We start from the raw sequence: 44,913 nt of genomic DNA, 5'->3' as shown, positions 1-44,913 counted from the left end.
CGTGCGCTCTACAAATTCCGACAGGAACTCGCCCGGTGTCCCGGACGTCAGCCCCAGCCTCATCAGGAAGCGCAGAAGAGGCGCCGCTCAGCGGCGGCGCCGTCTCGATGGGTGGCTTATAGGACACCAAAAGAACCCGTGTCAACACGTCTGGATCACTATTCTTCGATTTCCGATTCCGCGCACGTTGGACGCCCTCGCCAGGGGACGGCCGCACACGGTTGCAGCCTCGTCCTGTCCGACGAAAACCCCGGCCTTTGCGGGGATCTTCGGAGGCACGCGCGTGCCGGCAGGATGCCAGGAAGCCGGGGACGATGCGCGCGGAGCCAACGCTCAATGCGCGCCAGCCCTCACGAAGTTCCGCAGTTCAGCCGTCTGCGGGTCTGCGAACAGCGACTTCGACGCCCCCTGCTCCCAGATCTTCCCCTGATGCATGAACACCGTGGTGTCGGCGACCGTCCGGGCAAAGTTCATCTCGTGGGTGACGAGCAGCATGGTCATGCCGCCCTTGGCGAGCTTCTCCATGACCAGCAGCACCTCACCTGTCAGCTCCGGGTCGAGTGCCGAGGTCACCTCGTCGAAGAGCATCACCTTGGGCTTCATCGCCAGCGAGCGGGCGATGGCGACGCGCTGTTGCTGACCGCCGGAGAGATTGTCCGGATAGCTGTCGAACTTCTCGGAGAGGCCGACCTGCGCCAGCACCTCCTTCGCCAGCGCCAGCGCCTCTGCTTGCGGCACGTTCTGGGTGATGCGCGGCGAGAGCATGATGTTCTGGCCCACCGTGAGATGCGGGAACAGGTTGTAGCTCTGGAAGACGATGCCGACGTCCTTGCGCAATTCGCGCAGCTTCTTCGGGTCCTGGGTCATGGTGTGGCCAGCGACCTCGATCTTGCCGGCGTGGAAGGTCTCGAGCCCGTTGATGCAGCGAAGCAGGGTCGACTTGCCGGAGCCGGAGCGGCCGATGATGGCGACGACCTGACCCGTGTCGACGCTGAGCGAAACGCCCTTCAGCACCTCCAGCGAGCCAAAGCGCTTATGGACGTCTTCAATGAGAACGGCTGGCATTCATCACCTTTTCGAGATGGCGGCTGAGCCGGGACAGCGGGAAGCAGATCGCGAAATAGATCGCCCCGACCAGGGTGAAGATCTGGAAGGCCTGATAGGTCGCATTGTTGACCAGCATGCCCGCGCGCATCAGGTCGACGAAGCCGACGACCTGGACGATCGAGGTGTTCTTCACGAGCTGGACGAGGAACCCCACCGTCGGCGGCAGCGAGATGCGGATCGCTTGCGGCAGGATCACGTAGCGGTAGGTCTGCGCCGTCGTATGCGCCAGCGAAGCCGAGGCCTCCCATTGCTGGCGCGGCACCGATTCGATGGAGCCGCGCCAGATCTCGGCGAGATAGGCCGAGACGTAGATCGAGAGCGAGGCGGAGGCCGCGAGGAAGGGCGGCAGCTCGATGCCCAGGGCCGAGAGCCCGTAATAGCTCATGAACAGCACCATGAGCACCGGGATCGACTGGATCACCAGGATGTAGCCCGCCGCGAAGCGACGCAGCCAGCGGATGCGCGACAGACGCATGATCGCGAAGACGCCGCCGAGGATGCCGCCGATGAAGAAGGCGATGGCGGTGAGCGCCAGCGTCCAGCCGGCGGAGCGCAGGATGAAGAGGGCCTCGGGCCAACCGAAGGTCTGCATCAGGCGGCCTCCCCATGCGCTTCGGTGAGGCGCGCGAGGCCCGACACCTGCGGGAAGAGCTTCCGGCCGAGCCAGTTCAGGAAGAGCTTCAGCGAGAGCGCCAGCACGAGATAGATGACGGTGACGACGATGTAGGTCTCGAAGCTGCGGAACGTGTCCTGCTCGATGATCGCGGCCGTTCCGGAAAGCTCCTGCACCGAGACGAAGGAGCAGATGCTGGAGGCCAGCATCATCAGAACGAACTGGCTCGACAGCGCCGGCCAGACGCGGGCGAAGGCAGGCTGCAGCACGACATGCTTGAGGACCTGCCATTTGCTCATCGCCAGCGCGAGCCCAGCCTCGATCTGAGATTTATGAATGGAGTCGACGCCGGCGCGGATGATCTCGGTGGCGTAGGCGGCGAGGTTGAGCGTCATCGCCAGGATGGAGGCTTCGAGTCCGTTGAGGCGGATGCCGATCTGCGGCAATCCGAAGAAGATCATGAAGAGCTGCACCAGAAACGGCGTGTTCCGCATCAGCTCGACATAGGCGTCGACGATGTAGCCGGCACAGCTGCCGGCGAGGCTGCGCAGCGCGGTCATCGCCGTCGCCAGCACGAGGCCGAGCGTGATCGCGACGAAGGACAGCGCAATCGTCAGCAGGACCCCATTCAGGATCATCGGCCATTTGGATAATACGTCTTGGAAGAGCAACGGCGCGCTCCTTCGGCCCTGGAGGTCGAGGATTTCGCCAGCGCGCTGGATCGCGCGCCGGCGCGTCGATGAGAGCGGGATCAGAAGGTCGGCAGCGGCGGCAGCGGGCTACCGACCCACTTCTGCGCGATCGCGTCGAGCTCCCCGTTCTGCTTGACGTAGTAGATGAAGTTATTGAGCCACTGGCGCAGCTCCCAGGCGTCCTTGCGCATGGTCATCGAGTTCGGCTGCATGCCGAAGACGAATTTGAGCTCGGTCTCGGTCTCGCCGCGCGCCTTCATCGCGGCATTGGCCTGCGCATCGGGGCCGGCGATGGCCTCGACCTGGCCGGAGAACAGCGCCTGCATGGTGGTGGCGTCGTCCTCGAAGCGCAGGATGGTGAGGTTCAGCTCCTTCTCCCGGTTGGTGAACTCGCGCTCGACGCTGGAGCCGCGGTTGACGCCGACCTTGCGACCCTTGAGATCGTCCCAGGTTTTGATGGCGACGTTCTTCTTGGCGTAGATGCCTGTCTGGAAGGCGCTGTAGGGAATCGAGAACATCACCGCCTTGGCGCGCTCTGGCGTCGGCGCGAGCGTCGCGACGAGGAAGTCGACCTTGTTGGCCTCAAGCGCAGGAATACGCGCCGGCGGAGTGAGCTGCACCATCTCGACCTTGACGCCGAGATATTTGCCGATCAGCGCGATGACGTCCGCGTCGTAGCCGACAGCATTGCCCTGCGAGTCGACCGAGCCATAGGGCGGTGCGCCGATCAGCACGCCGATCTTGACCGAGCCGCGCTTGATGATGTCCGTGACCGTCTGGGCCGAGGCCTGGCTTGCGGCCAGCATGCCGGCTCCCAGCGCCAGCAGCGTGCCGGCAATCCTGAAATGCTTGAAAAGACCCATGGTGCGTTTCCCTGCTGTTTGCGGATTGTCCGCGGTTGGCCCAGCCGGCTTCTTGGCGTCCGGCTCGGAAATCGAAGATCAGGCTGCGGCTTTGCCCTGGCGCACGAGGTTGGTCAGAGGCTCGCCGGCGAAAGAGCGCCGGATGTTGTCGGCGATCGTCTGCTGGCGGCGGCGGATCGTGCCGCTCGTCCAGCCCGACATGTGCGGCGTCATCACGATGTTCGGCAGCTCTTGAAAAGGCAACGAGCCTGGCAGGGGATTCATGTCGTCGGGAGAGGGATATCGGTACCAGGTGTCGATCACGGCGCCACCGATACGCTCGTGCTTGAGCGCCTCGTACAGGGCGGCCTCGTCGAGCAATGGACCGCGCCCGACATTGAAGACAACGGCATTGCGGCGCATCGCGGCAAAGGCGTCCGCGCCGACGATTCCCCGGGTTTCCGGGGTAAGCGGCAGCGAGACGACGATCGCGTCGGCCGAACCCCAGAATTCGCCGAGCTGGTCGAGCGTAAAAGAACGGTCGACGGTTTCGGAGGTCGCGACCGGGCTGCGGTTGGCCACGTTCACCTGCATCTCGAATGCCTTGGCGCGCCGCGCCACCGCCTTGCCGATATGCCCGAAGCCGAGCAGGCCGATGGTCTTGCCGGCGATCTCGCCATGGACGCGATCGGGCGCGCCGGCCCAATAGGCCCAATCCCCTCGCCGCAAGCGCTGATCGGCATCGGCGAGCGGGATGTGCCGCGCCAGCAAAGCGCTCATCACATATTCCGCGATCGCCTGCTCGTGGCCGAAGCAGTTGCAGAGGTTCGTCTCGGGCGGGAGCTCGTCGAGCTGGACCGCGTCATAGCCGGCTCCCGGGACGTGGAACAGGCGCAGGCTCGCGGGGGTGGGAAGCGTGGCATCGAATTTCACGCCGACGATGACGTCGGCCGCGGCATAGGCCAGACGATCCGCCTCGGTCTCCAGCCGGTCCGGAAGAACCCTGATATCGGCACCCGCTCCCGCCAGCTCGGCAAAGCCATGGCTGAAGGAGGCGGCATTCTCACCATGGAAGACGATGCGCATGATCGGGCGGCTTTCCTTAGGTCAGGTATTTAGCAGCGGCTCGACGCTGCAATCCAGTAAAGAAGGGTCAATGGCGGCTTCCATCTCGTCGAACATGCCGTCGACGAAACCGATCAGCGCATCCGAGGCTGCGACGGCGCGGTCGCCATGGCGTGTCGCGATGGCGTTCAGCACGGCGAGATGGTGGTCGATCGTGCCTTCCAGCCCGACATGGCGGGGCATGTAGTTGTGGTAGATGAAGCCGATGCGCCGGAAGATCGTGTGCAGCGGGCGCAACGTATGCTCCAGGAAAGGCTCGGCTGCGGCCGACAGCACCATCTGGTCGATGCGTCTGTCGAGCGTGTTGAATTCGGCAAGCGTCAGCTCTGCCCGGCGTTCCCGCAGCAGGCGCTCCATATGCAGCATCTGGTTGCGGTGCGAAGGTCCGGCGCGCTCGGCCGCAAGGCCGATGACGAAGCGCTCGAGATCGCGCCTAAGCTTGAGCAGCAGGCGCTCGCGCGCAAGGTCGATCGGGGCGATCTGCAGGCCATGGCGCGGACGGATAATGATCAGCGTGTCGGCCGCGAGCCGGTTGACGGCGTTGTGAACCGGGGTCCGGCCGAAGCCCGTCAGATCCTGGAGATCCTGCAGGGCAAGAAAACGGCCCGGGCTGAGCTCGCAAGTCACCAGCATCTCTTCGATGCGGCCATAGGCAAGCTCGAACAGGTTCACACGATTGCGCCGCTTCGACACGGCCGTGTCGTCGGCCGCCACCAGTCGCGGCTGGTTATGGCGCTTCGCCATGCCCTGCTCCTCCCCATGCGGCGCTTCGAATCCCGTGTGGCGTTTCGAAACGACGCCATCTTGCGCCCGACGATAAACATGTTGTGAAATTTTACAAGCACTCCTATGATTTCGGCCTGCGCGGTCATCAACGCCTTTCGGCGGGGCCGCGCGACAAGCGAACAAGGCGCTCCCGAGCTCGTCTCGCCGAAGAGCGCAGCTCCCGGGAGGCCGATTTGAAGATCACCGCGATCGAAACCTTGCGGACCGAAGAGTTCGCCAACGTCCTCTGGGTGCGGGTGCACACCGATGCCGGAATCATCGGCCTTGGCGAGACGTTCTACGGCGCGGCTTCGGTGGAAGCCCATTTGCACGACACGCTCGCGATGCGGCTGCTCGGCAAGAACCCGCTGCATATCGAGGCGCTGCACAAGGAGATGACCAACCTGCCGATGGCGCAGGCCTCGACCGGCGTCGAATCGCGCGCCACCTCGGCGGTCGACATCGCGTTGTGGGACATCTTCGGCAAGGTCTGCGGCCAGCCGGTGCACCAGATGCTCGGCGGCCTCTGCCGCGACAAGCAGCGCATCTACAACACTTGCGCCGGCTACAAATATGTCCGATCCCACAACATCAAGCCGGTCTCGACCTGGAATCTCGGCGAGACCAGCGGCCCCTATGAAGACCTTGACGGCTTCATGAACCGCGCCGACGCGGTCGCCGAGAGTCTGCTCGAAAGCGGCATCACGGCGATGAAGATCTGGCCCTTCGATCCGCCGGCGATCGAGAACCAGGGGCTCTACATCACGCCCGAGCAGATGCGGAAGGCGATCGAACCGTTCGAGAAGATCCGCAAGGCCGTCGGCGACAGGATGGAGATCATGGTCGAGTTCCATTCGCTCTGGAACCTGCCGACCGCGATCAAGATCGCCCGCGCCCTCGAGCCCTACGAGCCGAGCTGGTACGAGGACCCGATCCGGATGAACTCGCCGCAGGCGCTGGCCGAGTTCGCCCGCTCGACGACGGTCTCGGTGACGGCCAGCGAGACGCTGGGCTCGCGCTTCCCCTACAAGGACATGCTCGATCGGGATGCGATGCACGTCGTCATGGCCGACCTCTGCTGGACCGGCGGCCTGACCGAGGGCCGCAAGATCGCCGCGATGGCCGAGACCTATCACCGGCCTTTTGCGCCGCATGACTGCATCGGCCCGGTCGGCTTCATCGCCGCGATCCACGCCTCCTTCAGCCAGCCGAACACGCTGATCCAGGAATCAGTGCGCGCCTTCTACACCGGTTGGTACAAGGAACTCGTCACCGAGATGCCGGTCATCAAGGACGGCTATGTCTATCCGATGGAGGCGCCGGGATTGGGCGTGGAACTGCTCCCGGCCGTCTTCGAGCGCCCGGACCTGCATCATCGTCGTTCGAGCCTGTGAGGATTTCAGGATGACCAATCCGCTCTTCGATCTCACTGGTCGCACCGCTCTCGTCACAGGCTCCTCGCGCGGCCTCGGGCGGGCGATGGCGGAAGGGCTTGCGGCGGCAGGCGCACGCATCCTCGTCAATGGGACCGACCCCGAGCGCGTCGCAACCGCGGTCAAGGAGATGCGTCAGGCCGGATTCGAGGCCGATGCCGCGCCCTTCGACGTCACCTCCGAGGAGCAGGTCACGAAAGCCTTCGCCGACTTCGATGCGTCAGGTGTCGCGGTCGATATCCTCGTCAACAACGCCGGCATTCAGTTCCGCAAGCCAATGGTCGAACTGGCGACGGTGGACTGGCAGCGCGTGATCGACACGAACCTGACATCGGCCTTCGTGATCGGACGGGAAGCTGCGAAGCGCATGATCGCGCGCGGCCACGGCAAGATCATCAACATCGGCTCGCTGACCAGCGCCTTGGCACGGGCCACCGTCGCCCCCTACACCGTGGCCAAGGGCGGCATCAAGATGCTGACACAGGCCATGGCGGCCGAGTGGGCAGAGCACGGCATTCAGGCCAATGCCATCGGCCCCGGCTACATGCTGACCGACATGAACCAGGCGTTGATCGACAATCCCGCGTTCGATGCATGGGTCCGAAGCCGCACGCCATCGAAGCGCTGGGGCAGGCCTGACGAACTGATCGGAGCGGCCGTATTTCTTGCCGCGCCAGCCTCGAACTACGTCAACGGTCAAATAATATACGTCGACGGAGGAATGATTTCCGTTTTATAACAACGTGTTAGAGAGAATAAATCGGCGTATCTCGCCTGGTATTCGAATGAGAACCGCGCATCAGGCCCTACGTTTTCCGACCGCGCTCACAGGCCGCGCAGCTCTCTATGGAGCTCGTCCGCGGTGAACCGCTCCAGATCGAGGGCCGGCAGCAGATCATTCTCGGCGCGGAAATCGCGGGCGCAGATCGCGTCGAACAGAGCGATGCCGGCCTTGTGGAGCGGTAGCGGCACCCCGGCGATCCGGCCCAGCACCTCGAGCGGCACCAGCCCGAAGGGCACGTCCTCGGTGATGAAGCGAGTGTCCAGCGTCTTGGGGCCGAGCAGTTCGGGACGGTTCCTGTAGACGGCGGCGGCCATCTCGCCGACCGGGCCGGCAGCGACGCCGAAGGAATGGACATAGTGGTCCTGCACGCTGCGGACCGAGAGGCCGAAAGCCCCGGCCAGCGCCAGCCGCTCGACATCCATGGCATCGACGATGCGCCCGACGCCCTGGGTGATCGAGCCGTAGTTCGGCCAGTCCTCGCCGCGCTCGGCGCGCGTCAGGTTGCCCAGCATGTTGGCGACATGCGCCGGCGGGTTGAGGTTGCTGAGCATAATGGCCAGCAGGTCTTCGCGCAGCTCGAACCGATCGCCGAAAAGGGAACGGCAGACGTCCAGACCAACCTGCGCGTGACCGGCAGGGAGAGTGGCAACGTCGAGCTTGGCCCGGATGCCCGAGATATGGACGCTGCGCGGGCCGCTCTTGCGCGCGGTGAGCGCCGTTGTCGCCCAGGCGGCGATCGGAATGTCGACCCCGCGCGCGCTCAGCAGGCGATGCAGATAGAGCGCTGCGAAGGAGCAATGGGCGCTGATGATGACGATCTGCCCGGCGGCGAGATGCGGGGCGATGGCGTCCAGCACCGCCCTGAACCCATTGGCCTGAACCGCGACGATGACGACCTGAGCGCCGCCAACGGCTTCGGCGCAATGGCGGGCGATCCGCAACGGCAAGTCGGCTTCGAGCTTGCCAGTGACGGTCAGCAAAGCATCGCCGGAGAAATCGGCCGGGGCCGCGCCGCTCGGTGACCAGATCACGGGCTCATGCCCCTGGCCGGTCAGGTAGGCGGCATAGCCGCGCCCGATCCCGCCGAAGCCGACGATGGCGACGCGCATGGGTAATCCCCCGAGTGGTTTCAGATGATTTCGAGACCGCCCAACACGTGCCGGTGGACGACGGTTTCCAGGCCGGGCTTATCGCGTTCGCGCAGGCGTTCGACGATCTCGTAGTGGTCCCGTACCGTGTCGGCGAGCAACGCGGCGGTGTTCTTTTCGCGCGTCAGCGTAACGGGAACGCGGCTGCGTAAATCGAAAATCATCGAGACAAGGTCGCGGTTCGGGCAGAATTCGAGCATTGCGGCGTGGAAAGCGTAGTTCGCCTCCTCCTGCGCAAGCACCGTGCCGGAATTGACGGCCGCGGCGAAATCGTCAGCCCGCAGTTGCAGCCGCTCCAGCCCTGCCTCGTCGATACGCTTCAGCACTTCGCCGGCCGCCGCAACCTCAAGGATGGCACGGATCGTCACGACATTGCGGTAGCGCTCCTTGTCGAAGGTCTCGACGCGGTAGCCGCGATTGGCTTCCAGCTTGACGAAGCCCTTCTCCTCGAGCCGATCCAGCGCCTGGCGAATGTCGAGCCGCGAGGCGCTGTATTGCGTTTCGAGATCGACTTGCTTCAGCCACGAGCCTGCACTGAGGCGGCCGGTGCTGATGTCCCTCTCGATCAGCTTTGCCAGTTCTCGTGCCCGCGACGCACTGCCGCCAGCAGCGCGCCCGCGGCGCTCTCCAGCATCTGTCTTATCTTGCTGAGTTACCAAAGCCATTAGTGCCGTGTTCCGCAGACGAATCCGAGCATGACCGCAACCATCATCGCCCGCTTTGCTGCCCAATCGCAATTCATACTCAGGGCGGTCGAACACACCCGCGGAGATGAGATCTCCTGCATATGCACTCCCATTAAGCAAAATATCCCACAAGTCGAGATTGACAGATGCCAATCATGAACTCAGGATTGGCGCCAAAGTCAAGAACAGGGGATTGTCATGCGCAACCAGGCCTCAGCCCGCCGCCTCGCCGCCGCCCTCGCCTTCGGGATAAGCTCCCTCGCCCTGATCGCTCCCGCGGCGGCACGCGACCTGACGATCGCGCTGTCGAGCAACGTCAACACGCTCGATCCGGACAAGTCGACGACGGTCGGCACGGACCTCAGCGTCGCCGCGCATATCTACACCCCGCTGGTCGATCGCGGGCCCGACCTGAAGCTGAGGCCCGGTCTCGCCACCAAATGGGAAGCGATCGGAGACACGGCCTGGCGCTTCACGCTGCGCGAGGGCGTGACCTTCTCGAACGGCGAGCAGCTCGACGCCGAGGCCGTGAAGTGGAACGTCGAGCGTGTGCTCGATCCGAAGACCGGTGCGCGCAACAAGCCGTGGTTCGCCGCCATCAGCGAGGTCCGGGTCGTCTCGCCGACCACCGTCGAATTCGTCACCAAAGGCGCTTATCCCGACCTGCCCGACCAGATGTCGATGTTCCTGCTGATGCCGCCGAAATGGACGGGGGAGAACAACCCTTCCGTGGCGGCTCTCGGCAGCGGCCCCTACGAGCTCGTGCGCTTTGCCAGCGGCGACCGGGTCGTGCTGAAGGCGCGCAAGGACTATTGGGGCGAGAAGCCGGCTTTCGACAACGTCACCTTCCGCATCATTCCGGAGGATTCCTCGCGGATCGCGGCGCTCCAGGCCGGCGATGTCGACCTCATCACCGGCTTCCCGACTTCCGAGATCGCCCGGATCAAATCCGGCGGCAAGGTCGAGGCCGGCTCGGTGGCCGGCACGCGCGGCATGTTCATCAAGCTCAACGGGCTGAAGGCGCCCTTCAAGGACAATCCCAAGCTCTGGCGAGCGCTCAATCTCGGCATCGATCGCAAGGCGATCAATGACGGGCTGCTCGACGGTCTCGCCCAAATCAGCGCCTGCCAGCCGCTTTCCCCGGTCTATTTCGGCTTCAACCCCGATCTGAAGCCGGTGCCCTACGATCCCGCCCAGGCCAAGAAGCTGCTGGCCGAGGCCGGCTTTGCCAATGGCCTGACCATGGATCTCGAAGTTCCGACGGGGCGCTACATCCAGGCTTCCGACATCGCCCAGGTCGTCGCCTCTCAGCTCGGGGAGATCGGCGTCACCGTGAAGCTGCGCGAGATGGAATTCGGCGCCTTCATGAACAAGTACATCGTCGGCAAGAATCTCGGCGACTCCGCCTATTTCGGCCTGGGATGGCCGACGCTCGATGCGGGCGGGCTACTGAACTTCTGGGAGAAGGAAAACCCGCAATCCTATTGGGAGAGTGCGAGCTTCAACGAAGCCGCCAAGGCTGCACGCTCGACCAACGACGCAGCCAAGCGCACCGAGCTCTACCGCAAGCTCACCGCGCAGCTCTGCGAGGATTCGCCCTCGATCTTCATGTTCTTCACGCCGATCACCTACGCCCAGTCCAAGAGCATCGCGTGGCAGGCGCGTGGAGACGACTGGGTCCGCGCGATCGACATCAAGACGCGCTGACGGCAACCGAAACGAGCTGAGCGGCGGGCTCCATCGGCCCGCCGTCGGGACAGCCTTGCCCGAATTTCCGATCAACCGGATCGCGACAAAAGTCATGACCGCACAAGACGAAACCACCCTGAAGCTACGTGTCGGCGTCGATTCCGGCGGCACTTTCACCGATGTCTGCATGTTCGACGAGACGCATGGCGAGATCCATGTCTGGAAGGTGTCGAGCACGCCGCAGGACCCGTCGCTCGGCATTGCCGGGGGCATCGAGCAGGGCGTCGCCGAGGTCGCCAAGGCAACGGGGCAGAAGGTCGACGTCGTCTATTTCGGCCATGGCACCACGGTCGCCACCAACGCGCTGATCGTCGGGCGCGGCGCCGAGACGGGCCTGATCACCACCAAGGGCTTTCGCGACGTGCTGGAGCTGCGCCGCCAGAAGCGCGATTCCCTCTACGACATCCAGACGCAGAAGCCGCGCATCCTGGTTACGCGCGACAAGCGGCTCGAGGTCAGCGAGCGCGTGCGCTTCGACGGCAGCATCCACACCGCCCTCGACGAGGACGAGGTGCGCGCCGCCGCCCGCAAGCTCAGGGAGCAGGGCATCACGACGGTCGCGGTGTGCTTCCTGTTCTCATTTGTCGAGCCGGCGCATGAGAAGCGCGTCAAGGAGATCCTGGCCGAGGAAATGCCGGACGCCTTCGTCTCGATCTCGCACGAGGTCGCGCCCGAGTTCCGCGAATATGAGCGGCTCTCGACCACGGTCGTGAACGCCTATCTCGGCCCGATCATGAAGTCCTATCTCTCGAAGCTGCAGCCGCGGCTGGCCGAGATCGGCATCGACGCCCATCCGCATCTGACGCAGTCGAATGGCGGCGTGATCTCGTCCGAGGTGGCGCAGAACTTCCCGGCGCGCACCGTGCTCTCTGGCCCGGCGGCCGGTGTCATCGGAGCGCTTTCGGTCGGCGGACTCGCCGGCTTCGACAACGTCATTACCTTCGACATGGGCGGCACCTCGACCGACGTCTCGCTGATCGACCGCGGCCGGCCTCAAATGTCGAACGACGCCGTCGTCCACGGCTATCCGCTGAAGCTGCCGATGCTCGACATCCACACCGTCGGCGCCGGCGGCGGCTCGATCGCCCATATCGATGCCGGCGGGCTGCTCAAGGTGGGCCCGCGCTCGGCCGCGGCCGACCCCGGCCCGGTCTGCTACGGGCGCGGCAACGAGGAGCCGACGGTCACCGACGCCAATGTCGTGCTGCAGGTGCTGAACCCGACGCATCTCCTGAACGGGCGCATGAAGATCGACCAGGCGCGTGCCAAGGCCGCGATCGGGCGCCTGGCCGACCAGCTCGGGCTCGGCGTCATGGAGACGGCGCAGGGCATCATCAGCGTGGTCATCGCCAATATGGCGAAGGCCATCCGCGTGATCTCGGTCGAGCGCGGCTATGACCCGCGCGACTATGTCATGCTCGGCTTCGGCGGCGCCGGCCCGATCCATGCGGCGCGGCTCGCCCGCGAGCTTGAGATCCCGCGCCTCGTCGTTCCGAAATATCCGGGCATCATGTGTGCGCTAGGCCTGCTGCTGACCGACCTGCGGACCAACCTCTCGCTGACGCGGCTCCTGCCCCTGAGCGAGGCCGGCGCGCCGGGCATGGAGACCGGCTTCGCCGGTCTCGAGGAGCGCGGGCAGGACTGGTTCGCCCAGGAGGCGATCCCGGTGGAGCGGCGCTCGCTGATCCGCTCGGTCGACATGCGCTATGGCGGCCAGGGCTATGAGCTCACCGTCCCCTGCCCGGCCAGCCCGATCGATGCGGCGGCGCTGGTGAAGCTGCGCGAGGAGTTCGAGCGCATCCACAGGCAGGTCTATGGCTATATCGCCGCCGAGGAGCCGGTGCAGGTCACGACCCTGCGCATCGAGGCGGTGGGCCTCGTGCCGAAGGCCGATCTCAAGGCGTATCCCCCGGCCTCCGGCACGAGCAATGTGGCGATCACCGGCTGGCGCGAGGTCTGGCTGCCGGAAACCGGCGGCTTCACCAACTGCCCGATCTACGACCGCGCCCTGCTCGGGCCGGGGCACGAGGTGACCGGGCCCGCCATCATCGACCAGATGGATTCGACCACCCTCGTCCTGCCCGGGCAGGTCGCGACCGTCGACGCCTATCTCAACCTGAGCCTCGAGGGCTGACCATGCTGGACAAAGCCAAGACGCAGCTCGACCCGATCACCGTCGAGGTCATCGGCAGCGCGCTCACCACCATCGTCGAGGAGATGGGCAAGGCGATCATCCGCGCGGCGTATTCGACCAACATCAAGGAGCGGCAGGACTGCTCGACCGCGCTGTTCGACGCCGCCGGGCGCACCATCGCCCAGGCCGAGCACATTCCGGTGCATCTGGGATCGCTGCTCGGCATCGCCGAGCACGTCTTCAAGAACCACGACCTCGCGACGGTGCGCCCCGGCGACGTCTTCGTCGGCAACGACGCCTATACCGGCGGCGGCACCCATCTCAACGACATCGTCTTCCTCGAGCCGATCTTCCATGGCGACAAGCTCGTCGCCTGGGTGACTAACCTCGCCCATCATTCCGATTTCGTCGACCGCGGCCATGCCCATATCTTCCAGGAAGGCCTGCGCATCCCGCCCGTGCGGCTCTATCGCGAGGGCGTGCTGCAGGAAGATCTGATGCAGCTCATCCTGCTGAACTGCCAGGTTCCGCGCGAGCGCATCAACGACTTCCGCGCCCAGATGGCGGCGAACCGCCTCGGCGTGCAGCGCTATCAGGCGCTCTGCGACAAATATGGCGCCGAGACGGTGCGCGCCGCCGGCGCGCAGGTGCTCGACTATACCGAGCGGCGCACCCGCGCCGGCATCGCGCAAATTCCGGACGGCACCTACAGCTTCCGCCACGACTTCGACAGCAACCTGATCGACGGCGTGCTCGACCTCAAGGTCGTGATCGAGGTCAAGGGCGACGAGATCTTCATCGACTTCCCCGACGCGCCCGACCAGGTCCGCGCGCCGATCAACATGGTCTACACGGCGCTGCTGGCGACGGTGTATTTCGCGGTGAAGGCGATCGTCGACCCCGACCTGCCGGCCAATGCCGGCTTCCACCGGCCGATCCATGTCTCCGCGCCGCTGGGCTCCGTGCTGAACTCGACGCCGCCGGGCGCCGTCTACAGCCGCACCGATATCGGCCAGCGTCTCGTCGACATGATCTTCGCCGCGCTCGCCGATGTGGTGCCCGAGCGGATCGCCGCAGCCTCGACCGGCGGCACGCTCCTGACCACCAGCGGAATCCATCCGCGCACCGGCCGCTTCTACGTCTATAACGAGATGCATGGCGGCGGCATGGGCGCGCGCGCCGACAAGGACGGGCTCGACGGCGTGCAGGTGAACACGACCAACACCGCCAATCTGCCGATCGAGGCCTTGGAGATCGAGCACCCCGTCATGGTGAAGTGCTACGAACTGGTGCAGGATTCCGGCGGAGCCGGCGAATATCGCGGCGGCATGACGCTGCGGCGGTGCGTCGAGATGCTCGACCACACCGCCCGCATCTCGGCCGGCGGGACGAACAGCATCGTGCCGCCCTTCGGCCTCAAGGGCGGCCAGGACGGCCAGACCGCCCGCGTCGAGCTTTCGCCCGGCGCCAGGCCGCTCGACCGTCGCGCCGGCATCCTGCAGCCGGGCGAGTGGGTCGGCATGGTCGCCGCTGGCGGCGGTGGCTTCGGCGACCCGAAGAAGCGCGATCGCGCACTGGTCGAGCGCGATCTGCGCGAGGAGCGCATCTCGCGGCAGGCGGCCGTGGAGATCTACGGGCTGAAGCTCTGACAAACGTCGTGACGATGGAGGCCGCCGGATGCCGCGCCACCTGACCTCCCGCCTCGGCGAAGGCCTGATCGCGATCTGGGGCGTGGTCACGATCGTCTTCGTCGTCTCGCGGCTGCTCGGCGACCCCGCCGTGCTGCTGCTGCCGATCGGCGCGACGGAGGCGCAACTGCAGGAGCTGCGTACGCAGCTCGGGCTCGATCAGCCGCTGCTGCAGCAATACTTCACCTTCCTCCTCAATGCGCTGAAGGGCGACTTTGGCCAGTCCTTCCAGTTCGCGCGCCCGGCGCTCGACGTCGTCCTCGAAAGGCTGCCGGCGACGGCCTTGCTCGCCGGCTGCGCGCTGGCGATCGGCATCCTGGTCGGCGGCATGGCCGGCGCGCTCGCCGCGATCTATCGCGGCTCGGCGATCGAGGGGCTCGTCCTGCTGGTGGCGCTGCTCGGCCAGGCGACGCCCTCCTTCTGGCTCGGCATCATGCTGATCCTGTTCTTCGCTGTGCAGCTCGGCTGGTTCCCGACGGGCGGCTACGGCGAATGGCAGAACCTAGTCCTGCCCTCGGTGACATTGGCTTGCTTCACCACGGCCAGCATCGCGCGCCTACTGCGCTCCTCCATGCTCGACGTGATGCGGGACGACTATGTCCGCACGGCCTATGCGAAGGGCCTCGGCCCCCGCCGCATCTATATCTGGCATGTCGGCCGCAACTCGTTGATCCCCGTGGTGACCATGACCGGCATCCTGGCCGGCGAGCTTCTCGGCGGCGCCACCGTGACCGAGACGGTCTTCGCCTGGCCGGGCGTCGGGCGATTGATCGTGCAGGCGATCGAGACCAAGGATTTTCCGGTCGTGCAGGCGGGCGTCGCGGTGGTCGCGACCATCTTCGTTGTGGTCAATCTCCTGGTTGACCTGCTCTACACCCTGATCGATCCACGCATCCGGCAGGAATCATGAGGCTCCTCTCGTTCCTGCGCCGCCAGCGTGCGAATTGGCTCGGCCTCGCCGGCGCGGCGTTGCTGGTGCTCCTGCTGGTGCTGGCGCTCGCCGGGCCCTGGCTCGGCCTGCCCGACCCGACGCGTGGCGACCTGCGCGCCCGCATGATGGCGCCGACGATCTCCTGGACCGGGCTGGGCGTCCACCCCTTCGGGACCGACCAGCTCGGACGCGACATCCTGAGCCGTATCATCGCCGGCAGCCGCGTAACTTTGACGATCGCCGGCTCGGCCGTGATCCTCGGCGGCATCGTCGGCGTGCTGCTTGGCCTCGTCGCCGGCTATTTCGGCGGCTGGTACGACCGCGTGCTGATGCGGCTGGTCGATATCCAGCTCGCCTTCCCGCTGATGCTGCTGGCGCTTCTGGTCGTCGCCGCGCTCGGCCCAAGCCTGCACAACCTGATCGCGGTGCTCGCCCTGACGAGCTGGGTCCGCTATGCCCGCATCATCAGAGCCCAGGTCCTGACGGTCCGGGAGCGCGAATTCGTCCAGGCGGCTCTGGCGATGGGGGCGGGCCACGCCCGCCTGCTCTTGCGCCACATCCTGCCCAACGTCCTGACGCCGGTCTTCGTCGTCGCGACCCTCGAACTCGCGCGCACCATCGTGCTCGAAGCGGGCTTGAGCTTCCTTGGCCTCGGCATCCAGCCGCCCTCGCCGAGTTGGGGCCGGATGCTCGCCGACGGGCGCACCTATATCGCCAGCGCCTGGTGGATCATCACCCTGCCTGGCCTGGCTTTGATGTTGACGGTATTGAGCGTCAATCTCCTGGGCGACTGGCTGCGTGATTGGCTCGACCCGCGCGCGGAACGTCGCTGATCCATCAGCCGATAAGCCGCTCGCCCATGGCGGAAGCTCAATTCTTTTCGGAGCGATCCATAGCCGCCCCCCCTGTCCCAAATCCTTCTCCGGCAACCCTTCGGATAAGCCCGGCTCAGCGCAGTGTGGGGTCGAGCCGATCGCGCAGCCAGTCGCCGACGAGGCTGACCGCAAGCGTTGTCAGCACGATGGTGCAGGCCGGAGCCAGCATGATCCAGGGAGCACGCGTCAGATATTCGCGGCCATAGCCGACCATGTTGCCGAGGCTGGTCATCGGCGGCTGGACGCCGAGGCCCAGGAAGGACAGCCCGCTCTCCAGCAGGATCACCTCCGGGAAGGTCAACGTCATCGAGACGATCAGCGTCGAGGCGATGTTCGGCAGGATATGGCGCAGATAGACCCGCGAGGGACTCGCACCGATCTGGCGCACCGCCCCGGCATAGCCTTGCGCGCCAGCGGAGATGGCGAGCCCGCGCGCAATGCGGGCATAGCGCTCCCACCCATAGAGCCCCATCAGGCAGATGAAGAGCGGCAGCGCGTTTCCAAAGAAGGCCAGCACCGAGAGTGCCAGGATCAGGAAGGGCATCGCGGCCTGGAAATCGGCCAGCATCAACACGAATTGCTCGACCCAGCCGCGGAAATGCGCCGCGAGGAAGCCCATCAGCGTGCCAAGCGTGGCCGAAATGATCGTCGCGCCGAAGGCGACGAGCAGCGAAATGCGGATCGAGATGATCAGCCGCGAGAGCACGTCGCGGCCGAGTTCATCGGTCCCGAGCCAGTGCAGTGGATGGAAGGGCGGCGACAGCCGGTTGCGCAGGTCATATGCCGTGAAGCGATAGGGCGTGACCCAATCGGCGCTCAGGGCCAAAACGATGATGAAGCCGACCCAGACGATGCCGAACCAGACCAGCAGCGGGATGCGCTTCTTCGGCCTGGGAGCAACCTTCTCGCGGATGGCAGGTGGCGCGGCGGCTGTTACATCGGCCATTTCAATGCCCTCCTGCCCGGGCACCACTGCGCAGACGTGGATCGAGCACGCCGTAAAGCAGGTCGACGATCAAGTTGGCGCTGACCATGGTGATCGCGACCAGCAGCAGGATGCATTGCACCACCGCTAGATCGCGATTGGAGACGGCGACGACGAGCAGCCGACCGACGCCCGGCCAGGAAAACACGCTCTCGACCACGACCGCCCCTGCAATCAGGCTGCCGACCATAAAGCCGACGACGGTCACGGTCGGCACCGCCGCGTTCGGCAGCGCGTGCCCGCGCACGACCGCGGCCCAGGGCACGCCCTTGGCGCTGGCTGTGCGGATATAGGACTGGCCGAGCACCTCCAGCATGGCGCTGCGGGTGAAACGGGCAAGCACCGCCGCTCCGCCGATTCCGAGCGTCACCACCGGCAGAATGGCATGGCGCCAGCTCTCCTGCCCCCCCGAGGGCAGCCAGCCGAGTTGCACCGAGAAGATCAGCACCAGCACGAGGCCGAGCACGAAGCTTGGAATGGTGAAGCCTGCGACCGCCGTGATCATGACGATACGGTCGGTCAGGCTGTCGCGGTTCAATGCCGCGTATATGCCGGCCGGGATGCCGATGCCGAGCTTCAGCGCCAAGGCCGGCAAGGTCAGCGCCAGGGTCGCCGGGATGCGCTCGAGGACGAGCTGGATCGCCGGACGGCCATCGCGCATCGACTGACCGAGCTCGCCCTGCCCTATCGCGGTGAAGTAGCGCAGGTATTGCAGCCAGATCGGATCGTCGAGGCCCCACGCCTTGCGGAAGGCGGCGATCGCCTCGGGCGGCGCGTCGGCGCTCATGATGATCAGCGCCGGATCGCCGGAGAGCCGGAGCACGACGAATGCGAAGGTGACGACAAGCGCAACGGTCAGCAGCGCGCGGGCGAGCCGGATCAGGAAAAAGCGCAGCATCAGCTCGCCGCCTTCAGGAAATTGGCCTGGTCCTGCGCGACATGGCAAGCGGTCAAGCGACCATCCGGCAGCGGCAGCAGCGCCGGACTCTCGACCTTGCAGCGATCGCGCGCGGCATGGCAGCGCGGATGGAAGGCGCAGCCCGAGGGGCGCGCCGCCGGGTTGGGCGGATCGCCCTGCAGCACAATGCGCGGGCGGGCTCGCCGGCCGGGAACCGGCGCGGCCGAGACCAGCGCCTCGGTATAAGGATGCGCCGGCGAGGAGAGCAGCAGATCAGCCTCGCCCTCCTCGACGATACGGCCAAGATACATCACCGCGACGCGGTGGCTGACCTGCCTGATGACCTTGAGATCGTGGCTGATGAAGAGCAGGCCCAGGCCCAGCTCCTGCTGAAGGTCGACCAGCAGGTTGATCACTTGCGCCTGAATGGAGACGTCGAGCGCCGAGACCGGCTCGTCGCAGACCAGCAGGTCCGGCGTGGTCGCGAGCGCGCGAGCGATCACGGCGCGCTGGCGCTGGCCGCCAGACAGCTCGTGCGGATAGCGCGCTCCCTGATCGGCCCGCAAACCCACCGACTGCAGCAGTTTCAGCGCCATGTCGCCGCGCGCCTTGGCCTCGCCGATTTCATGGACATCGTACGGCTCGCGCACCTGCTCGACGATCGAGAGCCGCCGGTCCAGTGCGCCGAGCGGGTCCTGGTAGATCATCTGCATGCGGGCGCGGATCTTGCGCCAATCGCCGGTGTCGAGTGCCGGCAACGGCGCGCCCTGGAACAGGACATCGCCCGCATCCGGCCTCTCCAGCCCGAGCGCGACGCGCCCGGTGGTCGACTTGCCCGAGCCGGACTCACCGACGACGCCAAGCGTCCTGCCGCGTTCGACCGTGAGTGACACTCCGTCGACGGCACGCACCTCGACGGGGCTACCGAGCAAGCCGCGGCGCATCGTGTAGCGGCGCGAGACGTTGCGGACCTGAAGCACCGGCGCGCTCATGCGAACACGAACTCCGAGGTGCGCGCGGACTGTGCCTGCGCCGTCCGAACGCAGGCGGCGAAGCGGCCCGGCGCCTTCTGCACGAGCGGCGGCACGCCGGCATCGCAGAGCGCGCCATGACGCGGACAACGCGGCCCGAAGGCACAGCCCGGCGGCAGGTTCCAGGGCTCCGGCACATTGCCCTCGATCGGGTCGAGCCGGCGGCGCACGCCCTCCAGCGGCGGCAGCGCCGCGATGAGGCCCTGCGTGTAGGGATGCTGCGGCTGCTCGAACAGCTCGATCGAATCGGCCATCTCGATGATGCGCCCGGCATACATCACGCAGACGCGTTCACAGGTCTGCGAGATCACCCCCAGATCGTGGCTGATCAGCACCAGCGCCATGCCGGTCTCGCGTCGGATCAGCGTCAGCAATTCGAGAATCTGCGCCTGAATGGTGGCATCGAGCGCCGTGGTCGGCTCGTCAGCGACAAGAAGATCGGGGTTCCCCGCGAGCGCCATCGCGATCATCACACGCTGATTCTGGCCGCCCGAGAGCTCGTGAGGGAAGGCATCGAGGCGTCGCGCCGCGTCTGGAATGCCGACGAGGTCGAACAGGCGTTTCACCTCGGCCCTGATTGCGCTGCCGGAGAGACCGCGATGCAGCGCCAGAGCCTCACCGACTTGCCTGCCGAGTCTAATGACCGGATTGAGCGCGCTCGCCGGATCCTGGAAGATCATCGCGATGCGCCCGCCACGCACCTTATCGAGGACGTCGGCGTTGGCCTCGATCAGCTCGGTGCTGCCGAGCCTGACGCTGCCGGTGATGGAGGCCTTCTTCGGCAGCAGGCCAAGCGCTGCCAGCCAGGTCACCGATTTGCCGCAGCCGGATTCGCCGACGAGGCCGACCGCCTCCCCCGCCGCGACGGTCAGGTCGATGCCGTGCAGCACCTTGACCCCGTCGAAGGCGACGGTAAGCCCCCGGATCTCGACGAGCGGATTGTCGACGCTGCCGAACCTGTCGAGCCTCTCGCTCACGAGCGGACCCCACCCCAGTTGCGGGCGCTGAAGTCCATGACGAAGGACTGCGCGGCCTTCCACTGGATGTCCCGGCGTTTGGCGGTGAAGTTCGCGGTTTGGTGCAGCACGGTATAGGCAGGGTCCTCGCGCTCGCAGATTTCGAGCATGCGGCGGAATGCGGCCTTGCGCAGAGCCCGATCGGTCGAGCTCTCCATCAGGTCGGAGAGCTTGCCCATCTCGGCATTGCTCCACTCGCCGACCTGCCATTGCTGGCCGCTCGGGCCGTGGCTGGAGGTGATCGACGATACCGGATCGTTGAAGGACGCACCGTTCGACCAGTCGCTCACCGCCCGCTTCGGCCCCCTGGCGAGAACCTGGGGGAAGTTATCCTTGCTCTCGATCTGGACGTTCATGCCGATCTGGCGCCAGCTCTCGACCAGCACCTGCGCGGTCGCGACCTGGTTGGTGTGGTAATTGTTGAGCAGACGATAAGGGATCGCCTCGCCCCAATAGCCGGACTGCTTCAACAGCCCGATGGCGAAACGCGGCAGGATCAGCAGCCCGGCCGAGGCCGCGCCGAGCGCAAGCGCGTGGCGGCGAGTGTGTCCAGTCATCGAACGCTCCGGGTCGTCAAAACGAGGCGGCGCGCCCGTTGGAGGACGCGCCGCGATTGTCGGGTCAGCTCTGCCGGCCCCAGTTGCCGGCGCGGAAATCCATGGCGAAGGCCGGTGCGGCTTTCCAGGCGATCGATTTCGGCTTGGCGGTGAAGGTCGCGTTCTGGTGCAACACGGTGTAGGCCGGGTCTTCGCGTTCGGCGATCTCCAGCATGCGCCGGAAGGCGGCCTTGCGGCGGGCGCGGTCGGTCGAGGTCTCCAGCTCGACCGAAAGCGTGTTCATCTCGGCATTCGTCCACTCGCCGGCCTGCTGCTGCTGGCCGTTGGGGCCGTGCTGGGCGACGATCGAGGAGACCGGATCGTTGAAAGGCGCCGAGTTCGACCAGTCGCGCACGGCGCGGGTCGGCGTGCGCTCGAGGATCTGCTGCCAGTTCTCGACCATCCGGATCTCGACGTTGAGACCGGCCTCCTTCCACATCTCGACCAGGATCTGCGCGGTCGGAGTCTGGTTGGTGTAGTAGTTGTTGAGCAGGCGGTACGGGATCGGGTCACCCTTGTAGCCGGACTGCTTGACGAGATCGCGCGCCAGCTTGAGATCGAACGCCGGCACCGACCAGTCCTCGACGAACATCTCGCCATAATAGGGCCATTGCAGCCCCTTCGGCACCACGGTGCGGCCGGCCCAGAGCGAGTCGACGATCGTCTGCCGGTCGATCGAATGCGTCATGGCGCGGCGAACCAGCGGATTCTGCAGCTGGGCATGGCTCTTGTCGAAGACGGTCAGGCGGTGATTCAGGATCGTGCCGCCCTGCACCTCGAAGGCCGAATTCTTCTCGATCTGCGCAATCTGGTCCGGCGGGATGTCGCAGGCGAACTGATACTGGCCGGAGAGCAATCCGTTGATTCGCGAGGCGACTTCCGGCACCTCGACGAAGCGGATCGACTTCAGCGGCGGCCGGCCGCCCCAATATTCGTCATGGGCCTCGAGCAGCAGCGAGACGTCCGGACGGTATTCAGCGACCTTGTAAGGGCCGGTCGTGACCGGCTTCATCGCCCACTCATTATAGGTCGCCGCCTCATCGAAGGCGCGCCGGTTCATGATCTCGCTGCCATAGCGCGAAATGCGGCCCTCGATCGTCACGTCCGGGGTGCCGTTGACGAAGCGCACGGTGTGCTTGTCGACGATCTCGACGCCGAGCAGGGCCGGCCAGGAGCGGCGCGCCACCGCCGGTACTTCCGCCGGCAGCTCCTTGCTGGCGCGGCCGCCGCCGACGACGAAATCGGCCGAGATGGTCTTGCCCGCAGCCGGCTGCGTGTCGCCGAACATGCGCTGCTTGCCGAAGGTGAAGGCAACGTCCTCGGCGGTGAGCTCATCGCCATTGTGGAACTTCACGCCCTGGCGCAGCTTGAGCTCGACGGTCTTGTCGTCGATGCGCTTCCACTCCGTGGCGAGGCCGGGCACGGCGCCCAGACCGCCCAGCCAGTTGCGGCCGATCAGCCCTTCCCAGAGCGACGAGAAGAAGATGCGCTCGCCGACATTGGACTGCTCGCGCAGCACGTCGAGCTGGTTGGAATTGGCGATCTTCTGGACCGCGATCGTGATCGAAGGCCGGCTGTCGGCCTGGGCGATCGCGAAGCGGGGCAGGATGAGGGCGGAGCCCCCGAGCGCTATTGCGCCGCGACGCGTGAGGGAACCGACCATTGTTCATCTCCAGATGGGGTGGCGTTGGGGTCGCGCTCTTCCAGCCCGCGCGGGCTGGAGCGGTAATGGGTCAGGGTCCTGTCAGCATGGGTCAGCCGCCAGGACAGGGCCTTCTGGGCGTAATCGCGCACCAGCGCGGCATAGGCGGGAGCGTCGGCCAGATTGACGAACTGGTGCGGATCGTTCGTCAGGTCGAAGAAGAGCGGCGGGAGCGCGGCGAAATGGACGTATTTGTAGTTTTCGTCCTGGATCACGCAGAGGCTTGACTGGTCCATGTGCAGGCCGAGCACCTGCTCCGGCTGCGAATAATGCACGTCACGGAAGTCGTATTCGTAATGCATCTCCGTCCGCCAATTCGCCGGACGGCCTTCGGCGAGGAAAGGCATGACCGAGCGCCCGTCGCAGGCGCGGGGCGCCTCGCCGCCGAGCCAGTCGAGGATCGTCGGCATCACGTCGACGCTCTCAGTAAAGGACGTTTCGATCGCGCCGCGGCGTTCGTCCGCGCCGCGCGGGTCCTTCACCACCAGAGGAATGCGGAAGCTCTCGTCGTTGAAGCCGATCTTGCCGAGCAGATGGTGGTCACCGAGCTGCTCGCCATGGTCGCTGGTGAAGACGATCAGCGTGTCGTCCCACTGCCCGGTCTCATCGAGATAGGCGAACACCCGGCCAAGGCAGTCGTCGATCTCGGTGATCAGACCGCAGTAGGTCGCGCGCATCTGGGCGATCTCGGCCGCATCCAGCGTCGCCCCCGAGCCCTCGGCGCCCTGGAAGAAGGAACCGCGCTTGATCGAGTCGACATAGAACCTGGTCAGCGGGTGTTGCGCGGCCTCGACCTCCGGCGATTCCGCCCGTACCAGCGCCGGCATATCTTCCGGCCGGTACATCGCGTGGTACGGCGCCGGCGCGACGAAGGGCGGATGCGGACGGTAATAGCCGAGGTGCAGGAAGAAGGGCTTGCCCGCCCGGCCCTTGAGATAGGTCAGCGCCCGCTCGGTGAAAAAGGTCGAGTCCGAGAATTCCTTCGGGATGCGCGAGGGCTTGTCAGTCGCGCCCGGGACCGAGTCCTCTCCCTCAGGCAGCCAGATGTCCTCGCGCTTTTCGGGCAGCTTGAAGCCGTTCTGCTCCACCCAGCCGAAATAGCCGTCCATGTTCGGTTCAAAGGCGCCGACGGAACGAAACCCATCCATCAGGTCGCCGAGCACGAGGAAGCGCGGATCGTTCTTCGCGGTCGTGCGCGGGTCCGGCGTTGTCGTGGTGTAGCCGATCAGAGCGGGGTCGTAGCCGATCGCCCTGAGCGCCTTTCCCAGGTTGAAATGGCGCTGGTCGAGGGGCACCGTATTCTGCACGGCGCGATGGTTCATCAAATAGAGCCCGGTCAGCAGGCTGGCTCGTGCCGGACCGCAGGGAACGCAGGCGGTGACATGGTTGGCGAAGGTGACCCCTTCGGCACAGAGCCTGTCGAGATTGGGCGTCTTGAGGAAAGGCTCCTGACCGCGGGCACGCAGCAGATGCGGTACGAAATCGGCCCGCCATTGGTCGACGACGATCAGGAGAACGTTCTTACGTTTCATTGCTTTGCCTCGCGAAGTCACGTCCAGCTATCCGCCGCGGATGACGCCTGCGTGACTGCGCGACATCATTGTTCGGCCGTCAGAACCAGGCGGCGCCGGCGCGGTTAGCGAGCTGGTGAGCAGCCCATGCCTGTTGCGGGACCGGCTCGGTCGTCCCGACAAGGGCAAGGTGCAGCATGGCAACCCCTGCATCGCGGGTGTGATCTCATCGATCCTGGCGGAGGCGAGCGTTCGCGGAACATCCCTTGCAGCTGCGGAGCCCCGTCAGCCGTTGCTCCGCACAGCTAGCAAACCGCTGGGTCAGAAGGGCTGGGATCGCAGGGCGGAGCTTCGATCGCCGAGGCGGAGCGACATCCGGCATCTCGACGAGGTCGCGGTCACCGTTGCCGGCAAGAGCACTGGCTCGGGCGGGCTCTCGACCAGGATGGATACGTCGCGACGAAATCCTCCAGACCCGGCGCCACGCCAAGTCGGCGCGGCGTCTTCTGAAGAAGCAGGGCTATGCGCCCCGGCGCATGATCACCGACGAGTTCGGGCCTTGACGCCATCGCCCACAGGAAAGCCGTCGCCGGCGTCACGGCCCGAGCCTGTCATCGAGCCCAATGCACCTCTTGGCGGCCACCGGCGGCTATTGTGACGACGACCACCACGGTGTGTTCGCGCGCTGTCTTCTCAAGCCGATTCAACGGAGGCCTGGGACAGCGCGGCATTGAGGCCTGCGGCGAGGTCCGCGTCCAGCGGGGCGCCATCGATCCAGCAATGGCGCACGATCGCGATGCGGCCGGCATCGATCAGGCTGTTCTCGTCGCCCGGGCGGCTGGTATGCGGCCGGCCGCGGCGAATGCGCCAGACGATGCGGTCGCCCTCCTCAGAATGGATGTCGGCCGCCCCTGCAATTTTGTCGCGGCCGATCGCGGCAAGGCCTATCTCGGCCGGCAGCTCCTTGGGCAGATTGACGCTGAGATAGGCACCCTCGCGGCTCCAGGCGGCGCGGCGCTGCCAGAGATTGTCGATCAGGGCCGCCAGTGCGGTGACATCGCGCTCCTCGGATGTCCCGCCCTTGGTGCGGGAGAAGCCGATGGCGGGGATATCCCAAAAACTCGCCTCGCGGGCGATCGAGAGCGTGCCGGAATAGGCGGCGTCCTCGGCGGCGTTGCGGCCGTCATTGACGCCGGAGAGCACGAGGTCCGGCTTGCCGCCGTCGCGGAACAGCACGGTCATCGCTGCGACGACGCAATCGGCCGGCGTCCCGTTCAATGCGTAGACCTGCGCTTCGCGGCGGGTCAGCGTCATATCGCGGTCGAAGGAGAGGTGATGGCTCGCCGCCGTCCATTTCCGCTCGGGCGCGACGACCCAGATGTCGGAAGCGACGCGGGCGGCGGCGCGGCGCAGCAGGGCGATGCCGGGGGCGTCGATGCCGTCGTCATTGGCGATCAGGATGCGCATGGGTCAGATCTCGATGACGTCGCCGGGCTTGAGGTTGGCGACAAGGCTTGGAATGTCGTCTGCGAGCGCCCGGGCGGTGGCCGCATCGCAGGAATGGGCGAGCACACGTTCCGCACCGCTTGCCGTGGCAATGGCCGCGTTCTCGGGCAAGGTCGGATGGGTCGGGAAGCGCAGCCAGTCCGCCGTTCCGGCAGCCCGCATCGCGTCGGCGGGGCTACCTTTGGGGACATGGCCGGTCAGCAGCACCGGGTGCCCGTCGCGGCGCGCTTGAGCAAGCGCGGCCTTGGATGGACCTGAGAGCCCCATGCCATCGTCGCACAGCAGAGCCGCCGCCGGCAGCTTCTGCCCCTCTTCCCAGAGGGACGCGTTAGCGAAGCGCGCCGACAGCAGGTCGACGCTCCCCGGTTTCAACCAGGCGGAGGCCGCGATCTGTTGAGCCAGTGCGGCGTGCATCGACTGGTGGATGGCGATCGGGCCTTCGATCAGCCCGATCAGCTCGATGGAACGGCCGGATAGCGGCGTCGGCAGCACGGCGCCCTGCGGATGCGCCGCGAGCCAGCGCCTGATGGCGGCGCCGCGTTCGGCCGCCGGGATGCGGTCCTCGCCATAGGAGGCGTCGACCAGCAACAGGTCGCAAGGCGGCAGCGGATCCATGGCGAAGACCGGGCTCGCCGGCACCACATCGCCGCAATAGCCGACGCTGCGGCCCTCGGCGCTCAGATGGCACCAGACGCCGCCGACGACATGACCGCTGCGACCGGTCCGGATCGCAATCGGACCGAGCCTGAAATCCTGGCCAGCGGCGATGATCTCGGGCGGGCTCTGCGCGGCAAGCGTACGCTCCTGCGGCGTCGCATAAGCCGCGAGCGTCGCATCGGTTTCGGCGGCGCTTTCTGCCGTCATCAGCACGCGGCCGGCAAATCCGTGGGCAAGGCACCAGCCCAGCGCCGCGACATGGTCCTCATGGGCATGGGTCACGATGATCGCATCGAGCCGCTCCAGCTCGTCCGGCGTGATCGCGGGGTAGTAGCCCGGCCCCCGCGGCGCGCTGGTGTCGACGCCGACATCGAGCAGAAGCCGGGTTCCGCCATGTTCGATACCGATGCAGGTCCGGCCCTTCTCGCCAACCCCGCCATGGATCCTGAGTTTCATGCGGCCGGTCTCATGCGGCTTTGTCCATTGTCCCGGCCTCGGGGATGACCCAACCATCATGGATCGCGATGCGGATCGCGTCGCCAGCCTGGGCCGGCGCGGGCTCGGCGGCGTCGAGATGCAGCACGAGGTCGTTGCTGGCGGCGGGACGTGCCTCGAGCCGGAAGAAGCCGCCCTGATAGGACAGCCGTTCGACTGCGGCGGAAAGCCCCTCCTGTCCGGGGGAAGCAATGCCGATGTCGCGCGCCCGCAGGCAGAGCTTCACCTGGTCGGTCACCGCCTGATCCGGCCGGCAGCGCACCACCGCCTCGACACCGAGCACGCTGACCTTGCAGCGGCCGGCCTGGGGCGCCGACAGCACGGTTGCCGGCAGCACCATGCCGTCGCCGATGAAGCCGGCGACGGTGATGTTGGCAGGCTCGCGATAGAGCATCGAGGGCGTGGCGAGCTGCAGCAGCCGGCCGCGATCCATCACGGCGATGCGATCGGCCAGCGCCATCGCCTCGGCCTGATCATGGGTGATGTAGACCATGGTCGTGCCGGTGCGCTCATGGAAGCGGGAGAACTCCTCCTCCATCGAGGCACGCAGATGCACGTCGAGATTGGCGAGCGGCTCGTCGAGCAGAACGAGCGAGGGCTCGGTGACGAGGCAGCGGGCGAGCGCGACGCGCTGGCGCTGGCCGCCGGAGAGCATGCCCGGCCGACGCTCGGCGAAGCCGTTCAGGCCGACGAGATCGAGCGCCGCCGCGACGCGGCGAGCCCGCTCGGGATCGCGCACGCCGGCGACGGTCAGGCCATAGGCGACGTTCTCCGCCACCGTCATATGCGGCCAGAGCGCATAGGATTGGAAGACGATGCCGAGCTTGCGGTGCTCGGGCGGAACATGCTGCTCGGGCGAGGAGACGAGCCGGTCGCCGATGCGGATCGCGCCGCCGTCGAGCTTGTCGAAGCCGGCGATCTGGCGCAGCAGCGTGGTCTTGCCGCAGCCGGACGCACCGAGCACCGCCAGGAACTCGCCGTCCTCGACATCGATCGAGACGTCGTCGAGGGCGATATAGGAGCCGAAGCGCTTCTGCGCCCGGTCGATGGTCAGTCGCGCCACGGCAGGACTCCCTGGGGCAGTTTTTGGGCGAAGAGAGTGGTCGAAGCCATCAGGGCGACCGTGACGAGAACGGTGATCGTCGCCAGCGCCGAGGCATAGGTGGAGTCGCCGCCCTGCTCGAAGGAGAAGACGACGACGCCGAGCGTCTCGGCCCCGGAAGACCAGAGCAGCGCCGAGACCGTCAGCTCGTTGAAGGCGGTGAGGAAGATCAAGAGCGCGCCCGCCACCGCCGCCGGCGCAACCAGCGGGAAGATGATGGTGACGAGGCGGCGCGGCAGGCCGGCGCCGGCGATCTGCGCGGCCTCCTCCAGCGTGCGGTCGATCTGAAGATAACCGCTGACGATCGGCCGCAGGCCGAGCACGAGGAAGCGCGCGAGATAGGCGAAGACGATGATCCAGACAGTGTTGTAGAGGGAGACGCCGAGCACCGGCAGCGGCTTGAGGAAAAGCAGGATCGCGGCGATCGCGAGCACCACGCCAGGCATGGCATAGGGTAGCTCGGCGGCGAGGTTGAGCAACCTGAGCGCCCGCGACTTCTTCCAGACGATGAAGTAGCCGAGCGGGACGCAGATCAGCACGATCAGGATCGCGGCTCCGGCCGACATCAGGAAGCTGTTGACGAAGGCGCGCTTCGAGGCGGCGTGCTCGAAGAGGACATAGGCATAGTTGCCGAATGTCGCCGTCGCCGCATTGAGCGGCACGCCGAAGGCCGGGATCAGCGACGTGCTGAGCAGGCCGAGCAGCGGCAGAGCCAGGACGAGGATCGCGAAGGTCCAGAGCAGCGTCTCGACCGGCGCGCGCCAGCGCCCGAGCTCGAAGGGCCGCGCGGCGCTCGAAGTCGTGGTGATGCGGAAGTCGCGACGGCGCATCATGAAATCCTGCAGCAGGATGCCGGCCATGGCGATGACGCCGATCAGCAGCGACAGGATTGCGACTTCCGAGAGCACGCCCGGCCCGAGGCCCGCGAGGCGCTGGTAGATCAGCGTCGGCAGGACGAGGAAGTTGCCGGGGATGCCAAGGAAGGCCGGGATGCCGAAATTGCCGAGGCAGGAGACGAAGCAGAGCGCGATGCCGGCGACGAGCGGCGGGGTCATCAACGGCAGCACGACGGTGCGCAGCACGGTGAGCGGGCTGGCGCCGGCGGCAAGGCCGGCCTCGATCAATTCCTTGGGCAGGGCGCGCAGGCCGGCACGCAGCGTCAGGAAGACCAGCGGCGCATATTGCAGGCCGAGCAGCAGGATGATGCCCTCGCGCGAATAGAGCGGATTGCGGCTGCCGAGCGGCGGGGCCATGCCGATCAGCTTCAGCAGCGTGCTCGACGGGCCGAAAAGCTGGAGCCAGGCCAGTGCCGTCACCTGCGGTGCGATCATCAACGGCAGCACGAAGCAGAAGGTGAAGGCGTTGCGGGCGCGGATGTCGGTCAGCGTCGCCAGCAGCGCGACGGTACCGCCGATCAGCACCGCGAGCACGGTGCCGGATATCGCGGTGACCAGGCTGTTGGCGGTGGCCGTCCAGGTCGCCGGGCTGGCGAACACCTTGCCGAGCGCCGTCGCCGAGAGCTGACCACCGGGGGCCAGCCCTTCGACGACCAGCCGCCCGATCGGCAGCAGCGAGAGCAGCGCGACGAGACCGACGAGGCCCCAGAGGAGCCCCGTCTCCTCGACGCGCGTGCGCAGCGTCGCGGTATCAGCGAGTGACATGCGCACCCGTCCGGGCTCAGTTGCCGAACATGGTGGCGAAGCGGGCCTTGTCGGCTTCCGTCACCTTGACCACGGCTGCGATGTCGGAAGGCATGACGTTGATCTTGGTGCCCTCCGGCAGCCAGGACGGCGAGCCGACGCTGGGCTTGGCCGGGATATACCCCATGGCGAGCGCAAGCTTCTGGCCGTCATCGGAGAGGATGAAGTCGACGAAGGCCTTGGCGGCGGCCTCGTTCTTGGTCGTCTTCACGATCGCGACCGGCTCGGTCACCGCCGGGGCGCCTTCCTTCGGGAAGACGAAGTCGATCGGCGAGCCCTGCTTCTTGGCATTGTAGGCCATGAAGTCGACGAGCACGCCATAGGCCTTCTCGCCGGTGGCGACCGAGCGCAGCACGGCCCCATTGCCGCGCACGGCGACCGCTTCGTTGGCCTTCAGCCCCTCGAAAAGCTTCCAGCCGAGATCGGGACGCGCCGTCATGGTCGAGAGCATGATCGCTGCGGCGCCCGAATAGAGCGGGCTCGGCATCGAGATCTGGCCCTTGTAGCCGGGCTTGTCGAGATCGGTCCAGGAGCTCGGCTTCTCCTTCGCGGCGGTGTTGTAGGCGATGCCGGTGGTGATCAGCTTCGAGCCGAAATAGGTCTTGTCGGCGTCGAAGGAGCCGGGCTGCAGGCCGTCGGTCTTGGCGCCGGGATAGGCGAGAAGCTGCTTCTGCGCCTTCAGGATCTCCATGCTCGCGGCATCGGCGATCAGCAGCACGTCGGCGCCGGGCTGGCCGGCCGATATCTCGGCGGCGAGCTTGCCCATCACCTCGGTCGTGCCGGAGCGGAAGATGTCGACGTCGACGCTGGGATAAGCCTTCTTGAAGGCGGCAATGGTCTGGGCCGCATCCTTCTCCGGCTGCGAGGTGTAGAGCACGAGCTTGCCCGAGGGGGCCTGCGCGAAGGCCGGGCCGGCGGCGAGCAGAGCGCCGAAGGCCGCGGCCATCACGAATTTGCGTCTCGTCTGGGTCATCATTTCGTCTCCTCCGTTATTCGCCGTCGACCTTTGCGCCCGTTGCGGTGGCCGATCTTGCATTCTGATGGTCTATAGCTGGCAATTCGCGGCCTTGCGCGGCCGCGACCGCCCTTCAATCACAAAAGTATCTCGGGGCTTTCCAGCGCCTCGCGCAGATCGGCCATGAAGCGGGCGGCGGCGACGCCGTCCACGATCCGGTGGTCCGAGGACAACGTGAAATTCGCCATCGGCCTCAGCACGATCTGGCCGTCTCGGCCAACAGGCTTGTCGACGGTTCGGCCGACCGCGAGGATCGCGCCCTGCGGCGGATTGATGATCGCGGTGAAGCTGTCGACGCCGTACATGCCGAGATTGGAGATGGTGAAGGTGCCGCCGCCGAGCTCGGCCGGTGTCAGCGTGCGCCTGGCCATGCCGTCGCGCAATCTGGCGAATTCGCGCGTCATCGCCGGCATATCCATGTTGCCGGCATCGCGCAGCACCGGCACGACGAGATCGCCGTCGCGCTCCATGGCGATGCCGATGTCGATGCGCTCGTGGAAGCGCGTCGCCTCGCCCTCGGCGGATGCGTTGATGACCGGGTGGTCGCGCAGGATGCGGGCAGCGATGCGGGCGATCAGCACGGTGATGCTGGGCTTGGGGGCGCCGATGCGCTCGTGACGGGCAGCGAGGCGGCGCAGCAGATCGCGGGACGCGCTCATCTCGATCTCGGAGGTGAGATAGAAATGCGGCGCCGTGCGCATGCTCTCGGAGAGCCGGTTCGCGACGATGCGGCGGATCGCCGAGAAGGGCTGCAGCCGGCCCTCGGAATTGCTCGCGGCCGGGACCGGCGCGGGACGTGTCTCCTGCGCGGGGGCGCAACGCGGGCGTTGCTCCAGATGGCGCTTCACATCGGCTTCTCCGATGCGTCCGCGTGGTCCAGTGCCGGCCACTGCCTTGAGATCGATGCCATTCTGGCGCGCGATACGGCGGGCGAGCGGCGTGGCGCGCAGGCCCGGCGCCACAGATTGAGCCGCAGAGGCGCCTGACGCCGGAGCCGCGCCTTCAGGGTTGGAGGTGGCAGCCGCCACGGAAGCCGCAGCGGCTGCCGGCTCGGACGGCGTGGTGGCGGCCTCGCCGTCGAGGTAGATCCAGGCGACGGGCGTCCCCACCGTGATCGGCACGCCGGTCTCGAGCTTGATGCCGCGGATCGCGCCGCTGGCCGGCGCCTCGACCTCCATCACGGCCTTGTTGGTGCCGATTTCGAAGATCGTGTCGCCCTGGCGGACAAGATCGCCTTCCTTGACATGCCAGGCCTCGATCGTGCCCGTCTCCATGTCCATGTCGACCTTGGGAAGGATGACCTCGACCGGCATCAGGCTTCCCCGCGGCGCACGAGATTGGTGGCGGCGGCAACGATGTCGTCCTCCTGCGGGACGGCGGCCTTCTCCAGCACCGGATTGTAGGGGATCGGCGCATCGGCACCGCCGAGCCTGATAATCGGCGCGTCGAGGAAGTCGAAGACCTCGCTCTCGGCGATCATCGCCGAGATCTCGGCGCCGATGCCCATGGTCTTGACGCCCTCGTAGACGACCAGCAAGCGGTGCGTCTTGCGCACGCTCTCGGCAATGGTGGTGAAGTCGATCGGGCGGATCGAGCGCAGATCGATGACCTCGGCCGAGATGCCGTCCGCTGCGAGGCGCTCGGCTGCAGCCTCCGCCTTGCGGGCCATGATCGAGGAGCCGACGATGGTGACGTCCGTGCCCTCGCGGCGGATCGCCGCTTTGCCGATCGGCACGCGATAGGCCTCAGCCGGGACATGGCCCTTGGTCTTGTAGAGCAGCTTGTGCTCGAAGATCAGGACCGGGTTGGGGTCGTCGATGGCGGCGAGCAGCATGCCCTTGGCGTCATGCGGGGTGCTCGGTTGCAGGACCTTGAGGCCCGGCACATGCGCGAACCAGGCCTCCAGGCTCTGGCTGTGCTGAGCGGCGGCGCCGGTGCCGGAGCCGCCGGGCAGACGCACCACCATCGGCACGCTCGCCTTGCCGCCGAACATGAAGCGGATCTTGGCCGCCTGGTTGACGAGCTGCTCCATGGCAAGCGTGACGAAATCCGAGAACTGGATCTCCAGCACCGGCCGCATGCCGGTGATCGCGGCGCCGACCGCGGCGCCGGCAATGCCGAGTTCGCTGATCGGGGTGTCGATCACGCGTTCCTTGCCGAAGCGGTGGACGAGATCGCCGGAGACGCCGAAGGCGCCGCCATAGATTCCGACGTCTTCGCCGAAGAGGAAGACGCGTTCGTCGGCTTCCATCGCCTGACCGAGCGCCTCGCGCACCGCCTCGGCATAGGAGAGTTCGCGAATCTCGGCCGCGGCCTCGAGGGTGTCAGAGGGCATAGACGTCACGGGTCAGGTCTTTCGGATCGGGGTCCGGGCAGGCGCGGGCGAATTCGACGGCGGCGTCGATGTCGCGCTGGGCATCCTCTTCCAGCTTCATCAGCGCCGCAGCGTCGAACCGGTCATGCGCCTTGAGCTCGTCCTCCAGGCGCCGGATCGGGTCCTGCGCCCGCCACTCCTCGATCTCCTCCTTGGTCCGGTAGAGATTGCGGTCGCTCTTGGAGTGGCCGCGCCAGCGATAGGTCTTGCACTCGATCAGCGAAGGGCCTTCGCCGGAGCGGGCCCGCGCAATCGCTTCGCGCGCCACGGCCGCGACGCCGGCAAGGTCGTTTCCGTCGAGGCTGTGGCCCGGCATGGCGTAGGCGGCGGCACGGTCTGCGACATTCGCCACCGCCATGGCGCGCGAGATGTCCATCGACATGCCGTATTTGTTGTTCTCGCAGACGAAGACGACCGGCAGCTTCCAGATCGAAGCCATGTTGAGCGCCTCGTGGAAGGCGCCCTCGTTCGAGGCGCCGTCGCCGAAGAAGACCATGCAGACCCGGCCATTCTTCTGGGCCTTGATGCTCATGCCGACGCCGACCGCGATCGGGAGGCCGCCGCCGACGATGCCGTTGGCGCCGAGATTGCCGCCCTCGACATCGGCGATATGCATCGAGCCGCCGCGGCCCTTGCAGTAGCCGGTCTCCTTGCCGAAGAACTCGGCGAACATCAGCTTCGGCTCGGCGCCGCGCGCGATGCAGTGGCCATGGCCGCGGTGGGTCGAGAGGATGTAATCGTGCGCTTCGAGCGGCAACGTCGTGCCGACGGCGCTCGCCTCCTGGCCTATCGAGAGATGCATCGTGCCGTGGATCAGGCCGCGCATATAGCTCGCCTCGGCCGCCTCCTCGAACTTGCGGATGAGGTGCATCCGGGTCAGCGCGCGCGCCACCGTCTCGTCGTCGAGCGCGGCGAGTTCGGGCCGCTGGTTGGGCCTCGGCGCGGCGCTTGCCATGTCGTCCGTCTTGCGCGCGCTCATGCCTGGGCTCCGGAGGTCAGCGCGGCGATCATCGCGTCCTGAGCGCGGCGCACCTCGACGATCTTCAAGCGCTCGTCGGGGGCGGCGTCGGCGAGCGTGATCAATTCGCCCTTGGCGACGGCGCGCGTCATCGTCGCGCCCTGAGCGAGGCCGATCGGCAGGGCCTTGCGGGCCTGCGCGTCGACGCGGGAAAGGGCGAAGCCGCGATAGCCGTATTCGCCGATGGCATCGAGCGTTTCGCCGGCCGCGAGATCGCGCTTGGCGACGCAGCCGACCTCGGAGGTCGGCACCGGCAGCGGGCGCATATGGCTCTGGTTGAAGATGACGGCGGCAGCGGCCGAAAGCGGCACTTCCAGGCTCGTCAGGTGATAGGGCCGGAAGAAGGAGTAGTAGGGGCCGGGGCCGAGATGCAGGTCGCTCATCCGCTCGCGGACGCGGGGATGGCGCATCTCGGCGATGGCGAAGACGCCGGGCGCCACGCCCTTGGCCACGGAGAAATCGACCACGCCCTTGTGCGAGAGGAGGCCGCCTTCTTCCTTCGGGCAGAAATAGTTCTGCAGTTCGTCCTTCGGCGCGGCGGGGCCGTGCATGCCGGGGATGTCGGGGATGAAGCCGCAGGCATTGGCGATGGCGACCATCTCGACCATCGTCTTCGAGCCGTCGACGAACTCGACCAGCATGCGCGGGTTCATGTTTCGGCGCTTGGCCTCGTCGACATAATCGGCCGGCACCGCGTCGATCCGGAAGGGGTTGTTCTTGCCCTTGCCGGCGGCGACGACCGGATAGCCCATGGCCCGGATGAAGTTGATCAGCTCCATCGCGGCGGCGGGCTCGTCGCCGGCACCCAGGGTGTAGACCACGCCAGCCTTCGCCGCCTCGGCAGCGAGATACGAGCCGATGGTGATGTCGGCCTCGACATTCATCATCACGATGTGCTTGCGCGCGGCAATCGCCGTCAACGCCACCCGCGAGCCGGCTTCCGGATTGCCGGTGGCGTCGATGATGACGTCGACCGATGACGAGCGGCAGATCAGATCGAGGGAGGACGTGGCGGCGATGTGGCCTCTGCGCCGGGCGGCGTCGAGCCCCGCCTCGTCAGAGACCGAAGCAACCTCGCCCTTGCGCCCGGCCAGCGCCGCGGCGTCCGAAATCCTGTCCGGCGCAATGTCGGCCACGGCCGCGATCTCGATTCCGGGCATCTGAGAGATCTGCACGACAATGTCGGTACCCATCTGGCCGGCGCCGATCAGGCCGACGCGAACGCGCTTCCCGGCTTTCTCGCGCAGGTCCAGGGCTTCGGCCAAGGAGAGCCCGACTGCTGGCGCGCCAAATGGCGGCGGCGGTTGAATGGCGGCCATGTTCCTCGAGTGCTCCCTTGGACATATGTTCTTTTGCCGGAACAAAAGGACGGGACATCTATTCTGTCAAGAGCACTTATGTTCGGGGCAGTTGCCTTTGATGCGCCGATGCTGCGATGCTGTGTGGGCGCGGTGGACGGTATGGCGGATTAGCAGTGCAAGACGCATTCGACGGGGGATCTGCTCAGGGCGAAGGACCGGTCGCGGAAACCAAGGTCCGCGCTGCCTGGCTGTATTATGTCGAGGGCTTGACCCAGGAGCAGATCGCCGAAGCGCTGGGCCTGAGCCGGGTCAAGGTCATCAGGATGCTGGCCGCGGCCCGAAACGACGGTATCGTCAAGATCAGAATCGACGCGCGCTCGGCCCGGCAAGCCGCGTTGGAACGCGGATTGGTGACCGCGCTCGGGCTCCAGGAGGCAGTCGTCGTACCTGCGGCGCGCGACCCGGCGAGCGTGTCCTCTCTCGTTGGCTACGCTGCTGGTCTTTGGCTTTCAGACCGGATTGTCGACGGCATGTCGCTCGCCGTGGGCTGGGGACGAACACTGAGCCAAGCGCTCCGCGGCATTCAACCCCGTCAGATCGAGGCGATGTCAGTGGTGTCCCTGCTCGGCGGGCTGACCCATTCCCGCAGCATCAATCCTTCAGCGGTGGCGCGGCGCGTCGCCGATCTCTTCGGGGCCGATTGCTTTCAGCTCACCGCACCGGTCTTCGTGTCAGATGCCAAATTGCGGGATGCACTGTGGCGCGAGCCGACATTGCGCGAATTGCGCGACCGGGCCAAAGCGGCCGATATCGCATTGGTCAGCGTTGGCGATGTCGCTGCCGGGTCGACGCTGTTTCGCGAGGGCCTGTTGCCGCAATCGGACCTGGCATCTCTAAAAGCGACCGGAGCGGTGGGCGACCTTGTCTGCCATTTCATCGATGCCGAGGGGCAGTTGGTCGATCACCCCGTTAACCGGCGGGTCATGGCGGTGAGCCCTGCCGATCTGAGGGGGATCGGCCTGGTGGCCATCGCGGCGGGCGGCGCCGACAAGCAGGAAGCGATTCGCGCGGCTCTGCGGGCCAGCAATGCCAAGGTCCTCATCACCGATGAGAGCGCCGCAGAAGCGCTTCTGGCCAAGAGCACGGCGAGCAATACCGCCAAAGAGCGAATTCAGGCATAGGGAGAACACGATATGGCAACCAATTTCGAGCAATTCGCGCGAAATTCCCTCCAGTTTCGGCCGTCCGATATCCGCCTCGTTCTGGAGCGCGTGCATTCTCATGTCGTCAAGCCGCGCATGACACCGGAGGAGCTGCTCGAGGTTGTTCGTGGCCTGGGCTTTGAAACGGTCGAAGCGTTCGGAGATCGGATCGGCCTGGAACAGCGGACAGCCGAAAGCTGGGCGCGATACGGGCTTTCAAGGGATGCGGCGCAGCTCCTGCTGGCCCTGCTGAACTATCGCCAGCGTCTCCTCGACGCGATGGATGATTTCGAGAAGACGACGCAAATACCGTTGGATGGCTTTTTCGAAAACCAGCAGCTCCCATAGAGAAGATACTTGGGATTGAAGCGCGTATCCGATAGAAATTTGGATACGCAAACCCAAGGACGAGCACGGCAAGGTGCAGCGGCAGCTTGCTGCAGCTCCCTTCCGTTATCGAGAGAACGGTTCGCGAGAGGTCGTGCCGGCAACGACGAGGACAACGAAAGGTTGGACCCTGCCGAAGGGCTGGCCGATCAAAAAATGACGGCATCTGAATCAGCCCTGCGCGTGTCCTAGAGGACATCGGCATCATAGGGCTGATCGGAAAAAATTCAGCGACTTGGCTATGGCGCTCCCTAGGGGACTCGAACCCCTGTTTTCGCCGTGAGAGGGCGACGTCCTAGACCGCTAGACGAAGGGAGCAGCGCCGGTCGTGGGCGTTCTGTAGTCGGAGCACCGCGGCGCCGCAACTGCTTTTTTTCAGCTGTCCCGACAAAAATCATTGAGCCTGCCCGGCGGGTTCGACAGCCGCGGCGATAATCCGGACCTTTCCATGCGGATTGTGGCCAAGGTGGAGACGATCGGAACATCCCGCTCGGTTGCCGGCGCGACCGATGCGCTCCACCGACGAAAAGACGGCGCGGGCCGCGCGGGAAGCGGCCAGACAGGTCTTGCAAGCCTGCCGATGAAGCTGAAGACTGCCCCGGAGGAGCTTGGGGGAGCGTTTCGGTGGACGGGAGCGAGCAGCGACGACACCTGCCCTTCGCCGCGCTCCAGCGCAGCCGCCTGGCCTTTCGGGCCGGGCTCCGTGGCCTCATCTCGATCGTGTATCCTCCGGTCTGCATCGCCTGCCAGGCCGCGACCGGCGAGGCGCAGGCGCTCTGCGCGGCCTGCTGGGGCAGCATCGGCTTCATCGAGCGGCCCTATTGCGAGCGGCTCGGCACGCCCTTCGCCGTCGATCTCGGTCCCGGCCTGCTTTCACCGGCCGCGATCGCCGACCCGCCGGTCTTCACGCGGGCCCGCGCCGTCTGCCGCTTCGACGGTGCGGCGCGCGAACTGGTGCATCGCTTGAAATATGGCGACCGCATCGAATTGTCCCTGACACTCGGGCGCATGATGGCGCAGGCAGGCCGCGAGCTCCTCGGCGAGGCCGAGATCGTCGCGCCCATCCCGCTCCACCGCACGCGACTCTGGAACCGGCGCTTCAACCAGGCAGCCACGCTGGCCGGCATCGTCGCGCGCCAGGGGAAGCTTCCGCTCGCGCCAGAGCTGCTCGCCCGCGTCAAGCGCACGCGCCAGCAGGTCGGGCTCACCCGTGCGCAGCGCGCCGACAACCTGCAGGGCGCGTTCAGGGTGCCGGCCGGGATGCGCCCGCAGGTCGAGGGCCGGCGCGTCCTCCTCATCGACGACGTGCTGACCACAGGCGCGACCGCCAATGCCGCAGCCCGGGCATTGTTGCGGGCCGGCGCCCGCGAAGTCGACATCCTGACCTTCGCGCGGGTCGTGACGGATGGCCGGGAAGGCACTACATGAGGGCTCAGCATCTTATCGAGAGTCCTCAGCCCATGCCGCCGGTCACGATCTACACCACCTCCTGGTGCCCCTATTGCAAGGCGGCCAAGACCCTGCTGACCCGAAAGGGCGTCGCCTTCTCGGAGATCGATGTCGACGGCCAGCCGGAACTGCGGCAGGCAATGACTGCCCGGGCCGGCGGGCGCACTTCGGTGCCGCAGATTTTCATCGGCGAGCGCCATGTCGGCGGCTCCGACGACATCCACGCGCTCGATGCCCGCGGCGAACTCGACAAGCTGCTGGCGGCCTGAAGCACAGGGCCTCGACGGCCCTGCCAAGCCAGCCTGCGGCGCCCCTTGCGTGCCAATTTGCCTTGGTGGCGCGACACCACCATCTAAGACGACATGATCCGCTACACCCTCATCTGCGACAACGGCCACGAATTCGACAGCTGGTTTCCGTCCTCGGCCGGTTTCGAGGACCAGGCGAGGCGCGGCTTCGTCAGCTGCCCGATCTGCAACAGCACCAAGGTCGAGCGCGCGATCATGGCGCCCAGTGTCGCGCGCACCGATCTCGACGCACGCGCGGCCGAGCCTGCACCGGAAGCTTCTGCGCCCGCGGCCGCGCCGCCAGCCCCGGTCGCGCTGATGAGCGACAAGGAGAAGGCTTTCCGCGAGATGCTGACGGCGCTGCACCAGCATGTGCATGAGAATGCCGAGCATGTCGGAGAGCGCTTCGCCGACGAGGCGCTGAAGATCCATCATGGCGAGGCGGAATCCCGCGCCATCTATGGCGAGGCGACGGCCGAAGACGCCCGCGCGCTGCATGAGGAGGGCGTCGACTTCCTGCCGCTGCCGCGCTTGCCCGGCACGCGGAACTGAAGCCTCCAGCCGGCGCGACACGCGCCTCGTTCCCGCCACAAGCGCGCCACGAATAAAAATTCGGGACCCGGGACGCCCGGTTTTGCGTTCTATGGCAAAGCGTTAAATCATCGGCCGGCGGAAGGATGCATCCGTCGGCGGCAGCTTTGCGCGCCTCGGCCCTTCCTTCCCGGATTAACTTTCTGTTAAGTGTTTCGGGTTTCTTTGCCGGTGATCCCGGTGCGCCCCCCGGCTGCCCATGATCCCGAACTCAGGAGGTTGCCGCATGAAGCGGGCCGCGATCGCTGCGCATGGTCTCCGTTCCGACGGGGTTTTCCGGTACGGCGGACGTGGATCCATCCCGATTCTGATGGCTCTCCTCGCGCCGGCGCTGGGCGCCTGCAGCATGTCGCCGGTCGAGACCGCCGCGGTCTCCGCGCCGGCGACGAAGGAGCCGACCGCCGCGCGCAAGCGCGCCGTCGCTCTGGCCAAGGCCGACCCGCGCGAGAAGGAATGCCTCGTCCGCGCGATGTATTTCGAATCGAACCGGTCGAGCGAAGCCGGCCTGCTCGGCGTCGGGACGGTGGTGATGAACCGGGTCGAATCGGCGCGCTACCCTGAGACGATCTGCGGCGTGGTCGGGGCGCCCCGCCAGTTCGCGTCCGGCGTCCTGACGCGCCCGATGCCGGAAAAAACCCTGCCGAAGATCGAGGCGATCGCGGAAGACATCCTCAACGGCCGCCGGAACGAGTCGGTCGGGTCTGCCAAGCACTTCCATATGGCTGGCATGCGCTTCGGCTACGCCAACATGCGCTACGTGACCGTGGCCGGCGGCAACGCCTTCTATCTCAAGGGCGAGCGCCCCGAGCGCAGGCGTATCGAGGAGCCGACGATCCAGCTCGCATCGGCGTCCACCTCCGCGCCCCTCGCGACCTCTTCCTCGACGGTCTCCACGTCCTTCGCATCGGCGCCGCTTGCCTTCGCTCCCGAGACGGCGGCACCCAAGCTCGTTACGTTCCAGACACCGGCTGTCATGCTCGTCAAGAACGCGCCGCTGCCGCCGGGCCGGCCGCTCGATCTCGATCTGCCGAAAGCCTCCGTCCGCGCCTTCGTCGTGCCTCCCAAGGCCGACAATCGCCTGGCGCTGCTGCCGGATTCCGAGATCAGGGGCAGCCTTTCCTCGCGATAGGCATCGGGACCAGCGCACCCCTGTGCGCCCCCGTTCGGACGCCCGGATTGCGTCCGCCTAACGTCGAAGAGGACATCGTCGAGGCTCTGGCGTTATCTTCGCCGCAGTGCAACATTCAGATTGCTCTGCAATACGGGGAGACGCCATGACCGCGACCAAGCTTGGCGGCCACCAGACGGGCCAACGCGACAAGCCCTGGATCTTCCGCACCTATGCGGGCCATTCCGACGCGGCTGAATCCAACCGGCTCTACCGGACCAATCTCGCCAAGGGCCAGACCGGCCTTTCCGTGGCCTTCGACCTGCCGACGCAGACGGGCTACGATCCGGACCACGTGCTGGCGCGTGGCGAGGTCGGCAAGGTCGGCGTGCCCGTGAGCCATCTCGGCGACATGCGGGCTCTGTTCGACCAGATCCCGCTGGCGCAGATGAACACCTCGATGACGATCAATGCGACGGCCGCCTGGCTGCTCTCGCTCTACATCGCCGTCGCCGACGAGCAGGGGGCCGACCGCAAGCTGCTGCAGGGCACGACCCAGAACGACCTCGTGAAAGAGTATCTCTCGCGCGGCACCTATGTCTTCCCGCCGCGCCCCTCGATGCAACTCACCACCGACATCGTCGTCTTCACGGCCAGCGAGCTGCCGAAGTGGAACCCGACGAATGTCTGCTCCTACCATCTGCAGGAGGCCGGCGCCTCGCCGGTGCAGGAGTTGTCATTCGCGCTGGCGACGGCCATCGCCCTGCTCGATTCCATCCGTGCCCGGCCCGAGGTCTCGGCGGAGGAATTCCCCGGCACCGTCGGGCGCATCTCCTTCTTCGTGAATGCGGGGATGCGCTTCGTCACCGAGCTCTGCAAGATGCGGGCTTTCGTCGAGCTCTGGGACGAGATCACGCTTGGCCGCTACGGCGTCGCCGACGAGGCGATGCGGAGGTTCCGCTATGGCGTGCAGGTCAATTCGCTGGGGCTGACCGAGCCGCAGCCGGAGAACAACGTCTACCGCATTCTGATCGAGATGCTCGCCGTGACGCTGTCGAAGAAGGCGCGCGCGCGGGCCGTGCAGCTGCCCGCCTGGAACGAGGCGCTCGGCCTGCCCCGCCCCTTCGACCAGCAATGGTCGCTGCGCATGCAGCAGGTTCTGGCCTATGAGACCGACCTGCTGGAATTCGGCGACATCTTCGATGGTTCGACCGCGATCGACGCCAAGGTCCGCGAACTCAAGGAAGCGGCGCTGGAGGAACTCGCCAAGATCGACGACATGGGCGGCGCGCTCGCCGCCGTCGAGACCGGCTACATGAAGCAGGCGCTGGTGGAGAACGGTGCGCGCCGCATCGAGGCGATCGAGCGCGGCGAGCAGGTCGTCGTCGGCGTCAACAAGTTCACCAACAGCGAACCCTCCCCGCTCTCGGCCGGCGACGGCGCCGTCGTCACCGTGCCGGATTCGGTCGAGAGCGAGGCGGTTGCCCGGCTAAAGGCCTGGCGCTCGGCGCGCGATGCCAGGGCTGCCGAGACGGCGCTGACCGAGCTGGCGGCGAGCGCACGGGAGGGCCGCAACGTCATGCCGGCCTCGATCGCCTGCGCCAAGGCCGGCGTCACGACCGGCGAATGGGCGCAGACCCTGCGCGAGATCTTCGGTGAGTACCGTGCGCCGACCGGCGTCGACACCACGAAGCTCGGCGACGCCACCGGCCTCGCCACCGCGAAGGCGGCTGTGGAGAAGGCGACCGAGCGGCTCGGCCGCCCGCCGCGCTTCCTCGTCGGCAAGCCCGGCCTCGACGGGCACTCGAACGGCGCCGAGCAGATCGCCGTGCGCGCCCGCGACGCCGGGATGAGCGTCAGCTATGGCGGCATCCGCCAGACGCCGGAGGAGATCGTCAGCGAGGCCAGGGAGCAGCAGGCCGACATCATCGGGCTCTCGATCCTCTCCGGCTCGCATCTGCCCCTGGTGCGCGACGTTACGGCGCGCCTGCGCGTTGCCGGCATGAACGTGCCGGTCGTGGTCGGCGGCATCATCCCGCCCGACGACGAGAACGCCCTGCGCAACATGGGCGTGGCACGGGTCTATACGCCGAAGGATTTCGCGCTGGACGGCATCATCGCCGATGTGGCGGGGCTGGCGGCGAAGCCGAAAAACTAGGCGGCTTCATTCTGGGGCGAAGCACAGCGCAGACCCGAGAATCTCTTGCCTAAGAACGCTTCAGAACCTCCGTCTCGCGAGATGGCGGGGTCAAGCCCGGGCATGACGCGAGGGGGTCAAACCATCCCCACGCTCTTCAACTGCTGATAGGCCTTCAGGATCTCCTGAAGCGTGCCTTCGCGCGAACGGTCGCCGCCATTGGCATCCGGGTGGAAGCGCTTCACCAGCTCCTTGTAACGCGCCTTGATCGCGGCTGAATCGGCGGTGTCGTCGAGGCCGAGCGTATCGAGCGCCTTGCGCGCGACGATGCCAACGCGCGATTCCGGTTGCGCGGCCTGCTGCTTGTTGCGGGCGCCGAAGAGGTTGAAGGCGTCGTTCATGTCGGCGCCTGCCTCGCCGTTCGCCGCACGGCCGCGCTGCGACATCCGCGCCGCCTTGGAGTTGACGCCGAGCTTCCAGGTCGGCCGGTGGCCGATCTCCTCCTGCTTCTGGTAGGCAGCGAGCGCGTCGTCGTCCATGCCGGCGAAGTAGTTGTAGGTCGCGTTGTAGGCCTTCACATGCTCCATGCAGAACAGGAAGAACTGGCCCTCGCGGCCGCGCCCCTTCGGCGCACGGAACTCGCCGCCGCGCGCGCAGCCCGGATGGTCACAGCGTGGCGCATCGCCGTCCACGGTCGCTTCGGCCTCGGAAGAGCCGATCCTGATGCTGTCGAAAAGGCGCGAGTTGATGTTCATCGTCGACGGTTTATGAGACGCAGGGTTCGGGCCGGCAAGTGCGATGCAGCGCACCGCCGAACCGACAGGACAATCATCGCAACGGTGGCACGATCATGACCGCAATCGCTGAAAGAATCACGCGAAAGCTGACCGAGGCCTTTGCGCCACAGGAATTGAAGGTGATCGACGAGTCGCACCAGCATCAGGGGCATGGCGGCTGGCGCGAGGGCGGCGAGACTCACTTCCGCGTCAATATCGTGTCAGAGGCCTTCGCCGGCAAGAGCCGGCTCGAGCGCCACCGCCTCGTCAATGCGGCGCTGGCGCAGGAGCTGGAAGACCGTGTCCACGCGCTTGCCATCGCCGCGAAGGCGCCGGGCGAGGCCTGAGCACTCATGCCTTTGCCGGCTTGGGCGGCGCGAGCGCGTAGATCGCGACCGAGACCAGCAGCAGGACGGCGAAGGCCCAGTGCAGATTGGCGAAGGTCGCGGCGGCATCGAGCCCGGCCGCGCGCTGCTCGGCGATGAACCAGCCGGAGGCCGACTGCACCGCCGCGGCGCCGGCGATGAAGAGGAAGTTCACGAAGGTCATGCCGCGCCCGATCAGATGCTCGGGGAAGAACTGCCGCGCATGCGCCATCAGGATCGCATAGGTGAAGCCTGCCGCGCCGATCAGCGAGAACAGCGCCACCGCCGTCAGATGCGAACTCTGCCCGCTCAGCGCCAGCAGGACGAAACCGAGTGCGGTCACGACCGTTCCCCAGGCGACGATCGCCTTGGCTCGGCCGGTGCGGCTTTCCAGCCAGCCATAGATGAAGGCGCCGACGATCATCGCCACCGCCATGATCGTCGCGGCATGGCCGGCCGAGACGGCGTCGAAGCCGTGGACCTGCGTCATGAAGGGAGCAATCCACAGCCCGCGCGCCGTGGCGACGATGGCGTAGCCGGTGATGGTCAGCGGCGCGAGCAGCCAGAGCGGCCTGAGCGCCAGGATACTGGCGAGTCCCTGCAACAGCCCTTCGTCCGGCGCGGCGGAGGCCGGGCGTGGCGGCGGGTCACGCACGAGCATCACGGCCAGAACGGTCGCGGCCAGGAAAGCCGCGGCCATCGCCATCATCGACGCCCGCCAGCCGAAATGCGCCGCGGCGATCGCGAGCGGCCCGGCCCCGACGATATTGCCGAGCGAGCCCAGCGCGATGAACAGCGAGGTCAGCAGCCCGAAGCGGGTAGGCGCGGCCGTGCGGGCGAAAAGGAAGAGCGACGACATGAAGATCGGCGAGCAGCCTATTCCGATCAGCGCCATTGCGATGCCAGCCGACATCGCGCCGCCCGCCTGGGCGAACAGAAAGGCTCCCGCCGAGCCGATCGCCATCGCAAACGCCACCGTCCGGCGCGGCCCGACCCGGTCGAGCGCCCAGCCGACGGGGAACTGCGCCAGCGCAAAGGCGATGAACCAGGCGGCGCCGAGCTGGCCGAAGGCAGCCGGGCCGATGCCGAGATCGCCCATCACCGGCCCGGCGATCACGCTCAGGAAGGAGCG

40 protein-coding genes, 1 tRNA gene and 2 pseudogenes (1 of these 43 cut by a window edge) are annotated in these 44,913 nt (G+C 66.5%); 16 read left to right on the top strand and 27 right to left on the bottom strand.

The features are described from left to right. Positions 1 to 333 precede the first annotated feature (333 nt). The 6 genes from AC1DIN_RS19060 to AC1DIN_RS19035 all read right to left on the bottom strand — a co-directional run bounded on the left by AC1DIN_RS19060 (position 334) and on the right by AC1DIN_RS19035 (position 5,123). Positions 334 to 1,065: an amino acid ABC transporter ATP-binding protein gene (locus tag AC1DIN_RS19060; protein WP_476810919.1), complete on the bottom strand. Its 732-nt coding sequence runs from the start codon at positions 1,063 to 1,065 to the stop codon at positions 334 to 336. Then, positions 1,046 to 1,699: an amino acid ABC transporter permease gene (locus AC1DIN_RS19055; RefSeq protein ID WP_441472400.1), complete on the bottom strand. Its 654-nt coding sequence runs from the start codon at positions 1,697 to 1,699 to the stop codon at positions 1,046 to 1,048. Before AC1DIN_RS19055 ends, AC1DIN_RS19060 begins: the two co-directional genes overlap by 20 nt. Beyond that, the gene (locus AC1DIN_RS19050) at positions 1,699 to 2,358 is read right to left on the bottom strand and encodes an amino acid ABC transporter permease (RefSeq protein WP_476810918.1); all 660 of its coding nucleotides are present in this window, start codon (positions 2,356 to 2,358) and stop codon (positions 1,699 to 1,701) included. The genes AC1DIN_RS19055 and AC1DIN_RS19050 overlap by 1 nt, the downstream gene beginning before the upstream one ends. Positions 2,359 to 2,471: 113 nt before the next feature. Beyond that, entirely contained in the window at positions 2,472 to 3,275 is an 804-nt protein-coding gene (locus AC1DIN_RS19045; RefSeq protein WP_441472398.1) for a transporter substrate-binding domain-containing protein, read from the bottom strand. A 78-nt stretch (positions 3,276 to 3,353) separates the two neighbouring features. Further along, positions 3,354 to 4,340, bottom strand: coding sequence for a 2-hydroxyacid dehydrogenase (locus AC1DIN_RS19040; protein WP_441472397.1), 987 nt, complete (start codon positions 4,338 to 4,340; stop codon positions 3,354 to 3,356). A gap of 21 nt (positions 4,341 to 4,361) precedes the next feature. Then, positions 4,362 to 5,123 (bottom strand): GntR family transcriptional regulator, encoded by a 762-nt coding sequence (locus AC1DIN_RS19035; RefSeq protein ID WP_476810917.1) that lies wholly within the window; start codon positions 5,121 to 5,123, stop codon positions 4,362 to 4,364. 215 nt (positions 5,124 to 5,338) lie between these two features. Here AC1DIN_RS19035 and AC1DIN_RS19030 point away from each other — a divergent pair, with 215 nt between their 5' ends. Together AC1DIN_RS19030 and AC1DIN_RS19025 are read left to right on the top strand one after the other, a co-directional pair. Next, a complete protein-coding gene (locus tag AC1DIN_RS19030; protein WP_476810916.1) occupies positions 5,339 to 6,538 on the top strand; it encodes a mandelate racemase/muconate lactonizing enzyme family protein in 1,200 nt (399 codons plus the stop codon). Between the two features lie 10 nt (positions 6,539 to 6,548). Continuing rightward, positions 6,549 to 7,316: an SDR family oxidoreductase gene (locus AC1DIN_RS19025; protein WP_476810915.1), complete on the top strand. Its 768-nt coding sequence runs from the start codon at positions 6,549 to 6,551 to the stop codon at positions 7,314 to 7,316. A gap of 86 nt (positions 7,317 to 7,402) precedes the next feature. On the opposite strand, the gene AC1DIN_RS19020 is transcribed toward AC1DIN_RS19025, so the two are convergent. Next, positions 7,403 to 8,470 carry an NAD/NADP octopine/nopaline dehydrogenase family protein gene (locus tag AC1DIN_RS19020; protein ID WP_476810914.1) on the bottom strand — a complete coding sequence of 356 codons (1,068 nt, stop codon included), beginning with the start codon at positions 8,468 to 8,470 and terminating at the stop codon, positions 7,403 to 7,405. Positions 8,471 to 8,490: 20 nt separating this feature from the next. Further along, positions 8,491 to 9,348 carry a GntR family transcriptional regulator gene (locus tag AC1DIN_RS19015; protein WP_476810913.1) on the bottom strand — a complete coding sequence of 286 codons (858 nt, stop codon included), beginning with the start codon at positions 9,346 to 9,348 and terminating at the stop codon, positions 8,491 to 8,493. Positions 9,349 to 9,393: 45 nt separating this feature from the next. Here AC1DIN_RS19015 and AC1DIN_RS19010 point away from each other — a divergent pair, with 45 nt between their 5' ends. From AC1DIN_RS19010 to AC1DIN_RS18990, 5 genes are all read left to right on the top strand, one after another. Then, the gene (locus AC1DIN_RS19010) at positions 9,394 to 10,902 is read left to right on the top strand and encodes an ABC transporter substrate-binding protein (protein WP_476810912.1); all 1,509 of its coding nucleotides are present in this window, start codon (positions 9,394 to 9,396) and stop codon (positions 10,900 to 10,902) included. A 94-nt stretch (positions 10,903 to 10,996) separates the two neighbouring features. After that, positions 10,997 to 13,078 (top strand): hydantoinase/oxoprolinase family protein, encoded by a 2,082-nt coding sequence (locus AC1DIN_RS19005; RefSeq protein ID WP_476810911.1) that lies wholly within the window; start codon positions 10,997 to 10,999, stop codon positions 13,076 to 13,078. Positions 13,079 to 13,080: 2 nt separating this feature from the next. Next, entirely contained in the window at positions 13,081 to 14,727 is a 1,647-nt protein-coding gene (locus tag AC1DIN_RS19000) for a hydantoinase B/oxoprolinase family protein (RefSeq protein WP_476810910.1), read from the top strand. 28 nt (positions 14,728 to 14,755) lie between these two features. Continuing rightward, a complete protein-coding gene (locus AC1DIN_RS18995; RefSeq protein WP_476810909.1) occupies positions 14,756 to 15,676 on the top strand; it encodes an ABC transporter permease in 921 nt (306 codons plus the stop codon). Then, positions 15,673 to 16,530, top strand: a complete 858-nt coding sequence (locus tag AC1DIN_RS18990; RefSeq protein WP_476810908.1) for an ABC transporter permease — start codon at positions 15,673 to 15,675, stop codon at positions 16,528 to 16,530. Before AC1DIN_RS18995 ends, AC1DIN_RS18990 begins: the two co-directional genes overlap by 4 nt. Positions 16,531 to 16,645: 115 nt before the next feature. Here AC1DIN_RS18990 and AC1DIN_RS18985 read toward each other — a convergent pair whose 3' ends face one another. From AC1DIN_RS18985 to pehA, 7 genes and pseudogenes are all read right to left on the bottom strand, one after another. Beyond that, a complete protein-coding gene (locus tag AC1DIN_RS18985; protein ID WP_441472386.1) occupies positions 16,646 to 17,518 on the bottom strand; it encodes an ABC transporter permease in 873 nt (290 codons plus the stop codon). A gap of 1 nt (position 17,519) precedes the next feature. Then, positions 17,520 to 18,455, bottom strand: coding sequence for an ABC transporter permease (locus tag AC1DIN_RS18980; protein ID WP_441472385.1), 936 nt, complete (start codon positions 18,453 to 18,455; stop codon positions 17,520 to 17,522). Beyond that, a complete protein-coding gene (locus AC1DIN_RS18975; RefSeq protein WP_441472384.1) occupies positions 18,455 to 19,447 on the bottom strand; it encodes an ABC transporter ATP-binding protein in 993 nt (330 codons plus the stop codon). Before AC1DIN_RS18975 ends, AC1DIN_RS18980 begins: the two co-directional genes overlap by 1 nt. Next, positions 19,444 to 20,463: an ABC transporter ATP-binding protein gene (locus AC1DIN_RS18970; protein ID WP_441472383.1), complete on the bottom strand. Its 1,020-nt coding sequence runs from the start codon at positions 20,461 to 20,463 to the stop codon at positions 19,444 to 19,446. The genes AC1DIN_RS18975 and AC1DIN_RS18970 overlap by 4 nt, the downstream gene beginning before the upstream one ends. Then, positions 20,460 to 20,993 (bottom strand): annotated as a pseudogene (locus AC1DIN_RS18965) (ABC transporter substrate-binding protein); the annotation flags it as partial. The pseudogene AC1DIN_RS18965 and the gene AC1DIN_RS18970, both read right to left, overlap by 4 nt. Before the next feature lie 130 nt (positions 20,994 to 21,123). Beyond that, entirely contained in the window at positions 21,124 to 22,761 is a 1,638-nt protein-coding gene (locus tag AC1DIN_RS18960; RefSeq protein ID WP_441472382.1) for an ABC transporter substrate-binding protein, read from the bottom strand. After that, complete coding sequence (pehA, locus tag AC1DIN_RS18955; RefSeq protein ID WP_476810907.1) at positions 22,728 to 24,332, bottom strand: phosphoric/sulfuric ester hydrolase PehA; 1,605 nt, start codon at positions 24,330 to 24,332, stop codon at positions 22,728 to 22,730. Before pehA ends, AC1DIN_RS18960 begins: the two co-directional genes overlap by 34 nt. A gap of 337 nt (positions 24,333 to 24,669) precedes the next feature. On the opposite strand from pehA, the pseudogene AC1DIN_RS18950 reads away from it, so the two are divergent. Beyond that, a pseudogene (locus tag AC1DIN_RS18950) lies at positions 24,670 to 24,862 on the top strand (DDE-type integrase/transposase/recombinase); the annotation flags it as partial. Positions 24,863 to 25,004: 142 nt separating this feature from the next. Here the strand turns inward: AC1DIN_RS18950 and surE are convergent. The 9 genes from surE to AC1DIN_RS18905 all read right to left on the bottom strand — a co-directional run bounded on the left by surE (position 25,005) and on the right by AC1DIN_RS18905 (position 35,497). Then, positions 25,005 to 25,778, bottom strand: a complete 774-nt coding sequence (gene surE, locus AC1DIN_RS18945; protein ID WP_476810906.1) for a 5'/3'-nucleotidase SurE — start codon at positions 25,776 to 25,778, stop codon at positions 25,005 to 25,007. 3 nt (positions 25,779 to 25,781) lie between these two features. Continuing rightward, positions 25,782 to 26,930 carry an MBL fold metallo-hydrolase gene (locus AC1DIN_RS18940; protein ID WP_476810905.1) on the bottom strand — a complete coding sequence of 383 codons (1,149 nt, stop codon included), beginning with the start codon at positions 26,928 to 26,930 and terminating at the stop codon, positions 25,782 to 25,784. A gap of 10 nt (positions 26,931 to 26,940) precedes the next feature. Beyond that, entirely contained in the window at positions 26,941 to 28,032 is a 1,092-nt protein-coding gene (locus AC1DIN_RS18935) for an ABC transporter ATP-binding protein (protein WP_441472378.1), read from the bottom strand. Beyond that, entirely contained in the window at positions 28,020 to 29,732 is a 1,713-nt protein-coding gene (locus AC1DIN_RS18930; RefSeq protein WP_441472377.1) for an ABC transporter permease, read from the bottom strand. The genes AC1DIN_RS18935 and AC1DIN_RS18930 overlap by 13 nt, the downstream gene beginning before the upstream one ends. A 16-nt stretch (positions 29,733 to 29,748) precedes the next feature. After that, positions 29,749 to 30,747: an ABC transporter substrate-binding protein gene (locus AC1DIN_RS18925; protein WP_441472376.1), complete on the bottom strand. Its 999-nt coding sequence runs from the start codon at positions 30,745 to 30,747 to the stop codon at positions 29,749 to 29,751. 116 nt (positions 30,748 to 30,863) lie between these two features. Beyond that, entirely contained in the window at positions 30,864 to 32,099 is a 1,236-nt protein-coding gene (locus tag AC1DIN_RS18920) for a dihydrolipoamide acetyltransferase family protein (RefSeq protein ID WP_476810904.1), read from the bottom strand. Next, complete coding sequence (locus tag AC1DIN_RS18915) at positions 32,099 to 33,121, bottom strand: alpha-ketoacid dehydrogenase subunit beta (RefSeq protein ID WP_476810903.1); 1,023 nt, start codon at positions 33,119 to 33,121, stop codon at positions 32,099 to 32,101. Before AC1DIN_RS18915 ends, AC1DIN_RS18920 begins: the two co-directional genes overlap by 1 nt. Continuing rightward, entirely contained in the window at positions 33,111 to 34,115 is a 1,005-nt protein-coding gene (locus AC1DIN_RS18910) for a thiamine pyrophosphate-dependent dehydrogenase E1 component subunit alpha (protein ID WP_441472418.1), read from the bottom strand. The genes AC1DIN_RS18915 and AC1DIN_RS18910 overlap by 11 nt, the downstream gene beginning before the upstream one ends. Positions 34,116 to 34,135: 20 nt before the next feature. Then, the gene (locus AC1DIN_RS18905) at positions 34,136 to 35,497 is read right to left on the bottom strand and encodes an NAD(P)H-dependent oxidoreductase (protein ID WP_476810902.1); all 1,362 of its coding nucleotides are present in this window, start codon (positions 35,495 to 35,497) and stop codon (positions 34,136 to 34,138) included. A gap of 155 nt (positions 35,498 to 35,652) precedes the next feature. Here AC1DIN_RS18905 and AC1DIN_RS18900 point away from each other — a divergent pair, with 155 nt between their 5' ends. Then, entirely contained in the window at positions 35,653 to 36,660 is a 1,008-nt protein-coding gene (locus AC1DIN_RS18900) for a sugar-binding transcriptional regulator (protein ID WP_476810901.1), read from the top strand. Positions 36,661 to 36,672: 12 nt separating this feature from the next. Then, a complete protein-coding gene (locus AC1DIN_RS18895; RefSeq protein WP_441472371.1) occupies positions 36,673 to 37,029 on the top strand; it encodes a hypothetical protein in 357 nt (118 codons plus the stop codon). 281 nt (positions 37,030 to 37,310) lie between these two features. Here AC1DIN_RS18895 and AC1DIN_RS18890 read toward each other — a convergent pair. Beyond that, positions 37,311 to 37,386 (bottom strand) — tRNA-Glu (locus tag AC1DIN_RS18890). A gap of 333 nt (positions 37,387 to 37,719) precedes the next feature. Here AC1DIN_RS18890 and AC1DIN_RS18885 point away from each other — a divergent pair. From AC1DIN_RS18885 to AC1DIN_RS18865, 5 genes are all read left to right on the top strand, one after another. Beyond that, positions 37,720 to 38,496, top strand: coding sequence for a ComF family protein (locus tag AC1DIN_RS18885; RefSeq protein ID WP_476810927.1), 777 nt, complete (start codon positions 37,720 to 37,722; stop codon positions 38,494 to 38,496). 32 nt (positions 38,497 to 38,528) lie between these two features. Next, positions 38,529 to 38,786 (top strand): glutaredoxin 3, encoded by a 258-nt coding sequence (gene grxC, locus AC1DIN_RS18880; RefSeq protein ID WP_441472370.1) that lies wholly within the window; start codon positions 38,529 to 38,531, stop codon positions 38,784 to 38,786. A 93-nt stretch (positions 38,787 to 38,879) separates the two neighbouring features. Next, positions 38,880 to 39,356, top strand: a complete 477-nt coding sequence (locus AC1DIN_RS18875) for a DUF1178 family protein (protein WP_476810900.1) — start codon at positions 38,880 to 38,882, stop codon at positions 39,354 to 39,356. 349 nt (positions 39,357 to 39,705) lie between these two features. Then, positions 39,706 to 40,524 (top strand): cell wall hydrolase, encoded by an 819-nt coding sequence (locus AC1DIN_RS18870; protein WP_476810899.1) that lies wholly within the window; start codon positions 39,706 to 39,708, stop codon positions 40,522 to 40,524. A 145-nt stretch (positions 40,525 to 40,669) separates the two neighbouring features. Beyond that, a complete protein-coding gene (locus tag AC1DIN_RS18865) occupies positions 40,670 to 42,661 on the top strand; it encodes a methylmalonyl-CoA mutase family protein (protein WP_476810898.1) in 1,992 nt (663 codons plus the stop codon). Between the two features lie 116 nt (positions 42,662 to 42,777). On the opposite strand, the gene AC1DIN_RS18860 is transcribed toward AC1DIN_RS18865, so the two are convergent. Further along, positions 42,778 to 43,395, bottom strand: coding sequence for a J domain-containing protein (locus AC1DIN_RS18860; protein ID WP_441472366.1), 618 nt, complete (start codon positions 43,393 to 43,395; stop codon positions 42,778 to 42,780). Between the two features lie 95 nt (positions 43,396 to 43,490). Here AC1DIN_RS18860 and AC1DIN_RS18855 point away from each other — a divergent pair, with 95 nt between their 5' ends. Beyond that, positions 43,491 to 43,763: a BolA family protein gene (locus AC1DIN_RS18855; protein ID WP_476766940.1), complete on the top strand. Its 273-nt coding sequence runs from the start codon at positions 43,491 to 43,493 to the stop codon at positions 43,761 to 43,763. Between the two features lie 4 nt (positions 43,764 to 43,767). On the opposite strand, the gene AC1DIN_RS18850 is transcribed toward AC1DIN_RS18855, so the two are convergent. Beyond that, a protein-coding gene (locus AC1DIN_RS18850) for an MFS transporter (RefSeq protein WP_476810897.1) crosses the window boundary here: on the bottom strand, positions 43,768 to 44,913 show its 3' portion. Its footprint extends 51 nt past the window's final position; the window shows 1,146 of its 1,197 coding nt (coding positions 52–1,197); its start codon lies off the right edge, out of view — the gene reads right to left on this strand; the stop codon is at positions 43,768 to 43,770.

It is taken from the genome of Allobosea sp. 05T438 (assembly GCF_056396025.1).
Note: the sequence above shows the minus strand (reverse complement) of the source record. Positions and strands in the feature narration are given on the sequence as shown.

What these genes read in the sequence shown, in the direction of transcription:
- AC1DIN_RS19060 (WP_476810919.1), bottom strand. Translation starts at nt 1,065, where the DNA reads ATGCCAGCCGTTCTCATTGAAGACGTCCATAAGCGCTTTGGCTCGCTG.
- AC1DIN_RS19055 (WP_441472400.1), bottom strand. Translation starts at nt 1,699, where the DNA reads ATGCAGACCTTCGGTTGGCCCGAGGCCCTCTTCATCCTGCGCTCCGCC.
- AC1DIN_RS19050 (WP_476810918.1), bottom strand. Translation starts at nt 2,358, where the DNA reads ATGATCCTGAATGGGGTCCTGCTGACGATTGCGCTGTCCTTCGTCGCG.
- AC1DIN_RS19045 (WP_441472398.1), bottom strand. Translation starts at nt 3,275, where the DNA reads ATGGGTCTTTTCAAGCATTTCAGGATTGCCGGCACGCTGCTGGCGCTG.
- AC1DIN_RS19040 (WP_441472397.1), bottom strand. Translation starts at nt 4,340, where the DNA reads ATGCGCATCGTCTTCCATGGTGAGAATGCCGCCTCCTTCAGCCATGGC.
- AC1DIN_RS19035 (WP_476810917.1), bottom strand. Translation starts at nt 5,123, where the DNA reads ATGGCGAAGCGCCATAACCAGCCGCGACTGGTGGCGGCCGACGACACG.
- AC1DIN_RS19025 (WP_476810915.1), top strand. Translation starts at nt 6,549, where the DNA reads ATGACCAATCCGCTCTTCGATCTCACTGGTCGCACCGCTCTCGTCACA.
- AC1DIN_RS19020 (WP_476810914.1), bottom strand. Translation starts at nt 8,470, where the DNA reads ATGCGCGTCGCCATCGTCGGCTTCGGCGGGATCGGGCGCGGCTATGCC.
- AC1DIN_RS19010 (WP_476810912.1), top strand. Translation starts at nt 9,394, where the DNA reads ATGCGCAACCAGGCCTCAGCCCGCCGCCTCGCCGCCGCCCTCGCCTTC.
- AC1DIN_RS19005 (WP_476810911.1), top strand. Translation starts at nt 10,997, where the DNA reads ATGACCGCACAAGACGAAACCACCCTGAAGCTACGTGTCGGCGTCGAT.
- AC1DIN_RS19000 (WP_476810910.1), top strand. Translation starts at nt 13,081, where the DNA reads ATGCTGGACAAAGCCAAGACGCAGCTCGACCCGATCACCGTCGAGGTC.
- AC1DIN_RS18995 (WP_476810909.1), top strand. Translation starts at nt 14,756, where the DNA reads ATGCCGCGCCACCTGACCTCCCGCCTCGGCGAAGGCCTGATCGCGATC.
- AC1DIN_RS18990 (WP_476810908.1), top strand. Translation starts at nt 15,673, where the DNA reads ATGAGGCTCCTCTCGTTCCTGCGCCGCCAGCGTGCGAATTGGCTCGGC.
- AC1DIN_RS18985 (WP_441472386.1), bottom strand. Translation starts at nt 17,518, where the DNA reads ATGGCCGATGTAACAGCCGCCGCGCCACCTGCCATCCGCGAGAAGGTT.
- AC1DIN_RS18980 (WP_441472385.1), bottom strand. Translation starts at nt 18,455, where the DNA reads ATGCTGCGCTTTTTCCTGATCCGGCTCGCCCGCGCGCTGCTGACCGTT.
- AC1DIN_RS18975 (WP_441472384.1), bottom strand. Translation starts at nt 19,447, where the DNA reads ATGAGCGCGCCGGTGCTTCAGGTCCGCAACGTCTCGCGCCGCTACACG.
- AC1DIN_RS18960 (WP_441472382.1), bottom strand. Translation starts at nt 22,761, where the DNA reads ATGGTCGGTTCCCTCACGCGTCGCGGCGCAATAGCGCTCGGGGGCTCC.
- pehA (WP_476810907.1), bottom strand. Translation starts at nt 24,332, where the DNA reads ATGAAACGTAAGAACGTTCTCCTGATCGTCGTCGACCAATGGCGGGCC.
- surE (WP_476810906.1), bottom strand. Translation starts at nt 25,778, where the DNA reads ATGCGCATCCTGATCGCCAATGACGACGGCATCGACGCCCCCGGCATC.
- AC1DIN_RS18940 (WP_476810905.1), bottom strand. Translation starts at nt 26,930, where the DNA reads ATGAAACTCAGGATCCATGGCGGGGTTGGCGAGAAGGGCCGGACCTGC.
- AC1DIN_RS18930 (WP_441472377.1), bottom strand. Translation starts at nt 29,732, where the DNA reads ATGTCACTCGCTGATACCGCGACGCTGCGCACGCGCGTCGAGGAGACG.
- AC1DIN_RS18925 (WP_441472376.1), bottom strand. Translation starts at nt 30,747, where the DNA reads ATGATGACCCAGACGAGACGCAAATTCGTGATGGCCGCGGCCTTCGGC.
- AC1DIN_RS18920 (WP_476810904.1), bottom strand. Translation starts at nt 32,099, where the DNA reads ATGCCGGTCGAGGTCATCCTTCCCAAGGTCGACATGGACATGGAGACG.
- AC1DIN_RS18915 (WP_476810903.1), bottom strand. Translation starts at nt 33,121, where the DNA reads ATGCCCTCTGACACCCTCGAGGCCGCGGCCGAGATTCGCGAACTCTCC.
- AC1DIN_RS18910 (WP_441472418.1), bottom strand. Translation starts at nt 34,115, where the DNA reads ATGGCAAGCGCCGCGCCGAGGCCCAACCAGCGGCCCGAACTCGCCGCG.
- AC1DIN_RS18905 (WP_476810902.1), bottom strand. Translation starts at nt 35,497, where the DNA reads ATGGCCGCCATTCAACCGCCGCCGCCATTTGGCGCGCCAGCAGTCGGG.
- AC1DIN_RS18895 (WP_441472371.1), top strand. Translation starts at nt 36,673, where the DNA reads ATGGCAACCAATTTCGAGCAATTCGCGCGAAATTCCCTCCAGTTTCGG.
- grxC (WP_441472370.1), top strand. Translation starts at nt 38,529, where the DNA reads ATGCCGCCGGTCACGATCTACACCACCTCCTGGTGCCCCTATTGCAAG.
- AC1DIN_RS18875 (WP_476810900.1), top strand. Translation starts at nt 38,880, where the DNA reads ATGATCCGCTACACCCTCATCTGCGACAACGGCCACGAATTCGACAGC.
- AC1DIN_RS18870 (WP_476810899.1), top strand. Translation starts at nt 39,706, where the DNA reads ATGGCTCTCCTCGCGCCGGCGCTGGGCGCCTGCAGCATGTCGCCGGTC.
- AC1DIN_RS18865 (WP_476810898.1), top strand. Translation starts at nt 40,670, where the DNA reads ATGACCGCGACCAAGCTTGGCGGCCACCAGACGGGCCAACGCGACAAG.
- AC1DIN_RS18860 (WP_441472366.1), bottom strand. Translation starts at nt 43,395, where the DNA reads ATGAACATCAACTCGCGCCTTTTCGACAGCATCAGGATCGGCTCTTCC.
- AC1DIN_RS18855 (WP_476766940.1), top strand. Translation starts at nt 43,491, where the DNA reads ATGACCGCAATCGCTGAAAGAATCACGCGAAAGCTGACCGAGGCCTTT.